Genomic DNA, 57,671 nt, shown 5'->3' on the forward strand with positions numbered 1-57,671 from the left:
GTCTGTCGTCCAGCGAATGAGTGCGTATTATACGCTGATTTTTTATGGTGTCAAGCATTATTTTAAAAAATTTCAAAAAAATTTACTGTGAAGATTTGAAATTATTTAAGCATCAAGTCCTAAGGTTTTCATTTAAGTTAAGTTCTTGATTTTGCAGTAGGTTTTGCTTGGCTACTGTGCTTGAGTGGTGGGTATTATACCTGATAAAATAGGATTGTAAAGGGGGTTTTGGAGATATTTTGTAAGTGGTTGGTTTTTAAATGAAAATGGCAAACCGATAAGCCGGATTCTGTCGTGGACAATCATTCATCTAGACACATCATCGCTGATATGTTCAAGCAACCTACCCGTGTCCTAAGCGGGCAACTTATGGGACACCTATTTGGTCTTGCTACACGTGGAGTTTACCTTGCCATGAACTGTTACCAGTCATGCGGTGGTCTCTTACACCACCGTTTCACCCTTACCTACAAATGCAGGCGGTCTATTCTCTGTTGCACTGGTCGTCAGATTACTCTGCCCAGCCGTTAGCTGGCACGTCGCCCTATGTAGTCCGGACTTTCCTCCCTTCTAAAAAAGAACGGCGATTGTCTGGTCTGCCAAGTGGGTATTATAACAAAATTAGCAATATTTTCAATCATCAACTTCCACGCCAAATACCTGACACAGCTGACGCAAATCATTTTTTAGCATTTGGTGGTGCGATACAATCTGCCAGCCATCAGCTTTGCGACAAAGTGCCAAAAACAGCATACTTTTGGCATCGTTATCATTAAGCTCATATTGGGTTTCAAAAATCTGCTGTTCTGCCTGTTCAATGACCACAGACAAAAGTTTGGTATGATTGATGGTATCTGATTGGCTACTGGCAGTCAAAACAACATACTGGATACTGTCATCATCGGGCAATGTACAAGAGAAATATGTAAATATCTCGTGGATTTCCAAATGAATCAATCCATCTGCACTGTGTGTTTGCCCATAAAAAATCATATCACCATCATGGCGTACTTTTTTATTACCATCAAGTCGCCAAAGCACCACATCAGCTTCTGGGGCACAAACAATAATATCAATTTTCCCTGTAATGATGGACACATGATTGATGGGTGGTTTTGGCGTGGCTTGGTTGCCTTGCGGCTTGGACGGTGGATTTTTTGGCGTTTTATTTTTTATATAAACACCATTGGGCTGTTTTTGAATGTCAAATAAACGAATGGCAGTAATCAGCTCAGAAAATTTCTTATAACCATATTTTTCCAAATTGATGTTGGGATTTTTGTTTAATTCGCTGGCAATATAGCTAGCATTGCACCAACCGTTATCCGATTTAGGATTGTTGGTGATTAATTTGCTGATTTCATCAACCAAAACTTTATCTGCTTGGAGTTGCTTGGTGGTGTATTTTTGGTTGGGTGTGGTTGTGTTATTGTTTTTTAGTTTGATGATGAGTTGTTTGCTTTCTTTATCAGTATTGACAGAAAATACATCAATCACTTGATATAGCTGTATCAGTTTATGGTAGCCATATGCTTTAATGTCAATATCGGCGTGGTGTTTTTTAAAATGACTGGCAATTTGGGCGTAATTGCCCCATTCGCCATCTTTGATGGTTTGTGTCAGGCTGTCTTTTAAAGCATTCATCAGATGAGTATCGCCTTTGAGTTTTTTGTTATCCCAAACGTTGGTTTGCTGAGTGCTTTGGGGCTTGGTGGATAATTTTTCTACTTCAAAAAACTCATCACAGGCTTGGCGAAAGGAGATGACCGCTTCTTTTCTGCCAAAACCATAAACTTTAATGCCACTTTTGCGAATACGCACGGCAAGACTGGCAAAATCACTGTCGGACGACACCAAACAAAAACCGTCATACTCGCCACTATGTAACAAATCCATCGCTTCTATTACCATGGCAATGTCGGTGGCATTTTTGCCTTTGACATAAGCAAATTGTTGCATGGGGTCAATGGCATGGCGTAAAATCGCTTCTTGCCACCCTGACAAACCCGCTTGCCCCCAATCACCATAGATTTTTTTTGGTGGCGACATATCCAAGCTTGGCAATGGCAGAAAATACATCATCAATGGTTTTGGCAGACGCATTATCTGCATCTATCAGCACAGCGATACGTTTTAGCATGAAACTCCCCATAAATTTTTAGCGATTTTAACACTTTGATGGTTTTTTGTGCAATTTTATTCATACAAAATTTATGCCTGACACCCCACCAGCCATAAAGCGTCTTTGTGCTCTTTGACCAATTGTGGCACGCCAAATGACGCGTGTTGTGTTTGGATATTTGCCACACCCGCACTGGTTAAAATGGCAGAAAGCAGTTGATATTTGACAGCATAATTCATGTTTTGGGTGTTGCTAATGCTAGACATGACCATGCCGACCACCTGCCCTGTTGGCAACATGAGTGGACTGCCACTAGACCCTGCTTGTATGGGGGCGGTAAACTGCAAAAAGCGTATGTCATCATGCACGCCCAACAGCCCTGAGATATTGCCAGAAGTTACTTGTAGCTGACTGGATAAGCCCGATAACGGAAAACCCATTGTAACCACGCTCTCACCAAGCAGCTCCACCTGTCCCACCGCAAGTGATAACACAGATGGCAATGGCTCATCTACCCTAATAATCGCCGTGTCGCTTCCTTCATCACCCATCACCACATACGCTTGCCTATCAGCTCGCCCCTGCTGACGAATGCCAATCACACTTGCCCCATCTATCACATGATAGCACGTCAAAAGATGATGACTATCAATAGCAAATGCCGTGCCTGTCCACGTCTCACCTGCCATTGGTCGGCGTGGTGTAAGACTGGTCTGTTGGGGGAATTTTTCGTGTAAAGCAATGCCCAAATGCTCACCAAAACTCTTTAAGCTTAATGATGAGCATTCTGCTAAGGCTCGGCATTTGTATTGCCCTTGACGCTCATAAATTTCAAGCACAAGAGCGGTTTTGATGTGGCGGTCATGTATGGGTACATCATAGCGAACACCATCGCCCACCACCAAAGACACCCCACCAATTTCGGTGGCAGCGATTGCCAGATTTGGGTCATGATAAGTATAAATCACCAGTTGTAGCCGTGCCACACCCTGAGCAAATGCCTTGGGCAAATCTAGCGTCCATGTGTGATTGTCGTATTTTGCCCAGTCTTTTTGTTCATGCAAATAAGCAGGACTGATTTTAGCAGTACGTTTTTCGTCCAAAGCAAGCCACACTATGCCTGTTGTTTGCTCAAATGCCAATGTGCTATCCACACGCACTGTTATCACCCCAGATGTCAAAGCGGTATTTGCCCCAAGCACCAAAGTTGTCATTATAGCTCCTTGAAATTTTATAAAATACAATGTTTATTTACTTTTGCCAAAGCAGTGATGCCAACAGCACCACTTCATACTCATCTTGACTCATGTCGCCATCAAACAAAAACGCCGTTTTGAGTGTCTCTATCATGGCTGAATTACCATCTACATTCATCACCACCACCGCCAAATCTGCCACACCAAACGCACGCACCTGATGGCACATCTCAATCAATGTTTTATCATCAATCACCACCGCCACGCCTGCCAGTCTTGACCATCTGCGAATGCTGGTGGTGATTTTGTCATGACGCATGAGTATCAAACTGTTGTCTTGGGTGCTTGCCACAAACATAAGTAGCACCAAAAACGCCGACACTTCATACCCACCAAGATGAGCTTTGATGTTATCATAACCGCCTTGTGCTTTGTTTAAAGCCATCAATACCAAAGACAGCACCAACGCACAAAACAGCATTTTTGTTGGCTTGGGTGGTGAATACGCTTGGGGCATTTTATCTGACCAAATGGTGTGCTTAGCCACTAATGATGATAAAACTTGGGCGTAGTCATCTGGCTGGTTTGTTAGGTGTTGTTTTTTTGTGATAAACTGCCTAAGAGCAAGCCACACCAACAGCCCATCAGCTCGTCTGTCATAACTTGCCACCGCCTTTAACAGTTTGGCTGGCAAACGATGGGGCAATACCTTGTCATCAGATGACACTCCCCAATAAATCGCCAATAAATCCACCTGCTCACCGACCGTTTCATGCAACATACAGCACATGACACATTCTACCAATGCCAAGGCAGATAAGGGTGTGCTTAGGGCAGAGATGATGGCGTGGGGCAAGTGGGCGTGTTTTAAAGATTGTGAAGTTAAGTACGCCCCTTGCGGCAACAAATACTCATCAGTACAAGCAAGACGTGGCAAAAACTGCTGTGGCGTCTCCCACATCGCCCAGTCATCGTCCACAACCAACTTACCATCACGCACCACATCAAAACTCCCATCATACTGTATGATGGTATATCCTTGCTCGTTGGTTTGGGCGTTTTGCAGTAAAGGGTGGCAGTCGTCCGCTAATGGTTTAGGCAAATCATCAGCTTGCTCATCTGGTATTTGCTCAAAAGGTTTTTGAATATCTAGATTTTTGTTTTTATGACCATCAAATCCCCCAAATTCACGCATCACCCCAACCAAAACATCGCACCGCTCATCAATACTGGGGTGGCTTTTTGACCATTCGCCCTTCGGCTTGGGATTGGCAAAGAAAAAATGACTCATGCTTGCTGTAAACGCAGGGTTATTTAGCACACTGTCATGGCGATGTAGGCTTTGTAGCGCCATCAGCACATCATCACTTCGGGTGAGCTGAACACTGATGGCGTCCGCCAAATGCTCTCTTTGTTGGTTAAATTGGCTTTTGACCCACTCAGCAGACGCCATGCCCATCACCCCAAATAACCGAAACAACACCACTGGCGTGATGGCAATCAAATACGGAAAAAATAATGGTGCTTGTGCTTCATAATCATCACGATGGCGATGACGATTAATGTGGCTTTGAGCGTGTATGTGGGTGAATTTTTGTTGTTGCCTACGTAAATAATCCAGCCAGCCTTCATGACTGCCGTCTATCACCACATCATCACCATGATAATCCTTATCAAATTTGCCAAGCACAGATGTTTCCATCACATCTGCCAAATCATACACCCAGCCCAGCATACTCATCATGACATACATACGCAAATTTAGCTCATGGTCTTTTTGGATAAGATGACCAAACTCATGCCCCAACAGTCCATACAGCTCATGATTGGTGAGCTTGTCCACCGCCCCTTGGGTCAATACCATCACCGTATCAGACGCCCCAAAGCCTGCCACAAAACCGTTTACCCCCATCTCAGATGCCAGCACATACAATTTGGGCAAAGGCACGCCTGCGGCGATGGACATTTGTTCGGCAAACTTGTGATACCGTCTATAATTTGCTGGTAAATCACGCACAGAAGATACTTTAATATAAGATTTTGTATAAACTGCCTTGGGTGTGTCGCCATGTACAAATAAACGTGTCGCACCCACCGCTTTGGCAAGCGACAGTCCACCTTGTTTGGTTTTGTGGCGAGCAATGAGCATACCCATCACAAAATACAGCCCCACAAACACCCCTGAGATTATCAGCACATTTGCACCTAGATGACCTGCCCACAGACCAAAAACCGCTCCGACCATCGCCATCAGTAGCAAAGACTGCACGAGCACCACCAAAAAGAACAAAGCATAAAAAAGCCGACTGCTTTGGTGGTATTTGTGTTTTAAGGCAAAAAAATCCATCAGCGACACCTGCTAAATGCTCAAATCAACCCTAGGTGCCTGCTTAAAAGAATGTTCATCAAATTCAAGACTCATCGCCTGATGAAACCCAAACCACCCACTCACCAAATTATTTGGAAAAATCTCACGGCGGGTGTTATAGCTCATCACACTATCATTATAATGCTGACGAGCAAACCCAATGCGATTTTCAGTATGAGTCAGCTCATCAAACAGCTCTTTGATGATACTGTCAGCTTTTAGTTCAGGATAATTTTCTGCCACCGCATACAGATTTGCCAAAGCTCCTGACAACATGTATTCTGCTTGGGCAACCTTAGCAATATAATTGTCATCTTTTGGGGCATTTTGAGCTTGTTTGGCAACTTGGCGAGCTTGCATGACTGCTTGTAGGGTTTGATTTTCATGAATCAAATAGCCTTTGGTGGTCTCCACCAAATTTGGTATCAAATCATGACGGCGTTTAAGCTGTACATCTATCTGAGCTAGGGCATTTTTGACTTGGTTATTAAGGCGAACTAAGGCGTTATAAATCATGACACCCCACACCACCATTAGCACCAAAATCACCATCAAAACATACATAAACACTCCTTTTGTATTTGTCAATGTTCTTTTATTATTGATGATAATATGGGTGCTTGCAAGTATTTTTTGACAAGCGGACTTTTAAAATACGCACCAACTTCAAAACCCAACAATCGCCCAACAAAAAAACCCAAAGCACTCACTTTGGGTTTTGGTAAAATCTTATTTAGACGTGTGGCATAATCACAGGAATCAAATCATTAAAAGTGCGACCATTTGCCGTCTCGCCAATGGCGTGCATTTTCCACTCGCCATTATGACGATACACCTTTGCCATAATCATCGCCGTATGACTGCCTTGGGCAGATAGGTTGTAACGGGCAATCTCGCTGTTGTTATTACCATTTAAAATGCGACAATAGGCATTTGCGACCGTTTCAAAACTCTGTCCTGTAAAACTATTGACCGTAAATACCAACGCTTGTACGTCAGCAGGAATGGCAGATAGATTGACGTTGATGACTTCATCGTCGCCATCGCCTGCTCCTGTGCGGTTGTCGCCCGTGTGTGTGATGGTGCCATCTTTGGATTGTAGCTGTCCAAAATACACCACATCAATCGGCTGTTTGTTGCTATTAAACATGACCACAGATGCATCCAAATCAATACTGTTGCTATTGCCACCACCACCAAACAAACCACCCAAAAATCCGCCGCCTGATTTGGCATTGGCAACGTCCCAACCCAAACCCATTTTAACTTGGGTCAATGCTGTACCCGCTTCTTTTTCTAGCGAGATTTTTTGACCTTTTTGCAGATTAACCGCCATGATAGCTCCTTATAAGTTGGTTAAAAAATAACAAATCTACGTCAATTATACCCTATAATATCCCACCAAGCAAACCACCACCAGATGAGCGTCCACCCGAGTTGCTACCCAAGATACTTTGCAGCCAACCTTGATAATTATCACGGTTGCGTGAGCACAGCACCACTTTGCCTTGACCGCTAAATTTAAGCACCATGCCTTCACCACTGGTAACCGAGTTTATCATACGCCCAATAAAGCCTTGGTTTTGATTGGTGCCAACCGCCAGCTCATAGCTTAGACTGCTGTCCCACGCCACCACATGACCGTTGTCAATGGTGATAGGTTTGCCATGCTCTACTTGTATCTCAAACAATGAGCCAAAGCCTGACACCACCACTTGCCCCACACCTTCGGTACGCATGACCATAAAACCACCTGTATCACCAAAGATGGCTCCGCCTAGATTGGTTTGGATTTTGGCTTTTAAGTCCATGCCAGATGACCCTGCCACAAAAGCCCCATCTGACAAGGTGTATTGCACAGACCCCACGTCAAGTATCATCATATCACCATCCAAGGTCGGAGCTAGCAAACAATCACCATCACCACGAGTGGCTTGTATTTTTTGTTGAAACAAAGACTCATCGTTGGCAAAACGTCTCATCAATGCCTGCATGATACCGCCATTGAGCGTGCCTGTTAAATCAAGATTGCTCTCCATCATCACCATCGCATTGGCTTCACAAAAGATGGATTCGCCTTGTCTAAGCGAGCAATGCAAAAACGGCTCAATACCGCCCAAAAGTGAAAAAGTTGCCATAATTTTCCTTATCGTTAGCCAAATAAACGCCCAAAAAGACTGCTGCCATTGGCTGATATGTTGTGCAAAACCCGATTGGTGAGTAAATTTTTACGCTTTATCTCATCAAGCCATACAGGAAACTCAGCCAATAACAGCTCATAAAGTTTGCTATCATCAATGCTGTCAATGCGGTCTAGGGCAAAAAAGTTACAGTTGTCCACCACTCGCCCTGTCATGATGTCTAGCTTTTCAAGCACGCCATAATTACAACCACCAACACCCACAAACTGCCAAAATATCGGCAATGATGAGCATTCGGTTAGGATTTTTTGCATTTGCCTGCCACTGCCTACGCCACCATCTGAGATAAACAGCACATAAGTTGGCACATCATCATGGATGGCACTATAATGGTTTATCACCGCTTGTATGGCAGGGATTTCTTCATTGATTCTTGCTCCCACCTGCCACGATTGGTATCCGCCTTTGGTGGTATTGACAAAATGATTGACATTGGTCAAAGTAACATCGTCTAACTGCGTGGTGTACTGAGCAAACGCCCAACACTCAAAACTGCCATCGTCATCAAAATTGATGGCAAGCGGCATGAGTCTATTGACTACTTTTTGTACATCACCGTTTTTGTATTGCCAGTTCATTGAGCCAGACGCATCAAGCACAAGTGCCACACGTGCTTTGACATCTAGCAAGCCTTTCTTTTCTAAGGTCATCAAGGATTTTTTGGTCAAATCAATGATGCTCTTATTGCCCGTTTTTTGAGCTTTTTCTAAGGACAGTTTTTTCTTTAATTCTATCGTGGTGGTTGATGACGGCTTGGGCGTTGGGGCTACTGGTACAGGCTCGTCTGCCACTTCACCACCAAAATGCTCAATCAGCCGAGCCAAACCCCCATCAAAACCCTGCCCCACTGCTGACACTCGCCAGTCGCCTTTTTTATAAATGCTCACCAACATGACCACTTTTTCATCATGCAAATCATTGGGAGTAAAAGTCGCCACCGTCTGACCATGTTTGCTAAACGCCACCGTCAGACCTGCCAAATCCTTTGCCACGCCCTGTCCATCAATGCTAATCACCAAAGTTAGTGTGTGGATTTTCGGTGGCAATAGCGACAAATTGATTTTACAAACGTTATCAAAAACTGCCACCGCCCCACAAGGACTGGTTGGCTGATTATAAAAGGTCATGTAGTTTTCATCAGACAGCTTGCCACATTCGTCTAAGCCAAACATCGCCACATCGGTGGTGAGCGATGAATGGTGGCGAACGACCACATCAAATGCCATCAAATCCAAACCAAGCTGTGCTAAGGGTAGTTTTTGTCCTTTGATAAACTGCATGATTTTTAATCACCAAAATTGACACGCCATTTGATAAAAAAAGGCAAAACCACGCTTTGCCTTTTTTGGATTGTTGGGCTTATACTGCCACGCCATATGAGCTTGCCAAAGGCCCAAGACCACCAGCAAAACCCTGACCTACGGCACGAAACTTCCATTCGCCGTTGTGCTTATATAGCTCACCAAAAATCATCGCTGTCTCAGTCGAGCTGTCTTCGGACAAATCATAACGAGCCACTTCTGTGCCACCTTGGGCATTGACAATGCGGATATAAGCATCGCCCACTTGACCAAAGTTTTGGTTGCGAGCTTGACCATCATAAATCACCGCACAAAACACCACTTTGGCAACATCGGCAGGCACTTTTGTCAAATCCACCTTGATGACTTCATCATCACCATCGCCTTCACCGGTGCGGTTGTCGCCTGTATGCTCAACAGAACCGTCCGTGGATTTTAGGTTGTTAAAAAAGATAAAATCGCTGTCAGCACGCACTTTGCCATCTTCTTTGACCAAAAATGCTACCGCATCTAGGTCAAAGGCTTGACCATCTGTGGCACGGGGATTCCAACCCAAACCAACCGTCATTTGAGATAAGGTGGGAGCTTCTTTTGAAAGATTGACGTTACCGCCTTTGGTTAAACTGATTGCCATAATGATATTCCTATAAAAATAAAACGTGAGCATGGTACTCACGTTTTACTATAACAAACAACCTAGCTTTAGACAAAACAATTTTGTTACGCTATGTATCTAAATCTTGTCATTCGTCGGCTTTTTCCAACGCTTCATTTTTGCGATATTTGATAGACGCAATCAAACTTGCCACAATAAAGGCAATACCAATCAGCCCTGTGATGACTTCTGGCACATGAAACTTCATAGAAATCAGCATGATAATCGCCAACGCACCAATGGCATAATGAGCTCCATGTTCTAGATAAACAAACTCATCTAGTGTACCTTTTTCTACCAAAAAGATGGTCATAGAACGCACAAACATCGCCCCAATCGCCAAACCAATCATGATAATCACCACATCATTGGTGATGGCAAACGCCCCAATCACACCATCAAAACTAAACGACGCGTCCAAAACTTCTAGATACAAAAAACCTGCGATACCACCTTTGGCAATCGCTCCAGCCACTTCGTTACCATCAATACTGTCTTCTTCGTCTTCGCCTTCAAGCAGGGTAGATAGGACATTGACGCCCATATAAATCAAAATGCCCCACACGCCCGCCATCAGCACGGCTGATTTGTAGGCTTCATCTACCCATGTCAAAGAAATCATCAAGGTAATAATCGCCACAAACACACTCATGGCATCAACTTTGCCAAAACGAGCAAGGCGTTTTTCTAGCCAATCAAACCAGTGAATGTCTTTATCATCAAACACAAAGTTTAAAAACACCAGTAGCAAAAACATACCCCCAAAGGCCGCAATCTCAGCATGATGCGCCATCAGCTTGGCGGAGTATTCTTTGGGGTTATTCAGTGCCAGTTGTACCACCTCGCCCATGCCCATATCGGCAGTTACCGCCACAATGACGATGGGAAACACCAAACGCATACCAAATACAGCAATGAGCATACCCACCGTCAAAAAGATGGTTTTCCAAAATTTATCCCAATGCTTTAAAACAGACGCATTGACCACCGCATTATCAAAAGACAAGGAGATTTCCATCATTGCCAGCACCAAAGTGATAAACAGTGCAGACAACAGTGCCGCCACACCACCATGAGTGTAGCCCCAATAAGCCGCACCAATCAAGGCGACAATGGTAAAGACAATGTCAAAATAAAAATGTTTTAGATTTTTCATCATAAATGATAGTTCCAATAAATAAGGCACAAAAAAGCGGTAATTCAAATTACCACCTTTTTGTATAAAATACAATGATTGTTGGTTGTGACTATGTAAGAAAGTTATCCAATCATAATTCCGTACTGATGACACATTGCTGCCAGTCCGCCACTATATCCTTGACCCACCGCACGAAATTTCCATTCACCATTATGACGATACACTTCACCAAACACCATCGCTGTCTCTACTGAATAATCCTCCGCCAAATCAAAACGCACCACTTCGGCACCTGTTTGTTCATTGACCACACGAATAAAGGCGTTGGCAACTTGTCCAAAGTTCTGGTTGCGAAGCTGGGCATCATGAATGGTGACAGTAATGGCAATTTTATCAATATCAGGTGCAATACGAGTCAAATCTACTTTGATGATTTCATCATCGCCATCGCCAAGTCCTGTGCGGTTGTCGCCTGTATGCTCAACAGCACCATCAACGGATTTTAGCTGATTATAAAAAATAAAATCATGGTCGCCACGCACTTTGCCTGTACCTGTCAGCAAAAAAGCACTGGCATCTAAGTCAAAATCTTGACCTGAAGTGACACGCTCATCCCAGCCCAATCCGATAAGCAGTTTGGTTAAAGTTGGGTCAGTTTTTGATAAAGAAAGATTGCCACCTTTGCTTAGTGAGATTGCCATAAATACTCCAAATAAAACCCATTTGAGCCAATTTAACACAAATAAATGATAAATACAATGCCATCTGTCAGCTTGTTGCCATATTGTTACAAATGAGAAACCTACTCAATCAGACCTGTTAGGCGTTGGTACTTAGCCAATAGCTCATCTGTGCTTTCAGGATATTTGGGGTCTTTGGGAATACAATCCACAGGGCAAATCTCCACACATTGTGGCACATCAAAATGCCCCACACACTCGGTGCATAGCTCTGGATTAATCACATAAATGTCATCGCCTGCACTGATGGCTTCGTTTGGGCAGGCAGGCTCACACACATCACAGTTAATGCACTCATCAGTGATTTTTAGTGCCATCACACCCCCTAAGCAAACTTTTTGGCAAAACCATCAAGCACACAAGATGGCACAAATTTAGACACATCACCACCAAGTTTGGCAACTTCTCGCACCAAGGTAGATGACACAAAAGAATATTCTTGGGCAGGGGTCAAAAACACCGCTTCAAAGTTTTCATCAAGGCTGCGATTCATATTGGCAAGCCCAAACTCATACTCAAAATCAGACACCGCCCTTAGCCCCCGAATGACCGCTACTGCGTTTTGTGCTTTGGCAAAATCTACCAGCAGCCCTTCAAAACCCACCACTGACACACGCGGATTGTCTGCAAAAATCTCTTGCACCAACGCCACTCGCTCATCAAAGCTAAACAAGGGCTTTTTGTGATGAGCAAATGCCACCGAGATGATGACTTCATCAAAGATTTTTAAGGCACGATTAACAAGGTCAATATGTCCATTGGTGATGGGGTCAAATGTGCCGGGGTACAAGGCTTTTTTTGTAAAATAAGCAGTCATGACAATCGCCAAATAAAAATAACTGCTTATGGTAGCAGATTTTTGGGGGAATTTGTAGCGATGACCACAAATCGCATCAAGTAGCTTGTTATTTTTTCAAAATCAGTTATGATAATAAAAATCAACAACATAGGGGAAAAAACATGAACGTCTTAACCATAGCCGACCAAACTATGACAGGCGATGTGATGTATGAGCTTGTCATCAAATTTGACACACCAACCATCACCGCCCAAGAACTCATCACTCGCCGTGTCCGCACCGAAGTGTATGCTTATAACCAAAAAGCAGAACACGCCATCAATCCTGTCAGTCTCATCATACCAACTGACCAAGAACGAATTTTAAATGGCAAACCAACCGTCCGCAAGTTTATTGACCCTGACAAACAAGTGCAAATCGCCCTTGATGCCTTTAAAAATAACGGCTTTTTTATTTTGGTGGATGACAGACAGCTCACTAAGCTTGATGACACCATCACCATCACGCCTGATACCAAAGTAAATTTTATTAAACTGACGCCCTTAGTTGGCGGCTGATGATAAGGATTATCCATGAATAATACCGTACCTAGCCTATTATCCAAAGAAAGCAATGAATTTTATCGCACGCTACTAGATGAGATTATCAAAAATGACAAATCTACACATTATGAAAAAAGTGTAACCAATAACACGCCCTACCAAAACTGGGTAAAGTCTGCCAGCAACCATCAAAGGGTGGAATTTTTGGTGTTTTGTATTGAAAAAATACGGGGCATTGACCGTCAAAACACCCTATTTACTAAAAAAAGTCATATTCATCTAAATAACTATAACTCTATGCAAGTATGCGTTGCCACTGCCATCATGCGTAAAGCCATCACCCTGAGCGAAGATGATGTGGTGCTCATTTTGCACGCCATGTTTGCTGATAATGGACTTACCAAGGACGAATATGATTTTTATCCTTTAAATTATTTTTTAAAGCACTTAGAAAAACAATATATGGACAAATTATCACCACGTTTAGCTGGTGAGATAAGCACCGCTCTGCAAAACTTTGATGACTTTGCCAAAGTAAAAGGGTCATGGTGGTATCACGATAAAGACCGCCTAAAACAGGTGGCTCGCTTTAAGGCATTGCTTGGCGGCAGTGATACGGCAGAGTTTGCCAATGACGATAAGTTTGCCAGATTTGCCAATCCCATGCTGTCCGCCTTACCAAACACCACCCAAGCGATTTGGTATAAAATTTTAAATCTTGCCAGCACCGCAACTGCGTCCAAGCCCAGCCAAAAATACCTAAATGACATCAAAAAACTGATAGATGAGCTTGGGGCAGATGACTTTGAGCAGATGGTGCAGGCGTGGTTTGATTGGCTTGTCCACCATAAAGACAGCACAGAAATGGTGCAACAACATAGTTATGATTACTTTGACAAAGTCAATGTCATCACAGGCATCAATACCACCATCATCAAAGGTTTGGCGTGGGCGTGCGTGTGGACAAATAATAAAGCAACCATACTGGCACTAAGCTCGCTTGCGGTGCGTGGTTATGAAAAAATCAAAGGCTTTGGGGCAAGCTATCCTAGCATCAGCAATGCCTGCATTTACACCCTATATCGCAACGACCACCCCCAAGGCATCGCCCAACTGTCTCGGCTATTGACCAAAATCAAACAGACCAACGCCCAAAAACTCATCACAAGCTACCTAGATGACATTGCCACCAGTCAAGGAGTGAGTCGTGATGACCTAGAAGATATGGCGGTAGATGATTTTGGGTTGGTAGATGGCAAATTGACTGTCAAGTTTAATGATTACACTTGCACATTACGCATCATTGGCGTGGGTAAGACCGAGCTGTCTTGGCAAAAACCAGATGGCACACCCCAAAAAAGCATTCCAAGCATTGTCAAAGAACATCATGCCGACGCTTTAAAAGAGCTAAAAGCCACCCAAAAACTCATCAATACCACGCTCACCGCCCAAAAAGACCGCCTAGACCGCCTATTAAGAAGTGAGCGACAGGTGAGCTTGGAGCATGCCAAACGGTATTATTTTCATCATGGCTTGATGAGTTATTTGACTTGCCCACTCATTTGGACGTTTTATGACAAAGGCAACCGCACTCAATCCGCCCTTTATCATGATGGCGTGTGGATAGATGAGATGGGGCAAATGGTGGACATATCCGCCTATGAGCGTGTGGGGCTGTTTCACCCTGCACTTAGCACGACAGATAGTGTCAGACATTGGCGCAGTTTATTGATGGATAAGCTGATTTTTCAGCCAATCAAGCAAGCCTACCGTGAAATTTATCTTTTGACAGATGCTGAAATAAATACACGCACTTATTCCAACCGCTTTGCTTCTCATATTCTAAAACAGCACCAGTACCTAAACCTTGCCAAAGGGCGTGGCTGGTATGGACAACTGGCTGGGGCATGGGACGGTGGTTATGATGACGTTACGGTGAGTATCAAACTGCCAGAATACGAGCTGACGGCTGAGTTTTGGACATATCCTGTGGATAGCAATGACGCCTTTAATAACACGGGCATTTGGGATTATGTCAGCACCGACCAAGTGCGATTTTTGGACAAAAATGGCGAACCCATCAACTTAGTTGATGTGCCTGCACGCATATTTTCAGAAATTTTGCGAGATGTGGATTTGTTTGTGGGCGTGTCAAGCGTGGGTAATGACCCCACATGGGCAGATAATGGCGGACTGCCCAATCACAGAAGCTACTGGCAGAGCTATTCTTTTGGGGATTTAAGCGAAATTGCCAAAAACCGCAAACAAACCTTAGAGCTGTTATTGCCACGCTTGGCTGTTGGTAAGGTTGCTCACATTGATGATAAATTTGTGGTGGTACAAGGCAAACTTCGCACCTATAAAATCCACATTGGCAGCACCAACATTTTGATGACCCCCAACGACCAGTACCTGTGTATCGTGCCTGACCGCAGCAAAAAAGACGTTGCCAAAAATGTCTTTATTCCTTTTGAAGGCGATGCAGGACTGAGCACCATCATCTCAAAAGCCTTGCTACTGATGAATGATGACAAAATCACCGACCCCACAATCATCTCACAAATCAAGCGATAAAAAAGAGCGGTCAATCCGCTCTTTTTATAACATTTAGCGTTTGGCAAAGCCTTGTGATTGCAGATAATCCAGCATAAAAGGACGCACATCACCACCAAAGGTTTGGGCGATTTGAGTTTTCCAATCCAAATCCAACCCACGCCCATGATAGTAGGCTTTCACTTCATCATTATAAGCAGATAACGCTTCATCGCTTGGCGTTTGATAAGTATCTACCGACACCAACACATCCAAGGGCAGGCGTGGGCGTTGGGATTGGTTGATTTTTGACTCCCAGTCAGGGTGTCCCAAACACAGCCCAAATAATGGCACAACGTGTTTTGGCAAATCCAGCACTTGGCTGGCTCGGGCAATGTCATTACGCAAAGAACCAATAAACACGCCCCCCAAACCCAAACTTTCTGCGGCTGCCAGCATATTTTGAGCCATGAGTGCCACATCAATCGCCCCAATCAATAGCACTTCCGTCCAGTCCGTATTGACATCAGCAAGGGCGTGATGACGATAAGCGTCCGCACAAAACACCAAATATTCAGCACAGCTTTCTACATAGCCATGCCCCAATCGCTTGCCATCAGCCAACGCCTGCTCGTACTCATCAGCACTCATATCGCAAGACACCTGACGCAAAGCGGTGCGTTTAGTAGCGTCCACCACACGTATGACACTCGCCGCTTGCAGATAGCTTGATGTGGATACCGCTCGCCCTGCTTCTAAAATGGCGGTCAACATGTCATCAGAAATCGGCTCGCCTGTGTATTTACGCACCGAACGGTGATTAAGTAGCGTTTCTAGGGTTGGCTGACTGTTTAGCATAAAAATTCTCCAAAAAATTTAGATTATCTTAACAAGCTTTTATCACAAAGGCAAATTTGTTTTGTGGTTTGTGTTTGACCCCCAAATCTCTTATAATGGTCATCAACTCAAAACAAACTTGATGAGAAAATCATGTCAAAAAAACCAAAAAAATCATCAAACCAAATCTGTGCCAACAAAAAAGCCCGCCATGAGTATTTTATTGAAGAAAACTTTGAAGCAGGACTTGTGCTAGAAGGCTGGGAAGTCAAATCCATCAGAGCGGGCAAAATGGCGATTACTGACGCTTATGTGATTTTTAAAAATGGTGAAGCATTTTTGTTTGGGGCTCACATTCAGCCACTGCTGACCAGCTCCACCCACATCAGCCCTGATAATATTCGCACTCGCAAACTGCTACTCAACCGCCGTGAGATTGATAAGCTATTTGGGATGGTCAATCAAAAAGGCTATGCGGTTGTGCCTTTGTCATGCTACTGGAAAGGCAGCCGAGTCAAATGTGAGATTGCCCTTGCTAAGGGTAAAAAACTCCATGACAAACGAGCCACCTTAAAAGAGCGTGATTGGCAAATGGATAAAAAGCGTGGCTTTAAGGCAGATTTACGCTGATGGACACTGTCCACACCGCCCTAAAACAAGGCAAACTCATTGCCTATCCCACCGAAAGCGTTTGGGGCATTGGCTGTGATGCCTTTAACGAGCAGGCGGTACAACATCTTTTAACACTCAAAAACCGCCCCATAGAAAAAGGGCTGATTGTGCTAACAGCAAACACCCATTTGATACAGCCATTCTTGGCAGACTTGCCCAATGCTCGCCGTGATGAGATTTTAGCCAGTTGGGAGAGCACACAAACACAGGCAACCACTTGGCTATTTCCCCTGCCAGACCACCTGCCAGCACCCATACCCACATGGATAACAGGCAATCATGACAGCCTTGCCATTCGGGTCATCAGACACCCCATCATCGCCCAAATTTGCCAAGAGCTTGCTGATGATGATAACCCTTATGGTTTTTTGGTGTCCACCAGTTGCAACCCCAGCACATCACCGCCTGCCACCAACCTTGCTACTGCCATGGATTATTTTGGCGATAATGATGATGTTATTTTTATCAAAGGAGATACGCTTGGCTATCTTAGCCCAAGTCAGATACGCTGTGCAACAAGTGGACGTATGATTAGAATTTAATCATCATTTATCGCAATGCCATTAGTCATTGAGCCAACAAGGTCATCAACAACCCATGTAAATGTGCATTTTTACCACGCCTTGTTCACGATAAAACCCTGCAACAGGTTCTTGCTCCTCTTCTCCGCAAGCAGATTCGGTTTTAAATCTAATCCGCTTAACCAACGCTTGATACTGCTGACTGCTCATTGGGGCAAAAGTGGTATAAAAACCCAAAGCATCACACTCATAACAGCCATAAAAATAGGTCAGACTTGTGATTTTATGACCAAAAAGCGTGGCGTTTTTTAGGGGAATGGTCGCCTGCAAAGCAATGTCATCTTTATTTTTCACAAATTTTGCAGGGAGCATATCAGCACGATATGGCATGGGCATGGCAGAATATTTGCCAGTACGAGCATGGTCAGTTAAAGGGTTTTTTGTACGTTCGCTAATGCCTGCCTTAAAGATGCTGGGCAAAAGTTTGTCATGAAAAATCCCGCCATCATCTGATGCACCTGCCTGCAAATGCCCAAATACAGGTGTCCAGTCCGCTCCATAAGCCACAGAACTGACCAACAGTGCCAATACACATAAGGGTTTTTTCATTACCATGCTTCCTTATTTTAAAGTCAATAAAAATGGCTCGCACCAGCAAGCCATTTCATACTCATTTTTTCTTGGCAGGTCCAAGAAGCATGCCCATCTGCCGACCTTCCACCTTGGGGGCTTGTTCCACACTTGCCACCTCAGCGGTATCTGCAATGATACGTTCTAGTTGGGCTTTGCCAATCTCTTGATGGCTCATCTCACGCCCACGAAAACGGATAGACACTTTGACCTTGTCCTTGTCTGCTAAAAACTCCATGATTTTACGCAGTTTTACCTGATAGTCTGCTTCTTCGGTGCCAGGGCGTAACTTAATCTCTTTAACTTGGGTTTGTTTTTGGTTCTTTTTGGCCTCTTTGGCTTTTTGCTTTTGTTCATACAAATAGCGTTTGTAGTCCATGATTTTGCACACAGGTGGCTTGGCATCTGGCACGATTTCAACCAAATCAAGGTTACTATCACGAGCGGCATCAAGTGCCTGTTTTAGGCTCACCACACCAAGCTGCTCACCGTTTGCCTGCACAAGGCGAACTTCTTTGGCACGAATGTCTTCATTGACATTTTGACGATTTGACGGTTTAATAGGTATTACTCCAAATAAAAATATACACTTCTATTCTACCTGTTTTTACGACAAGCCACAAGGACTGTTACAAAAAATCCACTTTTTATGAGTGGATTTTTATGGTGGTAATTTTAGTTGTCAGAATAAGCACAAAAATTCAAATTCACAAATTCGTCTTTATTGCTGATGACTTTGACGCTGTATTTACCTTTACTGGTTGTTTCGTAAGCATAAACTTCTGCACCGTAATTAGTTAAGGTGCGACCTTTGGGGTCTTTGACAATGATGTCGCTTACAACACCGTCATAGCTGATTTCCAAGGTTTGTTTGGGCAACAAAAACAGCGTAAAAACACGTCCACTTGGCTCACCACTAAACGCACCACAACTGCTACCTTTGGCAAAGACAATCGGCGTGGTTTTAGTCTTGGCAAAGCTAGTACTAGCAAGACATACGGCACAAACTAACAATAAAGTTTTGGTCAGTTTCATAGCACAACTCTCATGCTTAAATTCTTTATTCCATTTTAGCATAAATAGGCATCAAAAATCAACGTTAGACTAGGTTTAAAAACTTTAAAAATCAAGGTATTGATTTTATAATAAAAAAAATCTTAAAAAATAGTTATTTCAAGTCTTTAAACACAAAATCCAACCTAGCAAAAAGATAAGCATGTTTTAACAAAACCAACATAAGACATGATGTATTTTATGGCACAACTTTATAGTAATTGATGTTTGTTTTAGCATAAAAAAACCACTGATAATAACAGTGGTTTTATTAATACTCTTAAAAATAACAATACCAAATCAGCATTATGGCAAAGCAATATTTGTTTCATACAAACGTAGTGCCACCACATCGCCTGACAATGGCTGCGTTGAAAAACGATAGGTTTTTTTGGTGGCTGAGTTTTTTAGTATCGTAACATCGCCTGTATCACCACCAACCACCAAAGCGGTACTAAAACCTTTATTGTCCAGCAAATAAAAATTGCGAGCTTGATATAGATTGGTCAAGCGTACAATCTGGTCAGTTTTATTTTTAAACACCAAAGTCAGCTCATAAACGCCCGTCTTGGTGGTGGCAGATTCCACACTGATGTCCACATAAGGGTGATAGTTTTGGTTGGTGATGACCACCGCCCCATCAACGCTCGCCCCTGTCTGTCTGCCTGTGTCCACCCCTTGCTGCACGCCTGTCAAAACATCTTTGGTGCCACTGACGATTTTGGCGGTGGTTTTTGATGCCCACTGGGTGAGCTTAGATTCGCTCGCCCCAGCTTGACCAACAGACGCTAGCAATGCCAATAAAATCGCACCGTATTTCATCACTCACTCTCCTGCGATACACGGCCCTTTTGGGCGATTGTCAAGGTCAATACATTCACAAACGCATCAAGGCTCATGCTACCCAAGTTTTCGCCTTCACGGGTACGCACATTGACCGTGCCACTTTCCATTTCTTTGTCGCCTACCACCAGCATAAAGGGAATGCGTTCAAGGGTGCGTTCACGGATTTTAAAGCCAATTTTTTCGTTGCGCAAATCGCTGATTGCTCTAAACCCTTGGGTGCTAAGCTGACTGACAACATTTTCACAGTAATTGGCTTGTTTGTCCGTGATGTTCATCACCACCGCCTGCACTGGGGCAAGCCACGCTGGGAAAAAGCCAGCATAATGCTCAATCAAAATGCCAATAAACCGCTCAAAACTGCCCAAAATCGCACGATGGAGCATCACAGGGCGTTCACGCTCACCGCTTTCGCCCACATATTCAGCGTCTAGGCGTTCTGGCAGATTAAAATCTAGCTGTAGCGTGCCACATTGCCACACACGACCTAAGCTGTCTTTTAAGCTAAATTCAATCTTAGGACCATAAAACGCCCCTTCGCCTGCTTGTAGCTCCCAGTCTAGCCCTGCATCATCCAAAGCATCAGCTAGGTCTTTTTCTGCCAAATCCCAAAGCTCATCCGAGCCAACACGCTTTTGGGGGCGAGTAGAGAGCTTCATAGCGATATTGTCAAAACCAAAGTCTTTATAGACATCTAAGGTCAGTTTGATAAAATCAAGGGCTTCTTGACGGATTTGGCTGTTGGTACAAAAAATATGAGCATCATCTTGGGTAAAACCACGCACACGCATGATGCCATGCAGTGCCCCAGACGGCTCATTGCGATGACACGAACCAAACTCCGCCAAACGCAGCGGCAAATCACGGTAGGATTTTAGGCCTTGATTAAACACCTGCACATGACAAGGGCAGTTCATGGGCTTGATGGCATAATCACGGTTTTCGCTGGACGTGGTAAACATATTTTCGGCGTAGTTTTCCCAATGCCCCGAACGCTCCCACAAACTTCTGTCTACTACTTGGGGGGTTTTGATTTCAAGATAGCCGTTGTCTTTTTGGATTTTACGCATGTATTGCTCTAACACCTGCCAAATCGTCCAACCATTTGGGTGCCAAAACACCATACCAGGGGCTTGCTCTTGTAGGTGAAATAAACCCAACTGCTTGCCGATTTTGCGGTGGTCGCGTTTTTCGGCTTCTTCTATGCGTTTGATGTAGGCTTGCAACTCTTTTTTGTCCGCCCACGCCGTGCCATAAATACGCTGTAATTGCTCATTTTTGGCGTCCCCTCGCCAATACGCTCCGCTCATCTTGGTCAAAGCAAATGCCTTTAAAAAACGTGTGTTTGGCACGTGTGGACCACGGCACATGTCCACATATTCTTGGTGATAATACAGCCCCATGTGCGTCTCATCAGGCATATCCTCCACCAAACGCAATTTATAAGTTTCGCCACGCTCGCTAAATACTTTGATGACCTCATCACGGGGGGTCATTTTTTTAATCACATCATAATCTTGGTCAATCAAGACTTTCATGCGTGCTTCAATGGCTGTCATGTCCTCAGGGGTAAAGGGGCGTTCACTATAAATGTCATAATAAAAGCCGTCTTCAATCACAGGACCGATGACCATTTTAACCTCAGGGTAGAGCTGTTTGACCGCATGACCGAGCAGATGAGCACAGCTGTGGCGGATAATCTCCACACCCTCAGGGTTTTTGGGCGTGATAATCTCTACGGTCGCATCGGTGGTGATGGGGTCGTGTGCGTCCACAAGCTGACCATTGACACGCCCTGCCACGGTGGCTTTGGCAAGTCCTGCACCGATATTTTGAGCGATTTGCATGACGGTGGTTTGTCCGTCAAATTCTCTAATACTACCATCAGGTAAAGTAATTGCGACCATAAAAGTCTCCTATATGTGGCGTTGGCAGTGATGTTTGTTACTCTCAAACATATAACCGCTACCGTTGGAAAATTGAAAGAAAAAAGATTTATTATAACAAAAATTTTGGGTATGTTCTATTTTTCGTGTGGGTCATGCCATCACCTTCATCATCACCCCCACTTTGTCCAAGCACTCTTGGTACTCGCCATCCATCTTTGACTTGATGGTAACACCCCCGCCTGCCCATAGTTGTGCTTGGCTGTTTTGGGCTTGTAGGGTGCGAATCAGCACATTCCACCGCCCTGTGCCATCGGCATTAAGATAGCCCATCGTGCCACAATACGCCCCACGTGGCTGACTTTCTAGCTCGCTGATAATCTCACACGCCCGCTTTTTGGGCGCTCCTGTGATTGAGCCTGCTGGCAGACTGCCAAACAGCACCGTCAAAGGGTGTGTGTCTGATTTTAATGTGGCAGTGATGGTGCTGACCATGTGATGAACGTTTTGAAAACTCTCAATGGCAAAGCGTTTGGGCGTTTTTACCGTGCCAACATGAGCGTATTTACCCAAATCATTTCTAAGTAAATCCACAATCATCACATTTTCGCTGATGTCTTTTTCGCTACTGGCAAGCTCGTTTTTCAACTGTTCATCTTGCACAGGGTTGTGATGGCGGGGGCGTGTGCCTTTGATGGGTTTGGTGATGATGTGGATATGCTTATCTGCCTTGTCAAATTCAAAAAACAGCTCAGGCGATACTGACAATAGCTCAAAATCATCTGCCCTTAAAAAGGTAGCAAAAGGTGCGTTCATGGTGCTTTGTAGTTTTGGTAGATAACTTGCCAGTTTGTCTGTTAAGTCCGCTTGCCATGCTTGGGTCAGATTGATTTGATAAGTATCGCCTGCCTTGATATAGTCTTGGGTTTTGTTAAAAGCATTGGCATAATCGCCCTTTTGCCAAAGTGGGCTAAACTGACAGCCGACTGGCACAGGCAAAGACTGACCCATCAGCCAAGCAAGTTTATGTTTGATTTGTTCAAAAAAAACAGCATCTACCCCCACACCACACAACACAAAACCCTGATGAGACGGTTTTAGATAAATGTCATAATGCCCCATAAACGCACACATTTGACCATCTTTGATGGCGATACTGGGATTGAGTGCATGGGCGGATATGTCATACCCAACAAACCCCATCAGCCCATGACCATAGCCTTGTTGGTGCTTTGGCATGCTTAGGGTGCTGATATAGACTATCAACTCATCTTGCCATGTTTGATAATCGCTGGCATATTGGCGGTGCTTTTGCTCATCTCGGCAAAAGCGATGAATGACCAAACCATCATCACCATACCAAGCTTGCCAAGACACTTTGGGCAAAATGCCAATGACGGGGTGATGGTCGTCATTTAAAAAGCACACCTGCCAATCGCTATGATACGCCACAAGTGCCGTCAGCTCGCTTGCTGATAAGGGGCTGATAAATTCATAAACAGTAAACATTGGCTCATCCACCCAAACTACAAACTCTCACTCATCAACGAAAAACCCCAAAACACTGGCTTTGGGGTCTTCGGCAAAACCCATACTACCAAAAATCCACGCTACGCACATAAATGGGATGTTTGGGGTCTAGGGTGATTTGGGTGATGGTCTCTTTGGTGATGTCAGGTGGCAAAGGCACACGCACCGTCCCTAGCCGATATGTGCCATTATCCTGCTCAGACTGACGGCTGATGAGTGCAGGGTGGTCAGCAGATAGCTCTATGGTGGTACTACCACCAGTGGTATGTAAAGTTAGGCTAACTGCTGTGCCTTGTACGCCTTGATGACTGCCTGTGGGGGCAAGCTGCAAAGAGACGCCCTTAGCCCCTTGTATCTGCGTTTTGGCACTACTAACACCAGACAGACGTGCCACAGGGGTCAAGATTTGTACAAAACCACGGTCAGGCTCTGGACAAGCGTTTTTAGGTCGCATGGGATTCATGGGGTCAGCATGGATACACACCATTACCTCTTTACCGCTTTGAACGTCCACCCAGTCTTTGGGCTCAACAAAACCAATCGCCTTTGGCGTCAAAGACAGCCAATGAGCCGATAGCCCTGCCACTTGTGAGGGCAAAACTTGGCTGTTGGTCATTGGTAGCACTGAGTTTATGCCACGCAATGTGTCATCAAACCATGTGCTTGCTGTTTGGAGCATGACACGTTCATGTTCTTTATCATTAAGACAATCAAGCACATCACAGCCAATACGGTCATCAAAGCCAATTTGACTGGTCGCCCGATTGACATACATATGCCCAAGCCCCGGTAGCTCCACCACCGAAGCAGGGCTTTGGCGGGGCGTGCTGGCATAATGCCCAAGCCACAGATTGGCAGATGAGCCCACGTCCGCATCAAGACTGCCCACCACCGCCAAATAAGGCACATCAGCAGGCACAGGCGAGATAAATTCAAGCTCTATGGTGTCATAAGCAGGTGCATAAGCAAACACGCTTTTTAGGTTGTCTTTGCCAAATAACTGCTGGGCAGCGTCCACCATCTGCCCTGAACGCGAATGGGCAAAAAGCCCCACTTTGGTCAAATCCACAGGGGCAATATCCACGCCAAAGGTATCAGTTGTGCCTTGAAGGTCAGTTTTGATGGCATCGACAAAGCGACCAACCACCTCTTGCCACATCTTGCCTTGGTCATAAGGAGCGGTTACATCTGCCCCAATAAACACCCCACCCAAGTCAGGAATGATGACTGTATAACCCTGCTTTGCCAAATGCTCACCCAGATAGCTCATGCCTTGGTCGTAGCGGATTTCTGCTCCATCAGCACAAGGATAGGCAGAGCTTTTGTCTGCACAATTTGGCGAACGCAAATGACTGATGACAATCACAGGTGTGGGCGACTGTGCGTGCGTAGGTGCAATCAAGATGCCACGTGCAGGCGTGCTGTATTTACCTTGTACGACATTACCAAAATCTATCTCAACATGATGTATGCCATCATGACTTTTGATGACACGTTTTGCCAAAGGGCGGTCAGCGGCAGCGTGTGGACCTTCTTCGCCAAGTGTTTGCTCCACTTCTTGTTCTTGTGCCTGCTGTGTGTCGTCTTTTTTTGTGGCATGACAACCAGTCAAAGCCATTGCCAAGATGGCACTTAAAGCTGCCATCAGCACACTTCTTTTTTGCATAAATAAGCCCATAAATTTAGTTCAAACCACCCAATTAGCAGTTTAATCAACAATCAAAGCTATGACAACACAAAATTTGCTTACTTAAATCACATCCAGCAACTCACTGCACTGTCAAATTTGTAGCTATTGATGAGTGTGTTACAAGTTCCAAAATTGATTTGGCACTTTGACTGGCTTTATCACCCATCAAAACGCTTGATAATCAATGCCGCGTTGGTGCCCCCAAAGCCAAAACTATTACTCATCACCGTATTTAATGGGGTTTGGCGAGTTTGGGTAACAATATCAAACGCTTTTGCCCCTTCGTCCATCTCGGTGATGTTGATGTTTGGGGCGATAAAGCCATGATTTAACATCAGTAAACAATAAATCAGCTCCTGAGCCCCTACTGCCCCTAGGCTATGCCCTGTCATGGATTTGGTGGAGCTAATCGGTGGTACGTTGCTTGCCCCACCAAACACTTCGCTGATGGCGTTAAGCTCGGTAATATCGCCAAGTGGCGTGCTGGTGCCGTGGGTGTTGATGTAGTCCACCGTACTAAGTCCTGCTTGATTAAGAGCGATTTGCATACAACGCACCGCCCCTTCACCGCTTGGAGCTACCATTTCCACTCCGTCTGATGTCGCCCCATAGCCCACCACTTCTGCCAAAATGGTCGCTCCACGAGCTTGGGCGTGTTCTAAGCTTTCAAGCACCAACATCGCTCCGCCCCCTGCAATCACAAAGCCATCACGTGTGGCATCATAAGGGCGACTGGCAGTTTGTGGGGTGTCGTTATATTGGGTGCTCATCGCTCCCATCGCATCAAACATACACGACTGCGTCCAATGCTCGCTCTCACCACCGCCAGCCAAGACCACATCCGCCTTACCAAGCTGTATCAGCTCCATGGCATGACCCACACAGTGGCTAGATGTGGCACACGCAGACGAGATGGAGTAACTAATCCCTTGAATCTTAAAACCCGTGGCAAGTGTCGCAGAAACGGTGCTACTCATGATTTTAGGTACAGCCATCGCTCCCACACCACGCAAGCCCTTGGTTTTCATGTTGTCCACAGAAGCCACCACGTCAGCCGTGGATGCACCACCTGAGCCTGCCACCACCGCCACACGGGGATTGTGGGCGATTTGTTCATCACTTAGCCCTGATTGCTTGATGGCTTGCAAGGCACTGACATAAGCATACAGGCTGGCTTCTGACATAAAGCGTTTAAGTTTACGGTCAATCTGTGTGGTATCTAGGGTATTTTGGTCAATACTGCCTGACACACACGATTTAAAGCCATTATCGGCATAACTTTGATTAAAAGACAGTCCTGATTGCCCATGAAACAACGCATTTTTGACCACTTCTAAGTCATTACCCAAACAAGAGACAATGCCCGCCCCTGTAATTACCACACGTTTCATAAAATGTCCTTGATATTTAAAAAGTTTACAGTTGTCAGTATATTTTAGCACAATGCCCAAAAAACAAAAGCGACAAGATTGCTCCTGTCGTTTTGGTGTGTGCTGTGTTTAAAACGGCATGTCATCATCTGGAATATTGCTCGTAGCACCCTTGGGCATACCTTGTGGGGCAGATTGCTTGACAAACTGATTGTCATTCATCGCATTGGGCAGACCACCTTGGGGGGCTTGTGGGGGCGTGTTTGGCACGTCCATACCACCCATGTTTTGATGTCCCATCTGATGAGCTTGGGGGGCGTTGTTTATTCCTTGAACAGGATTGTTGTTGGGGTATTGGTTGTAATAACCTTGTGGCTGAGCTTGATAACCTTGGACATGATGGTTTTGAGGGTTGTTCCATTGACCTTGATTTTGATGGTTATTTTGATTACTGCTCAGTATGTTCATGGTGTCAGCACGAATTTCGGTGGCATAACGCTCAATGCCTTGTTGGTCTGTCCATTTACGAGTGCTCAGACTGCCTTCAATATAAACCAATGAGCCTTTATGTAAATATTGAGCCGCAATATCCCCCAAACGGTAATTACCACGATTTTGTAAAACAATTCTGTGCCATTCTGTTTTTTCTTTTAATTCACCTGTGTTTTTGTCTGTCCAGCGTTCACTGGTTGCCACACTAATATTTGTGATGCTACTGCCATTAGAAAACTGGCGAACTTCTGGGTCTTGACCCAATCTACCAACAATGATTACTTTGTTTACTGTTGACATAATTATGCTCAATTCTTTTATCGTAACTTTTTAAATTGATTACTCTGTTTTTTATGATTATTTTATTTAAATAAAATCTCTTAAAGCCATCAATTCATCATGACAATAAAGGATAAGCCAGAATCATAAATCCAACTTATCCAAATCGCCATTGGTTTATTTATACTGCAAAATCTTCTAGTTTTTTGCCTTTGGCAAGTGCTTCTTCCAACCACATGGGTTTACGACCACGACCTGCCCATGAGTTTTTGGGGTTGGCAGGGTCTCTATAAGCAATGCGACTTTCTTTGTGGGCTTTTTTGCCAACTTTTAAAATCTCTTCAATGGTAGAGTTATTTTCTTTGGCGATTTTTTTAAATTGCAAATAAGCGTCTTTTAGACCTTCTGCTTGTTTTTGTTTGATTTTAGCTTGTGCGTCTTTGGCAAGATTTTCTAGCTGCTCTACGCTTAGGTCATCTAAATTGCTATTACTCATAAAAATTCCTGCATTTAGGTTTATTAAATGATGAAAGTATTCAAAATACTCACCACACCACATAAAAACTCATGGTTTTTATTTTTGCCTATATTAGCATAATTTTAAAAAAAACTTCAATATTTTTTAAACATTTTTTAAAGAAAAATCCAAAATAACAACCAAGATATTAAAAGTTACTTTGGTATTTATAAAAATATTCAATATAAATAAAATATTTCACAATCTAACAATAAAAAGAGCGAACAATCCACGATTTTATTTTATTAAACCATCACCCACGACAAATAAAATAACAACAAACAACAGCCTAAAGACAACCCCCAAACCACCGAACGCAAACTTGCTAAATCATAAGCATAAGCCACGCCATACACCACACGCAACAGCACATAAAACCACGCCAAAGCATTGATGATGTTTTGGGGGACAAAACAATACATCGCCACCAATACCGCCCCAATAAAAATGGGTAGTCCTTCAAAACTATTGGCTTGGGCGGCATTTAGGCGAGCGGACAGCCCTGTGGTGCGACTTAAAAAATCTCGTGGCTGATGATTGTCCTGTTTAAAATCAAACCCACCTGTGATTTTAGCCAACAAAGTAAATACATAGGGCAACAAACACGCCACCACCATCGCTACGATGACATAAGACAGCTCAGATGGAAAATAATTAATCACGCCCATATTACTCACCCACAATCTCATAATCATGCGTGATGACAACGCCACCATCAGCAAGCATTTTAGATGCTGAGCAGTATTTGGTTGCAGACAGCTCAATGGCTTTGGCAACTTGGCTTTCTTTAATGTCTTTACCTGTGATGATAAAATGCAAATGAATGTCGGTAAATACCGCAGGAATGCTGTCAGCACGTTTGGCAGACACTTCACAACGAACATCACTGATGTTTTGACGAGATTTTTGTAAAATGCTCACCACATCATAACTGGCACAGCCACCTAAGCCCATCAACATCAGCTCCATGGGTCTAGCCCCAAGCTCTTGTTTGGAATCCACCACCACCGTATGCCCTGAGCCACTTTTGGTCTTAAAATTGATGGCTTCGTTTTTTAGCCAATCCACGCTTGCTGTCATGGTCATGTCATTTACCTTAAAAAATAAAATACAGCTACAATAGAGATAATCATCATAAAATTCAAGCCACCTTGTCAAGATAAACCAAGATAAAATTTACTTACCATTTATTTATATGATTTTGCCCAAGATTACAGCTTTGCCCTATACTTTTTTGCAAAAGTTTGGTTTAATAGTCAAGTTACCGTTTTAGCGGTTTTTTAAAATATAAGAGCTTATTATGATTGATGCAGACGGCTTTCGTGCCAATGTCGGTATCATCTTAGCAAATACACAAGGGCAAGTTTTGCTTGCCAAACGCATTGGCGATGACAGTTGGCAGTTTCCCCAAGGGGGCATAGATAGGGGCGAGACTCCCTTAGATGCCATGTACCGTGAGCTACACGAAGAAGTGGGGCTATACCCCCATCATGTCAAATTGCTTGGTGTAACAAACGATTGGTTGCGTTATCGCTTGCCAAGACGCTGTTTGCGAATGGGTCAAGAGCCTTTGTGTATCGGACAAAAACAAAAATGGTTTTTGTTACAGCTGGATGAACCAAATACCGAATATATTCGTTTTGATGTTGCCATTCCTGAATTTGATGAATGGTCTTGGGTAAGTTACTGGTATCCTTTGGGACAAGTTGTTGCCTTTAAACGGGGTGTTTATCAAAAAGCACTGTTGGAGCTGGCAGGTCATTTGCCTTTAAAGCCCGAACTGGCAATGCCCTAAAATAAAAAAACCGTCCATGTGGACGGTTTTTTGTGGATAAAAACTTACTTTTTACCACGATTAGCAAAAGCACCAAAACGCTTATTAAAGGTAGCCACACGACCTTCGTTAGCTGCTTGACGCTGTTCACCTGTGTAAAATGGGTGAGAAGCACTTGAAATATCAAGTGGATAATAAGGGTACTCAACGCCTTCGTATTCACGAGTGGTTTTGGTAGCAATGGTAGAACGGGTTAAAAAATATACGTCTGCATTGGTGTCGTGAAACAATACTTCACGGTATTCTGGGTGAATGTCTTTACGCATGATACAATCCAATAAACCTAAGCACTAATAAAAAGGCTTTTGCCAATTGTGGCCATATCATCATCAACCAACTTTGATATGATACACCACAAAGTCATCTATTAGCCAACTTAGATGGGAAACAATGAAAAATAAGGACATTATTTTATAAGAAAACAGCAAATTTTTCAAGTGGTTTTTCTTGTGATAAACTGCTATTATTTGCTTATCTGTCTGATTAAACTTAGGAAACAACATGCAATTATCCAACCTAGAACACCTACCCAACTACACCATCACCGAACGTTTGGACGTGGTTTATGGCAGTACTGTACGCACCAAACACGTTGGCAAAGATTTTTTGGCTGGGCTAAAAAACATCGTGGGCGGTGAGCTAACCGCCTATACAGAACTGCTAGAAGAAGCTCGCCAAGAAGCCCTAGACCGTATGATTGCCAAGGCTGATGAGCTTGGGGCAGATGCGATTGTTGGCATCAGATTTTCTACATCCAATGTGGCGGTGGGAGCATCTGAGCTGTTTGTTTATGGCACAGCAGTCAAAGCAGTAAAAAACCCCAGCAATCCCGACCTGCCACGCTATCAGCCGTTTGGCACTTAATGTGAGTGTTAAGATGACCGTACTAGAATTCTTTTGGCAAAATCTGCAACTCATCATTGCAGTGGGGTTGTTTGTGGCAGGATGGTATTTTGGCACACGCAATGAACGCAAGCATTTGACAAGGCTTGACACTGATGAAAAGCTGGTGGGACACATCATCGTCTCAAATGAGCGGTTTTTTGTGCCAAACACAAGCACAGATGGCACACTCGTTGTCGGTAGCGTGGTCATTGCCCAAGACCGCTTTAAAATGGTGGTGGCAGGGATTTTAAGTTTGTTTGGCAAAAATTTGACCGTTTATGAAAGCCTGTTGGAGCGTGGACGGCGTGAAGCGGTGGTGCGTATGAAAACACTTGCTCACAAGCAAGGCTATAACCAAATCTATGGCATACGCATTGAGACATCAGCCGTTGATGAAGGTGGTGGCGTGGAAGTGCTCGCTTATGGCACGGCGGTGATGAGTGTAGGCAATGCAAATGTACCACCGAAACTGCCAACTGACAAATAAAATTAAATTTCCCAAACCCCTAATTTTACGGTAAAATTAAGGGTTTATCTTTTTTTATCTAAATCAAATCTACAAAGGCACTTTATGACCACCCTACCCACCACCTACGACCCGTCCGCCCTAGAACAAAAATGGTACGACACTTGGGAGCAAAATGGCTATTTTAAGCCCACCCTTGACAAAGAAAAGTCTTTTTCTATTGCCCTGCCACCGCCAAATGTAACAGGCTCTTTGCACATGGGACATGGCTTTAACAACGCCATCATGGACGCACTCACTCGCTATCATCGCATGAAAGGCTACAACACCCTATGGCAAGGCGGTACTGACCACGCTGGCATTGCTACACAAATGGTGGTGGAGCGTCAGCTTGGTTTACAAAACATCAGTCGTCATGATTTGGGACGTGAAAAGTTTTTGGAAAAAGTATGGCAATGGAAAGAGCAGTCAGGTGGCAACATCACTCGCCAAATCCGCCGTCTGGGTTCATCGGTGGACTGGTCTCGTGAACGCTTTACCATGGATGATGAACTGTCGGCGGTGGTCAAAGAAGTGTTTGTTCGCCTACACGAAGAAGGCTTGATTTATCGTGGCAAACGCTTGGTAAACTGGGATATTAAGCTACAAACCGCCATCAGCGACCTAGAAGTGGAAAATCGTGATGAAAAAGGCTTTATGTATCACGTTCGTTATCCCTTTGTGGCAGGGCAAACAGACGCCAATGGTGTCAGTCTAGATGGTAAATATATGCACATTGCCACCACACGCCCAGAGACCATTTTGGCAGACGGCTGTTTGGCGGTACACCCTGATGATGACCGCTATACACACGTCATTGGCAAAATGGTACACGTTCCCTTGACCGACCGCACCATTCCTGTATTGACCGACCCTTATCCTGACCCTGAGTTTGGTACAGGCTGTGTCAAAATCACCCCTGCCCATGATTTTAATGATTATGACGTGGGGCAACGCCACGACATTGAGATTATCAACTTAATGAACCTTGATGGCACGATGAATGAAAATGCCCCACCTGCTTATCAAGGGCTTGACCGTTTTGACGCTCGCACCAAAATCATTGAAGATTTAGAAAGCCACAGCTTTTTAGAAAAAATTGAGCCGCATGAGTTGAAACGTCCTTATGGCGACCGTTCTGGTGTGGTGATTGAGCCGCTTCTGACCGACCAATGGTATGTCAAAATCGCCCCCCTTGCCAAACCTGCCATTGATGCGGTACAAAACGGCGACATTAAATTTGTGCCTGAGCAGTACACCAATATGTACATGGCATGGATGCGTGATATTCAAGACTGGTGTATCAGCCGTCAGCTGTGGTGGGGTCATCGCATTCCTGCGTGGTATGATGATAAAGGCGGTGTCTATGTGGGACGTGATGAAGCCGAAGTCCGCCAAAAACACAACTTGGGCGACACCCCCCTACGCCAAGATGACGATGTGCTGGATACATGGTTTAGCTCGGCACTGTGGACGTTTAGTACGCTTGGCTGGACAGGCACGGACAAAGATTTTGATAATGACATCTTGCAAAAATTCCACCCAACAAGTGTCTTGGTAACTGGCTTTGACATCATTTTCTTTTGGGTGGCTCGCATGATTATGATGACGCTGCACTTTGTCAAAGACAAAGACGGCAAGCCACAAGTCCCCTTTAAAACCGTCTATGTGCATGGGCTTGTGCGTGATGGCGAAGGGCAAAAAATGAGCAAATCTAAGGGCAATGTGCTTGACCCACTGGATTTGATTGATGGTATTGACTTAGAAAGTCTGGTCGCCAAACGCACCACGGGTCTTATGAACCCCAAAGACGCCCCCAAAATTGAAAAAGCCACTCGCAAAGAGTTTGCTGATGGTATCGCTGCTTTTGGCACAGATGCCCTGCGTTTTGCTTTTGCCAGCCTAGCCAGCACAGGGCGAGACATCAACTTTGATTTAAAACGTGTGGAAGGCTATCGCAATTTTTGTAATAAAATCTATAACGCCACCCGCTTTGTGCTGATGAACTGCCAAGAGCAAGCCATTGGCACGGAGTCTCGCCAAGACCTATGGGGCTTGCCTGAGCAGTGGATTGTCAGTCGCTTACAAAAATGTGAAAAAGCGGTGGCACTGGCGTTTGAGACCTATCGCTTGGATTTGGCGGCACAGGCGATTTATGAGTTTATCTGGAATGAGTATTGCGACTGGTATTTGGAGCTGACCAAGCCTGTGCTAAATGACCCTGCCATCAGCGGTGAACAAAAATCAGAAATCCGCCGTGTGCTACTGTCTGTGCTAGAAGTCGCCCTACGCCTTGCTCATCCCATCATGCCCTTTATCACCGAAGAGCTGTGGCAGACCATCACGCCACTACTGGGTAAAACTGGCGAGAGTATCATGCTAAGTGCCTATCCTGAGTGTGATGACAGCAAAATCAACGAACAAGCCGAAAGCGACATGATGTGGCTACAAAGTCTCATCGGTGCGGTGCGCAATATCCGTGGCGAGATGAAGCTGGGTAATGCTGTGCGTCTGCCTGTACTTATCCAAGGGGCGAGCGATGAACAGCAAGCAAGCCTTGTCCGCATTGACAGTCAGTTTAAAGCCCTTGCCAAGGTAGATAGTCTAACTTTGGTTGGTGAAAACGATGAAGTACCGCTATCATCACAAGCGTTGATTGGTTCATTAAAAGTGCTTGTACCAATGAAAGGCTTGATTGACCCGACCGCCGAAATCGCCCGCCTACAAAAAGTGCGTGATAAACTACAAGCCCAAGCAGACGGCATCAGAAAGAAGCTGTCCAATGAAGGCTTTGTCGCCAAAGCGCCTGCAAATGTGGTAGAAGCCGAGCGAGCCAAACTAGCGGAGTTGCAAGGGCAGATTGGGGAAGTGGAGAAGCAGGTGGGGCAAATTCAACAAATTTAATAGGCAATTTGCTGTATAACAGATAGAGTTAGCCTAAATTAACTCTATCTATTTTATAAAAATTGGAGATCCATTATGGAAATTATCTTTTCAATAATTCACGAAATATCAAAAGAGAAGAATAGTACAGTGACTAGTGTCAATTGGAGAAATGACTTACTTAACTTGGAAGATAAAAAAACTTACAACACAGTAAAATCTGCATTGAGCGTCATTGGAAATGAGGATAACCGCGTCTTATACGGCATATTTTCTAGCAACGAAAGAGTTGGGAGAATTCCTCGGGAGAGTTTGGATTTTTTTGATAAAATTCAAAATGGACAGGAACAAAGTGTTTTAATAAAAGAATTTATCAAGCTATCAAAAACTTCAGTTGCCGAGATTCAGACTCAAATTATTGAACCAGCTTCATATAAAATGTCTACCGGAGGATATTTACTGTTTACCTTGCATAAATCTTCCAATAATAAGCTTTTCTTTTCGTGCATGATGATAAAAAAACAAAATGGCATTGCTATTGATGATAATCTTAATATAATTGAGAGCATACACATAAACCTTCAAAAGTTGATGCAATCATTTTCTTTGAATTTATCTCAGTATTTTGAATGCGACAATGATATAGATAACGAAACCTATTTAAAATTTATAGGAAGTAATAAAAATTCTGAACCTAGCTCAGATTATTTCATAAGAGCTTTTGGTTGTGAAACAGGAACTAAAGCAAATATCGTTACTAGAGACTTAATTAAAGCGGTTCGTCATTTTACTAATTCATTATCTGATGAAAATGAATGGTTTAAGCCATTTAAAGATCAACCAAAAAATACTATCTTAGATTATTTGGGTAGCATTGGCATTAATCAAAGTGCTGAGTTGAAAGTTATATTATTAAAATTAAAGAATGTATTGAAAGATATTTCTTTGTCAAACAATAAGGATAGTGATTTTTTTGATAAAAAAGTTAATGTATTTATTGACGATCTACAAAAAGATAAGGATGACGGTGGCTACGGAATACCAAATACCTTCCATATCAGTTCTAATGTAGTAAAGCAATATACCCGTGTCAAGTTAGGAAGTCAATCTAATTGGCAATTGGATTTTAAATTGGCACTATTGGGTTACACCCCAGATTCAGAAATTTATCTTGACGAAGAGAGTCGTCAAATCTCAATAAAAATATCAGAAGATGATATAGAGCATATTAAAAAGATTAAGCATGACTAATAGTTACTTTAATAAATTGGTAGAACTTTTCAGGTCAATACCTAAGGATAGCATCATAGAATTCTCAGAAAGTAAATTCCACTTTAATGGAGTTTACTCAGTAGATATTGCTCAAAAAATTGAATATTTGGAAGAACATTACCATTCACAATTCTCGGAAAATTTTGAAGATGATTTCTCTCAATTTGAAAAAGATGAATTTATATCTTTTGAGTGCTATCTGCCCAAGAATGAAAATGGAAGATTTTTTGAAGATTTGAAATCCTTGATAAGCAATAGACGCTCAATTGATCGGGGTCAATACCTTGGAAACTACTATATTATTAATATGGACTTTCTAGGCAATGAGTCAAGTTTTTCCAATGAAAATATCAACCTAGAAATCAAAAAACTTAAAAACATCTGTCTTCTTATTTCATTTTTGAGAGAAATTGGAGAAAGTAATGACTCAAATTCAATTAACATGATTATCAAATCATCAATCTATGGCGATCTTATTGTTATTGACTCAAAAATTTCCATTGAGGTTTTTAATGATATTTCAGAAGAATTTGTATTTGAGGATAACTTGTATGATTTAATTGATTTAAATCATAAAAATTCTCATAGACTCGAGAAGGCTAAACTTTTGAAGCTGGCAATCGCAAAAAATGCTTATGACAAATATCGTACAATAAATGATATTAAAATAGACTTTATTGCAAACCATTGGGGGGAAATTTGTGAGCAGTATAAAAATAATTTATCAGCATATCTAGATAACTTCTCTTTTGATAAAACGGTTCAAGAGATTACTGATGAAAAATTAAAGTTTGTTAAGGCAATTGATACTGTAATAAAAGAATCAACAACAAAAATATTAAGTACGCCATTATCACTAATTGCTGTTTTAACAGCCATAACAGCTAATAATAATTTTTTGATCACTAATTTTATCACAATAATAAGTCTATTTATATTTGGTTTAATATTAACCATGAATCTAAATTTTCAGAAAAACATTAAAAAAGATATTTACGAACAAGCCAAAACCACCTTCGATAATCATGATAATGAAAGCAATAGTGAAATAGACAGGAAAATTAGCACAGCTCTTAATGAAATTGCCACTACTAGCAAAGAATTTGATAAAACAATACTTGTATTTCATTTGTTGTCGTGGCTACCTCTATGCTTGCTAATTTTACTATTAATGTGCAAAGTCATATCATCCATTTGTTAAGAAAATTCCATGCAGGATTTAATCTAAAACAACCTATGATTACGATCTAACCAAAAGAAATAAAACCACTAACCCCCAACCAGCCTTCTTGCCACCCCAAACACCCCACAATGAGCCTCCACCACCGTCTCAATCTCAGGTGAATAACCGCCACCCATCACCACCGCCACAGGGATACCTGCTTTTTGGGCGGTGGTCAATACCAACCTATCTCGCTCATAACAGCCCTGCATGGTCAGCGACAATTTGCCCAGTTTATCCGTCGCCAACACGTCCACGCCTGCTTGATAAAACAACATATCAGGGTCAAACTCACGGATAATCTTAGGCAAAGTCTCGCCCAGTATCGCCAAATACATCTCATCACCTGTGCCATCATCTAGCTCTATATCTAGGTCAGATGGCGGTTTATAAAAGGGGTAATTCTTTTTACCGTGCATACTAAATACAAAAACATGAGGATGATTTGCCATGATGGACGCATTGCCATTGCCTTGATGTACGTCCAAATCCACAATCAAAATCCGCTGAGCTTCTTTGCGATTTAACAAAAGATGACTGGCGATACAGATGTCATTAAACACACAAAAGCCCTCGCCGTGGTCAGCAAAAGCATGGTGCGTGCCACCTGACACCGACAAGGACACGCCATATTTTTTAGCATACAAAGCACATTCATAAGTTCCATGAGCAATATAACGCTCACGCTTCACTAAGTCTGCCGACATCGGCAGTCCGATTTTACAGATTTCTTGGGGGCTTAATGTGCCTGTTTTGAGTTTGTGCCAGTAATCGGGCGTATGTGTGGTCAAAATCTCAGCTTCGGACAAAAGCTGTGGGTGAAATAAATTATCCTGCGTAATAATACCATCAGCCAGCAGTTTTTTGGGGATGAGTTCATATTTTGCCATCGGAAAACGATGACCTTCTGGCACAGCATGGCAAAATAGCGGTGAGTAAGCGACTTTTAGCATGATAGACAAAATGGCTTATTGGGCGGTGTGAGTTGGCAGATAAAACACTTGTTTTTCATCATTAATGGTCGTTTTGACTTCATCGCCTAAGTCCACATAATCCCCCGCAAACTGGCTTGGCTCATCGTCCGCCATCACCGCTTGCATGACACTTCTGGCCACTTCCGTCAGTCCTGCCACCGCTTGCAAATAGCACCCAAGTGCCTTATCGCTTAGACCGCCAAACTCCACATCAAAGGCAATCTTCGTGCGAACTTCGCCATCATTAGGGTCAAATTCAATTCCCCCAAAACTTACCGACAGATTAACCTTAGCAAACTCCATCAAAATGGCGGTATAATGACTGACTGGCACGCTCTCTTCCAAAATCCCAAAAATAGACACCAATTGATTTTCTTCATTGATACGAAACACACACGTCCAGTCATTTTCACGGTCAGTAAAACCTAAAATCAGATGGTGCGTATGCCCATCATCATTTGGAGAACGGTGGTCGTATTTCCATTCTTGCTTGTCAAGCCATGTCATAATTTGGGTGGTGATTAGGTGGTCTTTTTGAGTTTTTTTTAATAATTTTTCAAAATCTTTTGCCTGTTTCGCCACAGAAGTGCCGTCATCAGCATTATTATTGGTGGCTTTTGATTTTGAAAACAGACTTTTTAATTTTTTAAACATAATGGTAACCATTCAAATGATAAATTGTTGCATATTAGCATGAGCCAACCATAAAATCGGCGTTTTATTTGGCCGCATGAATTGATGGTGTGTGGCTGATTTTAAAGATAAATTTTATACAAGCTGGTTTAGCATAGCAAAAAAACATGATTTTAAAAAGCATTTTTTGTATTTGTTTTGATGGGTGATTTGACATCTGATGTGTTTATTATTTGGCATACATTGAAACTCATTTCATCGGTTTAATTTTATTAAAAATTTTGGTATGATAGCGGTTTATTTTGATTAATAATTTATGGCAAATTCGGCAATTTTACACCTGCAAAACGTCGCCATTGGGCGGGGTGATTTTATCTTGTGTGATGATGTAAATTTAACGCTATCAGCAGGCGATATTTGTCATCTTATTGGTGAAAACGGACTTGGCAAAACCACCTTATTACACCAAATATCAGGACTGCTACCTACGCACACAGGCACCATCAAAAAATCCCATCTGGTCTATATATCACACCAACTTGGCATCAGTGCGTCTTTGACAGTTGCTCAAAATTTGCGTTTTTTATTATCTTTATACAACATCAATGCAGACGATGACACGCTAGATATGGCACTAGATAGCGTAGGGTTGTATGGACTTGGCGACACATCCAGCATTCAGCTATCAGCAGGTCAAAAACGGCGAATCGGACTGGCTCGGCTATTTATCATGACCCCCACGCACGCACCACTTTGGCTACTTGATGAGCCACTCACCGCCTTAGATGTGGCGATGGTTAGCAAGCTAGAACAGCGTATGGGTGAGTTTACCAAACAAGGTGGGGCGATACTTGCCACCAGCCACCAAGCCATGCAAGGGGCAAATTTACGCCTTGATTTGACGGAGTTTGCTTTATGAGACATCTATTTATCCGAGAATGGCAAATCAAACGTCAAGGCATGGTGCAGTGGCTGTATCCACTGGTGCTGTTTTTGCTCATCATTACCTTATTTCCGCTTGCCATCGGCTCAGAACCTGCCACGCTGTTGCGTCTTGCCACACCCGCCATTTGGATAGCGGTATTGTTATCATTGGTCATGGGCATAGAAGAGTTGTTTCGTCCTGATTTTGACAATGGCACACTTGCTCAGCTTGTCGTATCAGACTCCGCTTTGGCGATGTGGGTGGCTCTTAGATTGTTTGTACATTGGTTGTTTAGTGCAGGCTTTGTGGCGGTCTTATCTTTTTTGGCAATACCCCTGTTTGGTTTGCCCATAGGGGATGCTTTGATACTTGCCACTTCCATCTTGGTTGGCTCGCCCATACTACTGATGTTGTGCGCCATTGCCAGCAGTTTGACACTCACTTTAAAAAACGGAGCGGTGCTTGTGCCACTGATTGCCCTACCCATGCATCTGCCTGTGCTGATTTTTGCGGTGGGGGCGGTAGATTTATATGCCACAGGGTTAAATGGACTACCAATTCTTGCCATGCTTGGAGCAGGCAGTATTTTAGCGGTGATGATTACTCCTTGGGCGATTGGGGCGATTTTAAAAATGGCATGGTCAAATTAATACCAAAAATCTATTGAATAAATAAGCCACAACCAATGAGCAATAGCATTGATGTACAATGCCACAATATCCCATCAAGTTTTTGGGGTAAAGTTGGTAGCAAATAGTCTCGTACTGACAAATAAATGTACAATAATAAGTTTGGCATCCATAATGGTGCAAATAGCCTTAAAGTACTAAAAATAATGTCCATACCACACCAAATTATCATTTTATTTTAAGACAATCCGCAACCTTCCAATAAGGACCTAAAAATTGATTAAGCAGTTATCATCGTGGTTTAACTTTTGAACAAATTACTACTTTTTATTTAAATTGTCTGTTAGGTTTTGTTATGGTATATTTTTGAGCTGGCACATGGCGTATAAACACAAAAAAGCCCCAAATTATATCATTTAGGGCTTTTGTAGATGTGAATAGACTTCAATAGATGATAACTTGGTGCGAACGGAGGGACTTGAACCCTCACGCCGTGAAGCACCACCCCCTCAAGATGGCGTGTCTACCAATTCCACCACGTTCGCAATTTGCCAGCATTATAGCCGAGTATTTTTTAATTTTCAAGCACTTTTTGTGTGATGGGTAGTGCTGTGGTGCGGCTAAAATGCACCCCAACGGTTATCTTGGGTATATCTGCAAACACATCATTGCAGGCTGACATGATGTTATCTGCCGTCAGCCACTCCACCATGCCATGACCATCTATTTGTGTAACGAGCAATGCCGAACCAAGTATCGCCACACGCCTGACGCCCTTATATCTCATCAGTTCATATAAATGTGGTTTAAAATTATTCAAACATTTTGTAAACGTTCGCACACTTATTGGCTGGGCAGGCGATTGGTGGGTGATGATATGAGCCACATATTCTGCCCCACCCATTTGCACACCGAGCCCTGTATGTTGTTTTTGAATTTTGTGCAACAGCACATCACCAAGCAACAGCTCTCCTGCACGTGCTTTTTTGTGATAACTGTCATAATTATCCACAAACATGGATTTGGAGCGTGCTATCACAGGGTGTAAAATATGACCATCTGCACTGACAGGTATCACCAAAAGTTGAGCTTTGGACTGCAAAAACGGTTCATGAAGTGCAAAAATTTGTGCCATACAAAAATCACCCGCTAACACAAAGACCGTTTGACAACAAAGCCTGATTTGAGAAATGACACATGGTTTTTATTATTTAATGACCAAATTAGCATTATAAAGATAAATTTTTAAAAACACAATGCCAAAACACCCCATTAAACAATGTATAATACCCAACCCACTTTTTGGCAGGAAAAACATGGCCGCAAAATCCCACCAACATAAAGCCCACAACAACAAACAAAACGCTAACCCAATCTCTTTACACATCACATCGCTAACTCATGATGGGCGTGGCGTGGCAACTTATGGGGCAGAGCACGGTGATAAAACAGGCAAAAAGGTATTTGTCAGTTTTGCTCTGCCTGATGAAACCGTCATCGCTCATATCACTCAATCCAAAAAACATTTTGATGAAGCAGATGCCATTAACATCATCAGTAAAAACCCCCATCGCACCATGCCCATTTGTCCGCATTTTGGGGTATGTGGTGGTTGTTCTCTCCAACATTTTGATGAAAATCAGCAAATTAACTTTAAACAATCTGTGCTGGCAAATCATCTCACCAAAGTTGGCATCAACCCTGATAATTGGCTCTCCCCCATCATTGGCAAGCAGGTTGCTTACCGCACCAAAGCACGACTTGGCGTACGATATCTGCCCAAAACCAATCGGTTGATTGTCGGCTTTCGTGAGCGGGCAACTAATTTTTTAACAGATATTGATGTCTGCCCCATTTTAGATAAACGTGTGGGCGACAAACTGAGTGAGCTAAAAACACTGCTATACAGCTTAGATGGCAAACACAACATCACACATTTACAGATTGCCACAGGCGATGACTCACCAAATCACCCAGACAATGTTGCCATGATTGTTCGCCACATCAAAACCCTAAGCTCATCTGACCGCACCAAACTCATCCATTTTGGTCAAGCACACCACTGGCAGATGTATGGTGAAAACAACCAAAATCGCATTTATCGCCTTGATGGTCATGTCTCCCAAGGGTTATCTTACCAGCTACCCAAATTTGACTTAACTTTACATAGCTTTCCTAGTGATTTTACACAGGTGAATTTATCGGTCAATCAGCAAATGGTGAGCCTAGCGTGTCAGCTACTTGATTTAAAAATGGGCGAGCAGGTGCTAGATTTGTTTTGCGGTCTGGGCAATTTTAGCCTTGCGCTTGCCAAATGTGTTGGTAAGACAGGGCGTGTGATTGGCGTAGAAGGCAGTGCAAAGATGGTCAAACGAGCTTATCAAAACGCCCTTGATAATGCTTTAACAAATGTTAAGTTTTTCACCCAAGATTTAACCCAAGATTTTTCTGATAAATCTTGGGTCGGGCAAGTAGATGCTTTGCTCATTGACCCACCACGCACCGGTGCATGGCAAGTCATGGATTATTTGGGAAAATTTCGCGCCAAACGCATTGTTTATGTTTCATGCGACCCTGCCACACTTGCCCGAGACAGTCAAAAACTTATCAGACAGGGCTACCGTTTAACTCATGCAGGGGTGATGGATATGTTTTGCCACACTTCTCATGTGGAGAGTATTGCACGCTTTGAAAAAATTTAAATGCCCACCAAAATGATGGGCATGATGATTATTTTTTATCTAATTTTGCACTGATTTCACGTAGTAGCAAAATATCCTCGGATGGCTCGGCAGGAGCTGGGGGTGCGGCAGGCTCTTCGGCAGAACGGCGTAAACGATTCATGCCTTTCACCATCATAAAGATGATAAACGCCAAAATGATAAAATTAAGTAGCACGGTGATAAAGCTACCATAAGCCAACATAGGCACACCCGCTTCTTTTAGGGCTTCATAAGTGGGTGCAACACCATCAGGAGCTTTACCAAGCAGGATGTACATATTTTTAAAATCAAGCTCACCGCCTGCAATAAACCCCACAATCGGCATGATGATGTCTTCTACCAACGATGTGGTAATCTTGCCAAATGCCCCACCAATGATGACACCGACCGCCAAGTCCATCACATTGCCTTTTAGGGCAAATTCTTTAAATTCTTGCAACATGCTCATCGCACTCTCCAAAATAAATTTTGATAACAATAATTATTATCTTTAATGGTATTTTATTTGTTTTTAATCACAAACACAAGATAATCAAATACATTTTACCAAAAAACCCAGCAATATTTGTTTGCTTATGGTTAATAGATTCACCAAAAAAAATCGTATGAATCAATGTTTTTGACCATAAAATTAAACCCCAAACCATCAAGTTTGGGGTTTTTGATTAATCTTTTTTACGCCCAAACCGTTTACGCTCATTCTCGGTCAGATACTTTTTACGAATACGAATAGATTTTGGGGTAACTTCCACCAGCTCATCATCTTCAATAAATTCAAGTGCTTGTTCTAGTGTGTACTCCAAGGCAGGCGTTAAAATAATCGCATCGTCTGAGCCTGATGCACGAATGTTGGTCAGCTGTTTGGCTTTGGTGGGATTAACGACCATGTCATCGCCTCGTGAGTTGATACCCACAATCATACCTTCATAGACTTCAAGCTGTGGCTTGGCAAACAGTCGCCCACGCTCTTGCAAGCTAAATAATGCATAAGCCAAGCAAGTGCCTGTTACCATAGAGACCAACACGCCATTTTGACGTTTGGCAACATTGCCATCTTTGACTGCCCCATAATGGCTAAAACTTGATGTCATGATACCCGTGCCAGATGTCAAGGTCAAAAACTCTGAGCGAAACCCAATCAAACCACGAGATGGCACAGTGGCTTCAATACGCATACGCCCTTTGCCGTCCACTTCCATATTGGTCATTTCACCCTTGCGATTACCCATCTCTTGCATGACCACGCCTTGATGTTGCTCTTCAACATCAAAGGTTACATTTTCATAAGGCTCGCACATCACCCCATCAATCTCTTTCATGATGACCTCTGGGCGAGACACACCAAGCTCAAAACCCTCACGACGCATATTTTCAATCAGCACTGATAGGTGTAACTCACCTCGTCCTGACACTTTAAAGCGGTCTGGGCTGTCAGTGTCTTCCACACGCAAAGCAACGTTATGAATCAGCTCACGCTCTAAACGCTCACGAATGTTGCGAGAAGTTACAAATTTACCTTCTTTGCCTGCAAAGGGGCTGTCATTAACCTGAAAGGTCATAGAAACGGTTGGCTCATCTACCGACAAAGCAGGCAAAGCTTCCACACAGCTTGGGTCGCACAAAGTGTCTGAGATATTGAGCTTATCAATCCCTGTTACACACACAATGTCGCCTGCGGTGGCGCCATCTACGTCCACACGGTCAAGCCCATGATAACCCATGATTTTTAAAATACGTCCATTGCGTTTGTTGCCATCTTTATCCACCACAACCACAGGGGTGTTGGTTTTAACTGAACCACGCTGAATACGTCCCACCCCAATCACGCCCACAAAGCTGTTGTAGTCAAGGCTAGAAATTTGCATTTGAAATGCACCATCCACGTCCACTTTGGGCGGCTCAACAACATCAACAATGGTCTCAAATAAAGGTGTCATATCATCAGCAAGCTCATCAGGCTCACGCCCTGCAATGCCATTGATACCAGAAGCATAAACCACAGGAAAATCAAGCTGCTCATCTGTGCCACCAAGATTGTCAAACAAATCAAAAACTTGATCCATCACCCAATCAGCACGAGCGGCAGGCTTGTCAATTTTATTGATAATCACAATTGGTTTTAGACCACGAGCAAACGCCTTTTGGGTAACAAAACGTGTCTGTGGCATCGGACCTTCTTGGGAATCCACCAAAAGCAGCACACAATCCACCATTGACAACACACGCTCCACCTCACCGCCAAAATCAGCGTGTCCAGGAGTATCCACAATGTTAATGCGGTATTCAGTATTGGTGCGTTTATCCGTCCAGCGAATTGCGGTGTTTTTAGCAAGAATGGTAATGCCTCGCTCACTTTCTAGGGCATTAGAGTCCATCACTCGTTCAATCTCACCTGCTCGCTCACCCAAAGCACCAGACTGCTGCAACAGTTTGTCCACCAAAGTGGTCTTACCGTGGTCAACGTGGGCTATGATGGCGATGTTGCGTAGGTTTTGAATAGAATCTGACATAAAATCTCAAAAATAATTATGACCACAAAGGGTCTGTTGATAATAAAAAACTGTCAATTGTAGCATGATTTTTATATAAAGCCTAGAAAAATCAAAAAAAATCAACAGCAAAAAAAGCCACCCTAAGGCAGCTTTTTTGGTATTAATGGAATAATCACATAGGATACTAAGGATTATTGTACATTCATGTCTTTGGTTTGGTCAACCGTAGTGGTCTTAGTACCTTGAATCACAGCAAATACACGACGGTTCATTGCTTTACCTTCAGCAGTGTCATTTGGTGCGATTGGACGGTCAAAACCATAACCTACTGCACTTAGACGGTTAGGAGCAATGCCAAACTCATTAGTTAGTACAGATTTAACTGCGTTTGCACGAGCTTCTGACAGACGTTGATTGTAGCGAGCATTTGAACGCTTACTGTCTTTTGAGGCATGACCTTCAATGTTTGCAGTTGCGTTCGGGAATTCGCGCATTCTTTCTGCAACTTTGGCAATCTCTTCACGATACTGTGGTTTCACGATTGACTTGTCATAATCAAAGAACACACGCAATTCTTGACGTAGTTCATCAACAATATCAATCTTAACTGTACAGCCTTGTTGATCCACAACGGTGTTAGGCGGTGTATTTGGACAAGCATCCAAATGGTCAGCCACACCATCCATGTCGCTATCAACAAACGCAGGTGTATCATCAACAATCTCAGGCACAACAGTAGGCTCAACTGGTGGTGCAACAATTGGAGCTACCGCAGGCTTCAAACGACCACCCAAAGTAACCTCTAAGCCTGCTAGGGCTTGACCTTCCCACAATTCATGGTCAAAGTTGTGAACACCACGCACCTCACCACGTACCGCCAAAGCATCATTGATAAGATAACGAGCACCTAGACCCACATTACCAATGGTGTCTTTTGATTTGGCAACTTCTGAACCTGCTGGGATAGTGCCAGCAGGCAAGCCTGTTTGAGTTGCAAAAGTGGCATTATACTGTGCTTTATTCTCAATGGTGGTTTTTTGCTGACCGCCACCAATAAGTACATATGGCTTAAATTTACCATCAGTATAGCCAGTAAATTGTTGTAGACCAACTAAGAAATTACCGCTGATATTTTCTTCTTTGGCATCAAAACGGTTAGTTACATCGTGATTCCAAGAACGCTTAGAAGCACGAGCTTCAGTGTCTGTGATGCCATATTCTACTTGAAATTGGGTAGATGGAGTAAGTTCAACACCCAAAGCAACACCTGTATATAGGTCGCTTTTTAGAGCAACGCCACCATTTGGTGTGGGCGTACCAGAAGGTGTAGGAGCAGCATCAGTTAAATTTTTGCCCGTTGTAAATACACCACGTTGCTTATCATGCGCTTCGTCAGTATAAGTATAACCAATCAAAGGAGTAACGGTTACGCCTGCATAAGATGCAGTAGCAACAGTCGCAGTCAATACTGCAAGAGCAATACGATTAAGTTTCATAGATTTCTCCAAGAGTTAAGGTAGAAACATCAGGTTACCGTTTTCATATTCTAACACTAAACCCAAAGAATTCCAATAGAAAAATCATCAGGTTATTGATAGATGGATTTAGCATACCGATAATCGGTAAATTTTGCAACCATTATTTAATAAAAAATACAAGATATTTACATAAAATTTACTTAAAGTTACGCTATTACCATCAACCATCCAACAAAGCCACTTTGTCCAAAAACACTTGTCGCATACACCGCACTGCTTCATCTAAGCCAACAAAAACAGCATCAGCAATGATTGCATGACCGATATTTAACTCATGAATGCCATCAATTTGGGCAATAAAAGCAACATTATCCAAAGTCAATCCATGCCCTGCATTAGTCAGTAGATTAAACTTTTTAGCGTGTGCAACTGCCTTTTGAATACGCATCAGTTCATTTTTGACCTGTTCATTAACCAAAGGCTCATCATCACAAGCCAGCCACGCTTCGGCATACGCCCCAGTGTGCAGCTCAATGGCATCTGCTCCAAGAGCGGCCGCTTTATCAATTTGGGCAGTATCAGGGTCAACAAACAGCGATACTTTAATGCCAGATGATTGTAAGGTCTTGATAAAATTGGGTAATTTTTCATTATTAATGATATCAAGTCCGCCTTCGGTAGTTACTTCCTCACGTTTTTCTGGCACAAGGCACACCCAATCAGGTCTAACATCACAAGCAATCGCAAGCATTTCATCAGTAACTGCCATTTCTAGATTCATAGGAATGCTGATGGCTTGTTTGATGGCATACACGTCAGTATCTTTGATGTGTCGGCGGTCTTCTCGCAAATGTAAGGTAATGCCATCCGCCCCTGCCTGCTGACAAATTTTTGCCCCCTTGATGGGACATGGATAACCCACACCACGAGCGTTACGCAATGTGGCAATGTGGTCAATATTAACCCCCAAACGTGGTACATTCATCATGATTACCTATATTTTAGTTGCTCTGCCCATAATTTTCGGCTATTTAAAGGACGATAGTCAAGCAAAAAATCAATCAATGTGCGGTAAATTTGCCCCACATCATTTAAATACACATCATCTATACCATCATGTTGAGCAATCGCGAGCATGGTTTTACCCAACAATCTGCCATGCGCCATACTGACAAAACCTTGATTGGGAATAAATTCATAGCACGCCCTAGGGTCAATCACTCTACCCATGCTATCAGCCCCCCAATCAATACTTACGCCAAGCTCATCAAACAGTGCCGTTTCAAAGTGTCTTAAAATGTGCTTTATGACAGCCAATTCATTAGTCTTTTGCAAAGATTGAATGCTGTTATGATAACTTTGCCACAAAGCAGGGCAAGGGTTTTCTTGGCTGATGAGCTTGGTGGTGATTTCGTTAAGATATAATAAAGCATATTGGTTTTGCCCAAAAGTGTTTTTTAGGGCAATATTTTGGGAGCTTTTTAGATGAATTTGATTAAAATTTTTAAGCGAGCTTTGTCCACTGGCAAAGAGTTCTATCAAGGCAAAAGATGGCATACCACGCACGCCTACGCCATGCACCACACCATGCTCTCTACTAAAAAACTGATAAATTGCTCGTCTTTCTTGGTAGGCTCTGGCATGGAGCAGATAGCCTGTGAGTGGGGCGTCTTTCACTAGTATCCCAAACTCGTCAATGCCCGCTCATCATCACTCCACCCTTTTTTGACTTTCACCCAAAGCGTGAGCATGATTTTACGGTCAAAGAGTTTTTCCATGTCCATGCGCGCATCAATGCCAATTTGTTTGATGCGACTGCCTTTATCACCGATAATGATGGTTTTTTGACCAGCTCGCTCCACAAAAATGGTGGCATCAATAAAGGTGCACGCCTTACGCCATTTACCAGTTTCGGGGTCTTTATGAGCTGGCTCATCTTTAAAAGCATCAATCTGCACGGTCAAATCATAGGGCACTTCATCACCTGATTGACGCATGATTTTTTCACGGATAATCTCGCTTGCCAAAAACCGCTCGCTTCGGTCGGTAATTTGTTCAGGGTTAAAAATCGGTGGTCGCACAGGCAAATACTCACCAATCACCGCCTGCAATCTATCCAAATTTTGACCACGCAGGGCAGACACAGGAATGATATCGGCAAATTCAAAACTTTCTTGATACTCCGCCATCAAAGGCAGCAGCTTGTCTTTTTCTTTGATGGTGTCGGTTTTGTTGATGACCAGCACCACAGGTAAGCTCGTGGCTGCCAGTTTTTCCAAGGTCAATAAATCATCTTCTTGCCATTTTAAGCCATCCACCACAAACAGCACCAAATCCACATCAGCCAGTGCCGAGATGGCAGCTTTGTTCATGCGTTCGTTGATGGCTTTGACTTCTTTTTTGTGAATGCCGGGGGTGTCCACAAAAACAATCTGCATGGCTTCATCAGTCAAAATGCCATGAATGCGATGACGTGTGGTCTGCGGTTTGCGACTGGTGATGGAAAGTTTCTGCCCAAGCAGATGATTCATGAGCGTGGATTTGCCCACGTTGGGACGACCAACAATCGCCACAAAGCCTGCCCTAAACCCATCTAACACAGGTGTGTGATTGTTGTTAAAAAAGGCGGCAATGGCGTCTTCGTTGGTGGTGTTTGTCTGCTCGCTCATGAGTATCCTGATTTTTAAAGTATTGACATATCAAGGCTGGGTAAATGCTTGATGGGTGATTGATAATAAAATTTGGTCAAATTGGCTTGGGTTTTTCTAATTTATTGAGCTGATTTATCATGCGTTCCGCACATTTTTGTTCAGCAATTCGCCGACTTTCGCCACGTTCGGTGATGGGCTGACAGTCTTTGACTGCCACTTGGCACTCTACCACAAAGGTCTGGTTAGGAGCATTACCAATGGTATCCATCAAAGTGTAAATGGGCAAAGGCAATTTGTTGCCTTGTAGCCACTCTTGTAAGCGAGATTTGGCATCTTTTAGTACTTGCTCTTGCCCAACCTCATCCAACAAATCGCCATACCAAGACAGCACCAAAGTTTTGGTTAAAAAACCATCATTGCTATCCAAATAAATCGCCCCAATCAACGCCTCCACCGCATCCGCCAAAATAGATGCACGATGTCGTCCGCCACCCTTGCGTTCACCCACCCCCAAAATCAAATGACCAGACAACCCTAATTTTTCGGCAATCTGTACCAAGGTCTCTTGACGCACAAGTGTTGCTCGCATACGAGTGAGTTTACCTTCATCATGGCGTGGATATTTGATAAATAGTGCGTTGGCAATCACCACCCCAAGCAGTGCATCTCCCAAAAATTCAAGGCGTTCGTAGCTCATTTTTGGGTCAAAAGAGCGGTGTGTTAAGGCACGCTTGGCAAAATTTGGATCTTTAAACGTGTATCCTAATTTTGAACACAGATGTGGATAACCTTGTTCAAAGGTAGCAAAGTGAGTAGGAAGCACTGTCTGGGTCATTATTTGGTGTCTTTTGCTGTAATCTCTTTTTCAAAACGATTGACAATATATGTACCGCCATAGAAGTTGCTTTCTACTTCATATTGGCTTTTTACTGCCAATGCTCCGGGAGTTTTATTGGTAAAAATGAGCATTTCTTCGGGCTTGCTGTCATAATTGGCGTTAATGGACAACTGTTGGCTAAGACTGTTTAAAAACTGCTTATCAGTTTGCTTGGCTTCATTGGCTTCTTTGAGTTCTTGGGCGACCAATTTGGTAAATTGATAATCACCAACATAAGCAGGAATGATGCCAATTGCCAATTTAGCAAGCAACCCCAATGCAATAATAAACAGCACGATGGAAGTAACAGACGCACCACGCTGCTGACCAAATGTAGAACACCGCATAAATCACCTTAAATCATGTTTGTCAATTCGTGTTTGACATTTTATCATTAACTGTTTTAACATCAAAAAACAATAAGACAAACCGCCCATTAATAATACCAATTGGTTCAAAGTATGGATATTAATCAATCGCCCCTGCTCGCCCAAAACTTGGTAATTTTAGCCCTGCATCTTTGTGCATCCAAATATACGTGGCTTTACCTGCCAAATTGGCTTCTGGCACAAAGCCCCAAAACCGCCCATCTTCGCTGCGGTCTCGGTTATCCCCCATCACAAAATATTGACCTTGGGGGACGGTGATTTGCCAGCTTGCACCACCAGTTTCCATGAGCATGGGCGAATTTTTTTGTAAAAATGGTGCATCTTGGGCAGAATTTAAATCCCCCAAATACCGCACTTGATAGACGTGTTCGCCATGAGTTTCAGTATAATAACGAGCGTGTTTTTCTTCTTCTTGACTATAAGTCATGCGTTCAACATCGCTCAAATGCTGGTCATTAATCACTTGGGGCAAAAGTTTGGCATTTAGCTCATCAGGCATTTGATAATCATGCTTTTTAGTGTCTATCTTTTGACCATTGACCGTTAAAGTATCATTAGAAAATGCCACCGTATCCCCCGGTAGACCAATCATACGTTTGATATAGTAGCGTTTGGGATTTTCTGGATAACGAAACACCACCACATCACCATGCTTGGGCTCGCCTGTGTTTAAAATTTTGGTGTGAGTAATTGGCAAACGCAGTCCATAAGATGCCTTATTGACCACAATAAAATCACCCGTATAAAGGGTTGGCACCATAGAACTTGATGGAATGTTAAACGGCTCTACCACAAAGGAACGCACCAAAATAATCACCAACAAAATCGGCAAATATTCATACGCCCACCGCACCAAAAAAAATTCATTGGGTTTGTCATCGCCCAAAATGCCCTGAGCTTGCACCAAACTACGTTTGGCGTCTTGATAAGCGGTGCTGGCATGAAGTAGCATGCTTGGGCTATGCTCTGTGCCAATAAATTCATCAGGCGACACATCATACCCAAACCGCTCTAAGGTTTTTTGAAACTCTTTTTTAGTTTTGTCAAAATGGCTTTGTGCCATGGCAATCTTACGGTTTTGACCTACGGCTCGTTTATGCTGTTTTAGCCAAAGTTTATCTGCCAGATATGCCAGCAAAAACACCAAAGTAACAGGGACGAGAATTAGGTTAATGTCAAATTCCATCAGCTTTTTACCTTATTCTAGCCATCTACTTTTAATACTGCCAAAAACGCTTCTTGGGGGATTTCCACCGAACCTACTTGTTTCATGCGTTTTTTGCCTGCTTTTTGTTTTTCAAGAAGTTTCTTTTTGCGACTGACGTCCCCGCCATAACACTTGGCAAGTACGTCTTTACGCATGGCTTTCACCGTAGAGCGAGCGATAATCTGACTGCCTATCGCCGCTTGAATCGCCACATCAAACATTTGACGAGGAATGAGCTCTTTCATCTTTTCAACGAGCTGATTGCCACGACGGCGAGCGTGTTCTTGATGGCAAATCATCGCCAAAGCGTCCACTTTTTCGCCGTTAATCAGCACATCCACACGAGCCAATTTGTCCGCTTGATAACGCTCAAAGGCATAATCCAGTGAAGCAAAACCACGACTGGCGGACTTTAATTTATCAAAAAAGTCCATGACCACCTCGCCCATCGGTATGTCAAACACCACTTGCACTTGACGTGCCATAAACTTCATGTCCACCTGCACGCCACGACGCTCCATAGCAAGGGTAATGACGTTGCCCAAATACTCTTGGGGCACCAAGATATGACAGCGAGCAATCGGCTCACGAAACTCAGCTATCAGCCCTGTATCAGGCAGACGAGATGGGTTGTCCACATAGGTGATGTCGCCATTTTTCTTTAAAATCTCATAAATCACACTCGGGGCAGTGGTAATCAAATCTAGGTTGTATTCACGTTCCAAACGCTCTTGGATAATCTCCATGTGCAGCATGCCCAAAAAGCCACAGCGAAAGCCAAAGCCTAAGGCGTCAGACGTGTCTGGCTCAAAAAATAAGGCAGCGTCATTGATTTGCAGTTTTTGCAAGGCTTCACGAAACTTTTCAAAGTCAGACGAATCAATAGGAAACATCCCTGCATACACTTGTGGTGTTACCTTTTGAAAACCTGCAATGCTCTCCACTTCTGGCGTTTTGGCAAGGGTGATGGTGTCGCCCACAGGGGCGCCTGCAATGTCTTTAATGCCTGCGATGACAAAACCCACCTCGCCTGCTTGCAAAATGCCAGTTTCAAGTGGTTTTGGTGTAAACACACCGATACTGGTTACTAAGTGGCTTTCGGACGTGGATTTGATAAAAATCTTATCGCCTGTCTTGACTTGTCCTTCACGCACTCGCACCAAAGACACCACGCCCAAATAATTATCAAACCAACTATCAATAATCAAGGCTTGCAAGGGGGCATCTCTGTCGCCCGTGGGGGCAGGGATTTTTTCCACCAAAGTTTGTAATAATTCATCAATGCCCAGCCCTGTTTTGGCAGAAACTCGGGGAGCATCTATCGCCTCAATGCCAATGATGTCTTCAATCTCTTCAATGACTCGCTCAGGCTCAACCTGTGGTAAGTCAATTTTATTTAAAACAGGCAAAACTTCTAGCCCCTGCTCTACCGCCGTGTAGCAGTTGGCAACGCTTTGGGCTTCTACGCCTTGGGCAGCGTCCACCACAAGTAACGCCCCTTCACACGCTGCCAAAGAACGAGACACTTCATAACTAAAATCCACGTGTCCGGGGGTGTCAATGAAATTAAGCTGATATTTTTGCCCATTGGGGTGGTTATAATAAAGTGTAACCGACTGGGCTTTAATCGTGATACCACGTTCACGCTCAATATCCATGCTATCTAGTACCTGTGCCTGCATTTCACGCTCAGACAGACCGCCACATACCTGAATAAAACGGTCGGCAAGCGTACTTTTGCCGTGGTCAATGTGGGCGATGATAGAAAAATTACGGATGTGGGTGAGTGCGGTCATAGATAGTTTTGCAAAAATAAAATTAACTGATTATTTTAACAAATTTTTTAAAAAAAATCTTATTTATTCTAAATATGCTGATAATTTGTGATGGCTGGCATGGCTGATAATCAATGTCCAAAAACAAGCCAGTCAAAGACACTAATCTTGCCGATAAGCAATCACCCAAGGCGATGTCCCATAAAACGAGCCATTAAGCTGAGTTTGCTCTATCAGATATTCACGAAATTTCAGATAAAATCCTCGGTTGGGTGGCATGGGGTTTGCCCAAAATTTATCCAAAGACTGCTGGTCGGTCAATCCTTTGATGTCATATAACGCTCGCCCCATCACTTTGGTGGGTTTTTGATGATAAATGGATTGTAGTCCTGTGGTGCTATTGACCGTAATCATGCCAATGCTGGCTTTGATAAGGCTTGGCAGATGCATATCACAACCATAAAAGGTTCTGCCTGCCACACCCAGTGTCTGACTAAGCTGTTTAATAAATCCACGATAATTACGATGACCACGGTCTAATGGGTGATGTTTAAATACCAGCTTTGTGCCTTGGGGAGCGTGTTTGGCAAAAGATGTGAGCACTTCTGTAATAAAGTCTTTGACATCAGCATAATCACTGTGGTGAGTGATTTGTGAATCATTGTGAACTTGTAGGCTCACCAGATAAAAACTGCCCTCATCAACCAGTTTTTTTTGCAGTGCCAAATCAGGATAATACCAATACAATTTACGTAGCGGATAAATCAGCCACGCCATGATTTCCTGACCAATGGTCAAGCCACGATAATGCTCATAGTGTGGATATCGCCACTGCCACAAAAACACCATCAAATAATACACCATGCTTGCCACACACATACGCCAAAAACGATTGGCGGTGTATTTTGGTTGGTCATTGGCATTTTGTAGCTGGTTGATGAGCATGGGGTCTAGGCGAGAGTAGCCGTTAATGCCATGTTCTTCTAGGGTGATATAATCTGGTCTTAAATAGCCCTCTTCGAACACAAAAAACGCCAATTGATGGGTTTGACATAGCGTTTTGGCAATCAAATGATAGGGGCGACAATCATTAAAACAAACGATGGCTTCAATGTGATGCTGTTTAATAATCTGCGCCAAAAACTTGTCAAAATCTTCCAAACAACCCCGATAATTATCAACAGCATGTTTATGGCAATAAAAAAAGGCATCACCGGCATTAAAGTTGATTTTGTGTACGTATTTGCCCTGCTCCATTAAAAAGGTGGCAAAACGGCAAAAAAACGTCCCCATCTTGCCTTGTAAAAGCAAAATGTTTTTATGGGACATCAAGCGTTTCATGTGAACTGACATGCAAAAGAAACCTTTTACTCACAAAATCATTGTGATTGTATCATATTTTGTTATGACAATTTTTTACCGCTTGTTACATTGCGTAATCTCATGACGTAAGTTTTTATCTTTTGGAATAATTGTTGAGCAAATTTGGCATAAGGCTTACCATCTTCTTGATAATTATAAAGATAATCAATCACATTTTCAGGGGTAGCAAGCCCTGTGCCGTGTGGCAAATGATAAATGGGGTATGCAATTAACGTGCCAAAAATCAGCTCATCTAAGGTCAAAGGCGGTAAATTGGGGCGAGTACGGCGGTTGAGTGCTTGTATTTTTGGGGTATTTTGTGTCTCTATCACATCATCCGTCAGCCCAAAGCCTGCATAAAATGGCAAGCCATAACACACCACTTTCTTATATCGTAATAACGCCTCAAAGCCGGTGAGTGAGCTGATGGTATGCACCACATCGCAGACATCCAAGCAATCAGGCATGGCAACGTCATAAGCAACCACGTCCGCCAGATGGTGATTGTCCGCCTTGCCCATGCGCAGTCCTGCTTCTACATCAGGGTGGGGCTTATAAATAATGATGTCTTGGGGAAAGTCAGCACGCACTTTTGCCAAAAGCTCGCTATTTTTTTTAATCATACTGGCACAATTTTGTAACGAAGCGTCATCTTCCACCTGACCTACCACCAGATGAACACATCGGCTGTGTGATTTTAACAGTTGTAGTTGCATGCCAATATCATGATTTTTTGTAGGTACATTGTATTTGCTTACACGCTGAGTTAAAAGCAGCTCATGCAAGCGTTTGGCACGCTGTTTTTGAGTCTCATCAAGCACAATGCCATTTAAAATTTGTTCAAGTCGGCTGGGTGCGGTCGTATCAAAATAAATCCCCACATCGTCCATCACAACCGACATGGGTGCAATAAGTGTTGCCCCCAGACCGTTAGAACGAATAAAACCATCTTCCATGCACCAAATTTGTGGGTTGGTTTTTCCATAAGCAGTCAGTTTATCCACCAAGCGTTTTTTGGCTTTTTGCCCCCATACAACATAGGCAGACTTGCCAAGTGTGGGGGGTAGTATTTTATCATCATCACGTTTGACACGTTGGGCATTAATGGCATTGGGCAAAAATAATCGCCATCTGTTCTTTTTAAAAGTCAATGTTATGTTATCAAATCCCAAAAATCCACGCACAAAAGGCACTTTCCAGCGACTAAATTCATAAATCAGCAGTTGCCCTGTGTTGCCATACAGTTTATCTTGCCAATCACGATTGGTGATTAAATAATCCATGAGCGTTTCAATATCGCACGCCTGAGCGGTGGCAGGGTTGGCATAATGGCTGTATAAGACATAACTGGCATAAAAAAGCTGATAAATGCTGGGATTTTGGATATTTAATGCCCGATGATGAGCTTGTACTTGGGCATAAAGCGGGGTATCTTGCACAAAGCTGTCATCAGTCAAGCCAAACCCACCATACCAATTTACACCAAAATTATGTACCACCTTGCCAAGCATGAGTGCTTCAAAACCCATATGACTGCTGACAGTATAAATGGCGGTTGCTTGATTTAGCAGGGCAATCGGATTGCAATTATCAGTCAAATAAAAAGGTGGCATGCCATCGCTTGGTGTAAAATACCCTTTGCCTGCTGGGTGTGCCTTTATCCAAATATTAGCGTGCCGATAGTGAGACTGAGCATGAGCAAGCATGGCAGCAAAACTCTGATCATCTGCCCCTGCCCCTTTGACTGAGCTGTCATGTGCCACTTGGTCAATGATGATGACGTGTGGTTTGTCATTCTTTGCCAACTGTGATAAATCAGGCGCATAAGTGGTGGTATTATATTTAGAGAGTTTATTGGTGATGATTTTTTGTATTAATTTTTTGGCATACTGCTGCTTGTCATCGCACCAATTGTTTAGGCAGTCTGCGATTAATGTTTGCAGGCGATTTGGGGTGGTCAAATCAAAATACACCCCCACATCATCCATAATAAAACTTGCCCCCACACTACGAATGCCACTACCCAATGAACGCAAAAAACCATCTTCTATGGTAATCAGTGGCAAATGGTGAGCATGAGCAAAAGCAACCGCTTTATCACGACTTGGTTTTTGACCCCACGCCAGCACTGCTTGTGCCTTGCGGTCTTTATATGCCACATCTGCCCCCAATGCCACACCAAGCAAGGGGTTATTTTTTAAAATGCCAGAAGTGGCGGTTGTAAAATGCGTACCAAAATGAGACATATGCGTGTGCCAAATTTTTATCTTATCTTAATCATACACCAAAAAACAAAAAAGCCAATCCTAAGATTGGCTTTTTATAAAATGGCAGGGGTAGCTGGACTCGAACCAACGAATGTCAGGATCAAAACCTGATGCCTTACCAACTTGGCGATACCCCTATGGGCGATAATTATAACAAAGTTTAAGTAATTTGCAACTATTTTTTTAAAATATGTCCATTCATTCAAATCCACTGGGTCATTTTGTGCTAGACTAACACCATTTTTTGCTTTAAACAGACAGAATATTGATGGATAAAAATTTCTCTTTTCAAGACACGCAACCGCTCAGCAAACAGCTAAACCGTGAAGCCAAATGGGCGGTTTATTTGACGGTCATTTACTTGATTGGCTGGGTGATGGGGGCGTATTTTAGCCCCACGGGTGTTGGCGTATTTGGTTTGCCGTTATGGTTTGAGCTGTCTTGTGTGTTTTTGCCAATGGTATTTATCATGCTTAGTATGGCGGTATTAAAAATGGTTTATCAAGACATCAATTTAAATGATGATTTGTCTGACACACAGCAACACAAGGACAACTGATGACTTTAAATATTGAAGTGCTTATTCCCCTTGTGCTTTATTTGTGCTTTGTTTTTGGGATTGCATGGCACGCCTATCAAAAACGCCAAAAAGATTTTTTAAATGAGTATTATGTTGGTGGTCGCTCCATGTCAGGTTTTGTGCTTGCCATGACCACGGTGGCAACTTATGTGTCGGCAAGCTCATTTATCGGTGGGCCGGGAGCGGCGTACAAA

56 protein-coding genes, 2 tRNA genes and 1 other RNA gene (1 of these 59 running past the window's edge) are annotated in these 57,671 nt (G+C 43.2%); 15 read left to right on the top strand and 44 right to left on the bottom strand.

Going from position 1 to position 57,671, the window contains the following annotated elements; all coding sequences use genetic code 11:
- Positions 1-262: 262 nt before the first annotated feature.
- The 13 genes from rnpB to coaD form a co-directional block, all read right to left on the bottom strand.
- Positions 263-603, bottom strand: an RNA gene (gene rnpB / locus CEW93_RS05435) — RNase P RNA component class A.
- A gap of 30 nt (positions 604-633) precedes the next feature.
- Entirely contained in the window at positions 634-2,049 is a 1,416-nt protein-coding gene (locus tag CEW93_RS10900; RefSeq protein ID WP_222432724.1) for an NYN domain-containing protein, read from the bottom strand.
- A gap of 162 nt (positions 2,050-2,211) precedes the next feature.
- A complete protein-coding gene (locus tag CEW93_RS05455; protein ID WP_089539442.1) occupies positions 2,212-3,336 on the bottom strand; it encodes a serine protease in 1,125 nt (374 codons plus the stop codon).
- A gap of 37 nt (positions 3,337-3,373) precedes the next feature.
- A complete protein-coding gene (locus CEW93_RS05460) occupies positions 3,374-5,665 on the bottom strand; it encodes a M48 family metalloprotease (RefSeq protein ID WP_089539443.1) in 2,292 nt (763 codons plus the stop codon).
- 12 nt (positions 5,666-5,677) lie between these two features.
- Positions 5,678-6,250: a LemA family protein gene (locus CEW93_RS05465; protein ID WP_089539444.1), complete on the bottom strand. Its 573-nt coding sequence runs from the start codon at positions 6,248-6,250 to the stop codon at positions 5,678-5,680.
- Positions 6,251-6,419: 169 nt separating this feature from the next.
- A complete protein-coding gene (locus CEW93_RS05470; protein ID WP_089539445.1) occupies positions 6,420-7,022 on the bottom strand; it encodes a TerD family protein in 603 nt (200 codons plus the stop codon).
- A gap of 52 nt (positions 7,023-7,074) precedes the next feature.
- Complete coding sequence (locus CEW93_RS05475) at positions 7,075-7,824, bottom strand: TIGR00266 family protein (protein WP_186727905.1); 750 nt, start codon at positions 7,822-7,824, stop codon at positions 7,075-7,077.
- Positions 7,825-7,838: 14 nt separating this feature from the next.
- Positions 7,839-9,170, bottom strand: a complete 1,332-nt coding sequence (locus tag CEW93_RS05480) for a VWA domain-containing protein (protein WP_089539447.1) — start codon at positions 9,168-9,170, stop codon at positions 7,839-7,841.
- 76 nt (positions 9,171-9,246) lie between these two features.
- Positions 9,247-9,822 (bottom strand): TerD family protein, encoded by a 576-nt coding sequence (locus tag CEW93_RS05485; RefSeq protein ID WP_089539448.1) that lies wholly within the window; start codon positions 9,820-9,822, stop codon positions 9,247-9,249.
- Positions 9,823-9,931: 109 nt separating this feature from the next.
- Positions 9,932-10,999, bottom strand: a complete 1,068-nt coding sequence (locus CEW93_RS05490) for a DUF475 domain-containing protein (protein ID WP_089539595.1) — start codon at positions 10,997-10,999, stop codon at positions 9,932-9,934.
- A 104-nt stretch (positions 11,000-11,103) separates the two neighbouring features.
- A complete protein-coding gene (locus CEW93_RS05495; protein ID WP_089539449.1) occupies positions 11,104-11,682 on the bottom strand; it encodes a TerD family protein in 579 nt (192 codons plus the stop codon).
- 101 nt (positions 11,683-11,783) lie between these two features.
- A complete protein-coding gene (locus tag CEW93_RS05500; RefSeq protein WP_089539450.1) occupies positions 11,784-12,038 on the bottom strand; it encodes a YfhL family 4Fe-4S dicluster ferredoxin in 255 nt (84 codons plus the stop codon).
- A gap of 8 nt (positions 12,039-12,046) precedes the next feature.
- Positions 12,047-12,538: a pantetheine-phosphate adenylyltransferase gene (gene coaD, locus CEW93_RS05505; protein WP_089539451.1), complete on the bottom strand. Its 492-nt coding sequence runs from the start codon at positions 12,536-12,538 to the stop codon at positions 12,047-12,049.
- A gap of 143 nt (positions 12,539-12,681) precedes the next feature.
- Here coaD and CEW93_RS05510 point away from each other — a divergent pair, with 143 nt between their 5' ends.
- Positions 12,682-13,077, top strand: a complete 396-nt coding sequence (locus CEW93_RS05510; protein ID WP_089539452.1) for a hypothetical protein — start codon at positions 12,682-12,684, stop codon at positions 13,075-13,077.
- 15 nt (positions 13,078-13,092) lie between these two features.
- The gene (locus CEW93_RS05515) at positions 13,093-15,636 is read left to right on the top strand and encodes a DUF4132 domain-containing protein (protein WP_089539453.1); all 2,544 of its coding nucleotides are present in this window, start codon (positions 13,093-13,095) and stop codon (positions 15,634-15,636) included.
- Between the two features lie 33 nt (positions 15,637-15,669).
- Here CEW93_RS05515 and nfsA read toward each other — a convergent pair whose 3' ends face one another.
- Positions 15,670-16,452 carry an oxygen-insensitive NADPH nitroreductase gene (nfsA, locus tag CEW93_RS05520; protein WP_089539454.1) on the bottom strand — a complete coding sequence of 261 codons (783 nt, stop codon included), beginning with the start codon at positions 16,450-16,452 and terminating at the stop codon, positions 15,670-15,672.
- Positions 16,453-16,584: 132 nt separating this feature from the next.
- On the opposite strand from nfsA, the gene smpB reads away from it, so the two are divergent.
- Positions 16,585-17,061 carry an SsrA-binding protein SmpB gene (gene smpB, locus CEW93_RS05525; RefSeq protein ID WP_089539455.1) on the top strand — a complete coding sequence of 159 codons (477 nt, stop codon included), beginning with the start codon at positions 16,585-16,587 and terminating at the stop codon, positions 17,059-17,061.
- Entirely contained in the window at positions 17,061-17,645 is a 585-nt protein-coding gene (locus CEW93_RS05530) for an L-threonylcarbamoyladenylate synthase (protein WP_089539456.1), read from the top strand. Before smpB ends, CEW93_RS05530 begins: the two co-directional genes overlap by 1 nt.
- 45 nt (positions 17,646-17,690) lie before the next feature.
- Here the strand turns inward: CEW93_RS05530 and CEW93_RS05535 are convergent, their stop codons facing one another.
- The 12 genes from CEW93_RS05535 to CEW93_RS05590 form a co-directional block, all read right to left on the bottom strand.
- Entirely contained in the window at positions 17,691-18,233 is a 543-nt protein-coding gene (locus CEW93_RS05535) for a hypothetical protein (RefSeq protein WP_089539457.1), read from the bottom strand.
- A 61-nt stretch (positions 18,234-18,294) separates the two neighbouring features.
- Complete coding sequence (gene infC / locus CEW93_RS05540; RefSeq protein ID WP_222432726.1) at positions 18,295-18,822, bottom strand: translation initiation factor IF-3; 528 nt, start codon at positions 18,820-18,822, stop codon at positions 18,295-18,297.
- 107 nt (positions 18,823-18,929) lie between these two features.
- Positions 18,930-19,289, bottom strand: coding sequence for a hypothetical protein (locus tag CEW93_RS05545; RefSeq protein WP_089539459.1), 360 nt, complete (start codon positions 19,287-19,289; stop codon positions 18,930-18,932).
- A 324-nt stretch (positions 19,290-19,613) separates the two neighbouring features.
- Complete coding sequence (locus CEW93_RS05550) at positions 19,614-20,132, bottom strand: hypothetical protein (protein ID WP_143822760.1); 519 nt, start codon at positions 20,130-20,132, stop codon at positions 19,614-19,616.
- Positions 20,129-22,057 carry a threonine--tRNA ligase gene (gene thrS / locus CEW93_RS05555; protein ID WP_089539461.1) on the bottom strand — a complete coding sequence of 643 codons (1,929 nt, stop codon included), beginning with the start codon at positions 22,055-22,057 and terminating at the stop codon, positions 20,129-20,131. Before thrS ends, CEW93_RS05550 begins: the two co-directional genes overlap by 4 nt.
- 132 nt (positions 22,058-22,189) lie before the next feature.
- On the bottom strand, positions 22,190-23,545 hold the full coding sequence (locus tag CEW93_RS05560) for an anthranilate synthase component I family protein (RefSeq protein WP_089539596.1): 1,356 nt from the start codon (positions 23,543-23,545) through the stop codon (positions 22,190-22,192).
- An 85-nt stretch (positions 23,546-23,630) separates the two neighbouring features.
- The gene (locus CEW93_RS05565; protein WP_143822761.1) at positions 23,631-25,232 is read right to left on the bottom strand and encodes a hypothetical protein; all 1,602 of its coding nucleotides are present in this window, start codon (positions 25,230-25,232) and stop codon (positions 23,631-23,633) included.
- Positions 25,233-25,414: 182 nt separating this feature from the next.
- The gene (locus CEW93_RS05570) at positions 25,415-26,647 is read right to left on the bottom strand and encodes a beta-ketoacyl-ACP synthase II (RefSeq protein ID WP_089539463.1); all 1,233 of its coding nucleotides are present in this window, start codon (positions 26,645-26,647) and stop codon (positions 25,415-25,417) included.
- 108 nt (positions 26,648-26,755) lie between these two features.
- Positions 26,756-27,418, bottom strand: coding sequence for a single-stranded DNA-binding protein (locus tag CEW93_RS05575; protein ID WP_089539464.1), 663 nt, complete (start codon positions 27,416-27,418; stop codon positions 26,756-26,758).
- Positions 27,419-27,578: 160 nt separating this feature from the next.
- Complete coding sequence (locus CEW93_RS05580) at positions 27,579-27,893, bottom strand: H-NS family nucleoid-associated regulatory protein (protein WP_089539465.1); 315 nt, start codon at positions 27,891-27,893, stop codon at positions 27,579-27,581.
- A gap of 266 nt (positions 27,894-28,159) precedes the next feature.
- On the bottom strand, positions 28,160-28,582 hold the full coding sequence (locus tag CEW93_RS05585; RefSeq protein ID WP_089539466.1) for an MAPEG family protein: 423 nt from the start codon (positions 28,580-28,582) through the stop codon (positions 28,160-28,162).
- A gap of 1 nt (position 28,583) precedes the next feature.
- Positions 28,584-28,994, bottom strand: a complete 411-nt coding sequence (locus CEW93_RS05590) for an OsmC family protein (protein WP_089539597.1) — start codon at positions 28,992-28,994, stop codon at positions 28,584-28,586.
- A 220-nt stretch (positions 28,995-29,214) separates the two neighbouring features.
- On the opposite strand from CEW93_RS05590, the gene CEW93_RS05595 reads away from it, so the two are divergent.
- On the top strand, positions 29,215-29,709 hold the full coding sequence (locus tag CEW93_RS05595; protein WP_089539467.1) for an RNA pyrophosphohydrolase: 495 nt from the start codon (positions 29,215-29,217) through the stop codon (positions 29,707-29,709).
- 44 nt (positions 29,710-29,753) lie between these two features.
- Here CEW93_RS05595 and CEW93_RS05600 read toward each other — a convergent pair whose 3' ends face one another.
- Positions 29,754-30,014, bottom strand: a complete 261-nt coding sequence (locus CEW93_RS05600) for a type B 50S ribosomal protein L31 (protein ID WP_089539468.1) — start codon at positions 30,012-30,014, stop codon at positions 29,754-29,756.
- 235 nt (positions 30,015-30,249) lie between these two features.
- Between CEW93_RS05600 and CEW93_RS05605 the strand changes: the two genes are divergently transcribed.
- From CEW93_RS05605 to CEW93_RS05625, 5 genes are all read left to right on the top strand, one after another.
- Positions 30,250-30,612 (top strand): YbjQ family protein, encoded by a 363-nt coding sequence (locus tag CEW93_RS05605; RefSeq protein WP_089539469.1) that lies wholly within the window; start codon positions 30,250-30,252, stop codon positions 30,610-30,612.
- A gap of 13 nt (positions 30,613-30,625) precedes the next feature.
- Positions 30,626-31,120, top strand: a complete 495-nt coding sequence (locus CEW93_RS05610) for a YbjQ family protein (protein WP_089539598.1) — start codon at positions 30,626-30,628, stop codon at positions 31,118-31,120.
- An 84-nt stretch (positions 31,121-31,204) separates the two neighbouring features.
- Positions 31,205-34,042, top strand: a complete 2,838-nt coding sequence (locus CEW93_RS05615; RefSeq protein WP_089539470.1) for a valine--tRNA ligase — start codon at positions 31,205-31,207, stop codon at positions 34,040-34,042.
- Between the two features lie 75 nt (positions 34,043-34,117).
- The gene (locus CEW93_RS05620; RefSeq protein ID WP_089539471.1) at positions 34,118-35,272 is read left to right on the top strand and encodes a nucleoid-associated protein; all 1,155 of its coding nucleotides are present in this window, start codon (positions 34,118-34,120) and stop codon (positions 35,270-35,272) included.
- Positions 35,265-36,494: a hypothetical protein gene (locus CEW93_RS05625; RefSeq protein ID WP_089539472.1), complete on the top strand. Its 1,230-nt coding sequence runs from the start codon at positions 35,265-35,267 to the stop codon at positions 36,492-36,494. The genes CEW93_RS05620 and CEW93_RS05625 overlap by 8 nt, the downstream gene beginning before the upstream one ends.
- 68 nt (positions 36,495-36,562) lie before the next feature.
- Here CEW93_RS05625 and CEW93_RS05630 read toward each other — a convergent pair whose 3' ends face one another.
- Entirely contained in the window at positions 36,563-37,468 is a 906-nt protein-coding gene (locus CEW93_RS05630) for a histone deacetylase (protein WP_089539473.1), read from the bottom strand.
- Between the two features lie 15 nt (positions 37,469-37,483).
- Positions 37,484-38,143 (bottom strand): hypothetical protein, encoded by a 660-nt coding sequence (locus CEW93_RS05635; protein WP_089539474.1) that lies wholly within the window; start codon positions 38,141-38,143, stop codon positions 37,484-37,486.
- A 295-nt stretch (positions 38,144-38,438) separates the two neighbouring features.
- Here CEW93_RS05635 and ccmA point away from each other — a divergent pair, with 295 nt between their 5' ends.
- Both ccmA and CEW93_RS05645 read left to right on the top strand, forming a co-directional pair.
- A complete protein-coding gene (ccmA, locus tag CEW93_RS05640; RefSeq protein ID WP_089539475.1) occupies positions 38,439-39,041 on the top strand; it encodes a heme ABC exporter ATP-binding protein CcmA in 603 nt (200 codons plus the stop codon).
- Entirely contained in the window at positions 39,038-39,697 is a 660-nt protein-coding gene (locus CEW93_RS05645) for a heme exporter protein CcmB (RefSeq protein WP_089539476.1), read from the top strand. The genes ccmA and CEW93_RS05645 overlap by 4 nt, the downstream gene beginning before the upstream one ends.
- A 439-nt stretch (positions 39,698-40,136) precedes the next feature.
- On the opposite strand, the gene CEW93_RS05650 is transcribed toward CEW93_RS05645, so the two are convergent.
- Positions 40,137-40,221: transfer RNA gene (locus CEW93_RS05650), tRNA-Leu, on the bottom strand.
- A gap of 29 nt (positions 40,222-40,250) precedes the next feature.
- Positions 40,251-40,811, bottom strand: a complete 561-nt coding sequence (locus CEW93_RS05655) for a hypothetical protein (protein WP_089539478.1) — start codon at positions 40,809-40,811, stop codon at positions 40,251-40,253.
- Positions 40,812-40,992: 181 nt separating this feature from the next.
- On the opposite strand from CEW93_RS05655, the gene rlmD reads away from it, so the two are divergent.
- On the top strand, positions 40,993-42,378 hold the full coding sequence (gene rlmD / locus CEW93_RS05660) for a 23S rRNA (uracil(1939)-C(5))-methyltransferase RlmD (protein ID WP_089539479.1): 1,386 nt from the start codon (positions 40,993-40,995) through the stop codon (positions 42,376-42,378).
- Positions 42,379-42,406: 28 nt separating this feature from the next.
- On the opposite strand, the gene mscL is transcribed toward rlmD, so the two are convergent.
- The 13 genes from mscL to CEW93_RS05725 form a co-directional block, all read right to left on the bottom strand.
- Positions 42,407-42,847 carry a large conductance mechanosensitive channel protein MscL gene (gene mscL, locus CEW93_RS05665; RefSeq protein ID WP_089539480.1) on the bottom strand — a complete coding sequence of 147 codons (441 nt, stop codon included), beginning with the start codon at positions 42,845-42,847 and terminating at the stop codon, positions 42,407-42,409.
- 217 nt (positions 42,848-43,064) lie between these two features.
- Positions 43,065-44,909 (bottom strand): translational GTPase TypA, encoded by a 1,845-nt coding sequence (gene typA / locus CEW93_RS05670; RefSeq protein ID WP_089539481.1) that lies wholly within the window; start codon positions 44,907-44,909, stop codon positions 43,065-43,067.
- A gap of 173 nt (positions 44,910-45,082) precedes the next feature.
- The gene (locus tag CEW93_RS05675) at positions 45,083-46,387 is read right to left on the bottom strand and encodes an OmpA family protein (RefSeq protein ID WP_089539482.1); all 1,305 of its coding nucleotides are present in this window, start codon (positions 46,385-46,387) and stop codon (positions 45,083-45,085) included.
- A 202-nt stretch (positions 46,388-46,589) separates the two neighbouring features.
- Positions 46,590-47,354, bottom strand: a complete 765-nt coding sequence (locus CEW93_RS05680) for a pyridoxine 5'-phosphate synthase (RefSeq protein ID WP_089539483.1) — start codon at positions 47,352-47,354, stop codon at positions 46,590-46,592.
- Between the two features lie 5 nt (positions 47,355-47,359).
- Entirely contained in the window at positions 47,360-48,046 is a 687-nt protein-coding gene (locus CEW93_RS05685; RefSeq protein WP_089539484.1) for a DNA repair protein RecO, read from the bottom strand.
- Positions 48,046-49,038, bottom strand: coding sequence for a GTPase Era (era, locus tag CEW93_RS05690; protein ID WP_089539485.1), 993 nt, complete (start codon positions 49,036-49,038; stop codon positions 48,046-48,048). The genes CEW93_RS05685 and era overlap by 1 nt, the downstream gene beginning before the upstream one ends.
- Before the next feature lie 76 nt (positions 49,039-49,114).
- A complete protein-coding gene (rnc, locus tag CEW93_RS05695) occupies positions 49,115-49,855 on the bottom strand; it encodes a ribonuclease III (protein WP_089539486.1) in 741 nt (246 codons plus the stop codon).
- Positions 49,855-50,244 carry a DUF4845 domain-containing protein gene (locus CEW93_RS05700; RefSeq protein WP_089539487.1) on the bottom strand — a complete coding sequence of 130 codons (390 nt, stop codon included), beginning with the start codon at positions 50,242-50,244 and terminating at the stop codon, positions 49,855-49,857. Before CEW93_RS05700 ends, rnc begins: the two co-directional genes overlap by 1 nt.
- Before the next feature lie 121 nt (positions 50,245-50,365).
- Positions 50,366-51,472, bottom strand: a complete 1,107-nt coding sequence (lepB, locus tag CEW93_RS05705) for a signal peptidase I (protein ID WP_089539488.1) — start codon at positions 51,470-51,472, stop codon at positions 50,366-50,368.
- A 17-nt stretch (positions 51,473-51,489) separates the two neighbouring features.
- Positions 51,490-53,289 (bottom strand): translation elongation factor 4, encoded by a 1,800-nt coding sequence (lepA, locus tag CEW93_RS05710; protein ID WP_089539489.1) that lies wholly within the window; start codon positions 53,287-53,289, stop codon positions 51,490-51,492.
- 141 nt (positions 53,290-53,430) lie between these two features.
- The gene (locus tag CEW93_RS05715) at positions 53,431-54,621 is read right to left on the bottom strand and encodes a capsule biosynthesis protein (RefSeq protein ID WP_089539490.1); all 1,191 of its coding nucleotides are present in this window, start codon (positions 54,619-54,621) and stop codon (positions 53,431-53,433) included.
- A 50-nt stretch (positions 54,622-54,671) separates the two neighbouring features.
- Complete coding sequence (locus CEW93_RS05720) at positions 54,672-56,876, bottom strand: capsular polysaccharide biosynthesis protein (RefSeq protein ID WP_089539491.1); 2,205 nt, start codon at positions 56,874-56,876, stop codon at positions 54,672-54,674.
- 82 nt (positions 56,877-56,958) lie between these two features.
- Positions 56,959-57,034 (bottom strand) — tRNA-Gln (locus CEW93_RS05725).
- Between the two features lie 131 nt (positions 57,035-57,165).
- Between CEW93_RS05725 and CEW93_RS05730 the strand changes: the two genes are divergently transcribed.
- Together CEW93_RS05730 and panF are read left to right on the top strand one after the other, a co-directional pair.
- The gene (locus CEW93_RS05730) at positions 57,166-57,456 is read left to right on the top strand and encodes a YhdT family protein (RefSeq protein WP_089539492.1); all 291 of its coding nucleotides are present in this window, start codon (positions 57,166-57,168) and stop codon (positions 57,454-57,456) included.
- A protein-coding gene (gene panF / locus CEW93_RS05735) for a sodium/pantothenate symporter (protein ID WP_089539493.1) crosses the window boundary here: on the top strand, positions 57,456-57,671 show its start. 1,209 nt of this gene lie beyond the right edge of the window; only the first 216 of its 1,425 coding nucleotides appear in the window; the start codon lies at positions 57,456-57,458; the stop codon falls past the right edge of the window. The genes CEW93_RS05730 and panF overlap by 1 nt, the downstream gene beginning before the upstream one ends.

The organism is Moraxella sp. VT-16-12, from assembly GCF_002224245.2.
In the GTDB taxonomy this organism is placed as follows: Bacteria; Pseudomonadota; Gammaproteobacteria; order Pseudomonadales; family Moraxellaceae; genus Moraxella.

Excerpts from the sequence above, each read along its gene's own strand:
- CEW93_RS05515 (WP_089539453.1), top strand. The coding sequence starts at position 13,093 with ATGAATAATACCGTACCTAGCCTATTATCCAAAGAAAGCAATGAATTT.
- CEW93_RS05675 (WP_089539482.1), bottom strand. The coding sequence starts at position 46,387 with ATGAAACTTAATCGTATTGCTCTTGCAGTATTGACTGCGACTGTTGCT.
- typA (WP_089539481.1), bottom strand. The coding sequence starts at position 44,909 with ATGTCAGATTCTATTCAAAACCTACGCAACATCGCCATCATAGCCCAC.
- nfsA (WP_089539454.1), bottom strand. The coding sequence starts at position 16,452 with ATGCTAAACAGTCAGCCAACCCTAGAAACGCTACTTAATCACCGTTCG.
- coaD (WP_089539451.1), bottom strand. The coding sequence starts at position 12,538 with ATGACTGCTTATTTTACAAAAAAAGCCTTGTACCCCGGCACATTTGAC.
- CEW93_RS05470 (WP_089539445.1), bottom strand. The coding sequence starts at position 7,022 with ATGGCGGTTAATCTGCAAAAAGGTCAAAAAATCTCGCTAGAAAAAGAA.
- thrS (WP_089539461.1), bottom strand. The coding sequence starts at position 22,057 with ATGGTCGCAATTACTTTACCTGATGGTAGTATTAGAGAATTTGACGGA.
- CEW93_RS05730 (WP_089539492.1), top strand. The coding sequence starts at position 57,166 with ATGGATAAAAATTTCTCTTTTCAAGACACGCAACCGCTCAGCAAACAG.
- CEW93_RS05570 (WP_089539463.1), bottom strand. The coding sequence starts at position 26,647 with ATGAAACGTGTGGTAATTACAGGGGCGGGCATTGTCTCTTGTTTGGGT.
- smpB (WP_089539455.1), top strand. The coding sequence starts at position 16,585 with ATGTCAAAAAAACCAAAAAAATCATCAAACCAAATCTGTGCCAACAAA.
- CEW93_RS05575 (WP_089539464.1), bottom strand. The coding sequence starts at position 27,418 with ATGTCAACAGTAAACAAAGTAATCATTGTTGGTAGATTGGGTCAAGAC.
- CEW93_RS05605 (WP_089539469.1), top strand. The coding sequence starts at position 30,250 with ATGCAATTATCCAACCTAGAACACCTACCCAACTACACCATCACCGAA.
- CEW93_RS05615 (WP_089539470.1), top strand. The coding sequence starts at position 31,205 with ATGACCACCCTACCCACCACCTACGACCCGTCCGCCCTAGAACAAAAA.
- CEW93_RS05635 (WP_089539474.1), bottom strand. The coding sequence starts at position 38,143 with ATGTTTAAAAAATTAAAAAGTCTGTTTTCAAAATCAAAAGCCACCAAT.
- CEW93_RS05485 (WP_089539448.1), bottom strand. The coding sequence starts at position 9,822 with ATGGCAATCAGTTTAACCAAAGGCGGTAACGTCAATCTTTCAAAAGAA.
- rnc (WP_089539486.1), bottom strand. The coding sequence starts at position 49,855 with ATGACCCAGACAGTGCTTCCTACTCACTTTGCTACCTTTGAACAAGGT.
- rlmD (WP_089539479.1), top strand. The coding sequence starts at position 40,993 with ATGGCCGCAAAATCCCACCAACATAAAGCCCACAACAACAAACAAAAC.
- CEW93_RS05630 (WP_089539473.1), bottom strand. The coding sequence starts at position 37,468 with ATGCTAAAAGTCGCTTACTCACCGCTATTTTGCCATGCTGTGCCAGAA.
- CEW93_RS05655 (WP_089539478.1), bottom strand. The coding sequence starts at position 40,811 with ATGGCACAAATTTTTGCACTTCATGAACCGTTTTTGCAGTCCAAAGCT.
- CEW93_RS05495 (WP_089539449.1), bottom strand. The coding sequence starts at position 11,682 with ATGGCAATCTCACTAAGCAAAGGTGGCAATCTTTCTTTATCAAAAACT.
- CEW93_RS05595 (WP_089539467.1), top strand. The coding sequence starts at position 29,215 with ATGATTGATGCAGACGGCTTTCGTGCCAATGTCGGTATCATCTTAGCA.
- lepB (WP_089539488.1), bottom strand. The coding sequence starts at position 51,472 with ATGGAATTTGACATTAACCTAATTCTCGTCCCTGTTACTTTGGTGTTT.
- CEW93_RS05535 (WP_089539457.1), bottom strand. The coding sequence starts at position 18,233 with ATGAAAAAACCCTTATGTGTATTGGCACTGTTGGTCAGTTCTGTGGCT.
- CEW93_RS05475 (WP_186727905.1), bottom strand. The coding sequence starts at position 7,824 with ATGGCAACTTTTTCACTTTTGGGCGGTATTGAGCCGTTTTTGCATTGC.
- CEW93_RS05645 (WP_089539476.1), top strand. The coding sequence starts at position 39,038 with ATGAGACATCTATTTATCCGAGAATGGCAAATCAAACGTCAAGGCATG.
- CEW93_RS05590 (WP_089539597.1), bottom strand. The coding sequence starts at position 28,994 with ATGACAGCAAGCGTGGATTGGCTAAAAAACGAAGCCATCAATTTTAAG.
- CEW93_RS05620 (WP_089539471.1), top strand. The coding sequence starts at position 34,118 with ATGGAAATTATCTTTTCAATAATTCACGAAATATCAAAAGAGAAGAAT.
- CEW93_RS05625 (WP_089539472.1), top strand. The coding sequence starts at position 35,265 with ATGACTAATAGTTACTTTAATAAATTGGTAGAACTTTTCAGGTCAATA.
- ccmA (WP_089539475.1), top strand. The coding sequence starts at position 38,439 with ATGGCAAATTCGGCAATTTTACACCTGCAAAACGTCGCCATTGGGCGG.
- CEW93_RS05585 (WP_089539466.1), bottom strand. The coding sequence starts at position 28,582 with ATGGGCGTGATTAATTATTTTCCATCTGAGCTGTCTTATGTCATCGTA.
- CEW93_RS05610 (WP_089539598.1), top strand. The coding sequence starts at position 30,626 with ATGACCGTACTAGAATTCTTTTGGCAAAATCTGCAACTCATCATTGCA.
- CEW93_RS05460 (WP_089539443.1), bottom strand. The coding sequence starts at position 5,665 with ATGGATTTTTTTGCCTTAAAACACAAATACCACCAAAGCAGTCGGCTT.
- CEW93_RS05530 (WP_089539456.1), top strand. The coding sequence starts at position 17,061 with ATGGACACTGTCCACACCGCCCTAAAACAAGGCAAACTCATTGCCTAT.
- CEW93_RS05560 (WP_089539596.1), bottom strand. The coding sequence starts at position 23,545 with ATGTTTACTGTTTATGAATTTATCAGCCCCTTATCAGCAAGCGAGCTG.
- CEW93_RS05580 (WP_089539465.1), bottom strand. The coding sequence starts at position 27,893 with ATGAGTAATAGCAATTTAGATGACCTAAGCGTAGAGCAGCTAGAAAAT.
- CEW93_RS05490 (WP_089539595.1), bottom strand. The coding sequence starts at position 10,999 with ATGAAAAATCTAAAACATTTTTATTTTGACATTGTCTTTACCATTGTC.
- CEW93_RS05700 (WP_089539487.1), bottom strand. The coding sequence starts at position 50,244 with ATGCGGTGTTCTACATTTGGTCAGCAGCGTGGTGCGTCTGTTACTTCC.
- CEW93_RS10900 (WP_222432724.1), bottom strand. The coding sequence starts at position 2,049 with ATGTCGCCACCAAAAAAAATCTATGGTGATTGGGGGCAAGCGGGTTTG.
- era (WP_089539485.1), bottom strand. The coding sequence starts at position 49,038 with ATGAGCGAGCAGACAAACACCACCAACGAAGACGCCATTGCCGCCTTT.
- CEW93_RS05500 (WP_089539450.1), bottom strand. The coding sequence starts at position 12,038 with ATGGCACTAAAAATCACTGATGAGTGCATTAACTGTGATGTGTGTGAG.
- CEW93_RS05680 (WP_089539483.1), bottom strand. The coding sequence starts at position 47,354 with ATGAATGTACCACGTTTGGGGGTTAATATTGACCACATTGCCACATTG.
- lepA (WP_089539489.1), bottom strand. The coding sequence starts at position 53,289 with ATGACCGCACTCACCCACATCCGTAATTTTTCTATCATCGCCCACATT.
- CEW93_RS05545 (WP_089539459.1), bottom strand. The coding sequence starts at position 19,289 with ATGAAACTGACCAAAACTTTATTGTTAGTTTGTGCCGTATGTCTTGCT.
- CEW93_RS05715 (WP_089539490.1), bottom strand. The coding sequence starts at position 54,621 with ATGTCAGTTCACATGAAACGCTTGATGTCCCATAAAAACATTTTGCTT.
- CEW93_RS05720 (WP_089539491.1), bottom strand. The coding sequence starts at position 56,876 with ATGTCTCATTTTGGTACGCATTTTACAACCGCCACTTCTGGCATTTTA.
- mscL (WP_089539480.1), bottom strand. The coding sequence starts at position 42,847 with ATGAGCATGTTGCAAGAATTTAAAGAATTTGCCCTAAAAGGCAATGTG.
- CEW93_RS05565 (WP_143822761.1), bottom strand. The coding sequence starts at position 25,232 with ATGCAAAAAAGAAGTGTGCTGATGGCAGCTTTAAGTGCCATCTTGGCA.
- CEW93_RS05510 (WP_089539452.1), top strand. The coding sequence starts at position 12,682 with ATGAACGTCTTAACCATAGCCGACCAAACTATGACAGGCGATGTGATG.
- CEW93_RS05600 (WP_089539468.1), bottom strand. The coding sequence starts at position 30,014 with ATGCGTAAAGACATTCACCCAGAATACCGTGAAGTATTGTTTCACGAC.
- CEW93_RS05455 (WP_089539442.1), bottom strand. The coding sequence starts at position 3,336 with ATGACAACTTTGGTGCTTGGGGCAAATACCGCTTTGACATCTGGGGTG.
- CEW93_RS05465 (WP_089539444.1), bottom strand. The coding sequence starts at position 6,250 with ATGTATGTTTTGATGGTGATTTTGGTGCTAATGGTGGTGTGGGGTGTC.